This is a genomic window from Microbacterium sp. KUDC0406 (genome assembly GCF_021582875.1).
In the GTDB taxonomy this organism is placed as follows: Bacteria; Actinomycetota; Actinomycetes; order Actinomycetales; family Microbacteriaceae; genus Microbacterium.
The window spans coordinates 1,480,539-1,536,487 of sequence record NZ_CP091138.1; the positions used below are offsets into that span (position 1 = coordinate 1,480,539).

General features: G+C 69.5%; 54 protein-coding genes, 1 tRNA gene and 4 pseudogenes (2 of these 59 cut by a window edge). 18 read left to right on the top strand and 41 right to left on the bottom strand.

Translation table 11 applies throughout. The annotated features are described in order from the left end of the window. Positions 1 to 403, top strand: the 3' portion of a protein-coding gene (locus tag L2X99_RS07485) for an alpha/beta fold hydrolase (RefSeq protein ID WP_236135918.1). Its footprint begins 281 nt before the window's first position; 403 of the gene's 684 nt are visible here — the last part of the coding sequence; its start codon lies beyond the left edge, outside the window; the stop codon is at positions 401 to 403. A gap of 22 nt (positions 404 to 425) precedes the next feature. Here L2X99_RS07485 and L2X99_RS07490 read toward each other — a convergent pair whose 3' ends face one another. From L2X99_RS07490 to ispG, 4 genes are read right to left on the bottom strand one after another with little or no spacing between them, the layout of a single operon-like run. Continuing rightward, the gene (locus tag L2X99_RS07490) at positions 426 to 1,397 is read right to left on the bottom strand and encodes an aldo/keto reductase (protein WP_236124340.1); all 972 of its coding nucleotides are present in this window, start codon (positions 1,395 to 1,397) and stop codon (positions 426 to 428) included. Positions 1,398 to 1,399: 2 nt separating this feature from the next. Further along, positions 1,400 to 2,035 (bottom strand): YdcF family protein, encoded by a 636-nt coding sequence (locus L2X99_RS07495; protein WP_236135809.1) that lies wholly within the window; start codon positions 2,033 to 2,035, stop codon positions 1,400 to 1,402. Between the two features lie 45 nt (positions 2,036 to 2,080). Further along, positions 2,081 to 2,938: a hypothetical protein gene (locus L2X99_RS07500; RefSeq protein ID WP_236124336.1), complete on the bottom strand. Its 858-nt coding sequence runs from the start codon at positions 2,936 to 2,938 to the stop codon at positions 2,081 to 2,083. After that, positions 2,935 to 4,086 (bottom strand): flavodoxin-dependent (E)-4-hydroxy-3-methylbut-2-enyl-diphosphate synthase, encoded by a 1,152-nt coding sequence (gene ispG / locus L2X99_RS07505; protein ID WP_236124334.1) that lies wholly within the window; start codon positions 4,084 to 4,086, stop codon positions 2,935 to 2,937. The genes L2X99_RS07500 and ispG overlap by 4 nt, the downstream gene beginning before the upstream one ends. Before the next feature lie 189 nt (positions 4,087 to 4,275). On the opposite strand from ispG, the pseudogene L2X99_RS07510 reads away from it, so the two are divergent. Continuing rightward, a pseudogene (locus tag L2X99_RS07510) lies at positions 4,276 to 6,158 on the top strand (anthranilate synthase family protein). Positions 6,159 to 6,306: 148 nt separating this feature from the next. Here L2X99_RS07510 and L2X99_RS07515 read toward each other — a convergent pair. Then, positions 6,307 to 7,620 (bottom strand): M50 family metallopeptidase, encoded by a 1,314-nt coding sequence (locus L2X99_RS07515; protein ID WP_236124331.1) that lies wholly within the window; start codon positions 7,618 to 7,620, stop codon positions 6,307 to 6,309. 69 nt (positions 7,621 to 7,689) lie between these two features. Here L2X99_RS07515 and L2X99_RS07520 point away from each other — a divergent pair, with 69 nt between their 5' ends. Beyond that, positions 7,690 to 9,285, top strand: coding sequence for a Mur ligase family protein (locus L2X99_RS07520; protein ID WP_236135810.1), 1,596 nt, complete (start codon positions 7,690 to 7,692; stop codon positions 9,283 to 9,285). A gap of 333 nt (positions 9,286 to 9,618) precedes the next feature. On the opposite strand, the pseudogene dxr reads toward L2X99_RS07520, so the two are convergent. The 3 genes and pseudogenes from dxr to L2X99_RS07535 all read right to left on the bottom strand — a co-directional run bounded on the left by dxr (position 9,619) and on the right by L2X99_RS07535 (position 11,718). Next, positions 9,619 to 10,709: pseudogene (gene dxr, locus L2X99_RS07525) on the bottom strand (1-deoxy-D-xylulose-5-phosphate reductoisomerase). 29 nt (positions 10,710 to 10,738) lie between these two features. After that, positions 10,739 to 11,353, bottom strand: coding sequence for an FKBP-type peptidyl-prolyl cis-trans isomerase (locus L2X99_RS07530; protein ID WP_236124329.1), 615 nt, complete (start codon positions 11,351 to 11,353; stop codon positions 10,739 to 10,741). Then, positions 11,290 to 11,718, bottom strand: coding sequence for a hypothetical protein (locus L2X99_RS07535; protein WP_236124327.1), 429 nt, complete (start codon positions 11,716 to 11,718; stop codon positions 11,290 to 11,292). Before L2X99_RS07535 ends, L2X99_RS07530 begins: the two co-directional genes overlap by 64 nt. A gap of 114 nt (positions 11,719 to 11,832) precedes the next feature. On the opposite strand from L2X99_RS07535, the gene L2X99_RS07540 reads away from it, so the two are divergent. Continuing rightward, the gene (locus L2X99_RS07540) at positions 11,833 to 12,612 is read left to right on the top strand and encodes a lysophospholipid acyltransferase family protein (RefSeq protein ID WP_236124326.1); all 780 of its coding nucleotides are present in this window, start codon (positions 11,833 to 11,835) and stop codon (positions 12,610 to 12,612) included. A gap of 44 nt (positions 12,613 to 12,656) precedes the next feature. Here the strand turns inward: L2X99_RS07540 and L2X99_RS07545 are convergent, their stop codons facing one another. Beyond that, positions 12,657 to 13,133: an OsmC family protein gene (locus tag L2X99_RS07545; RefSeq protein WP_236135811.1), complete on the bottom strand. Its 477-nt coding sequence runs from the start codon at positions 13,131 to 13,133 to the stop codon at positions 12,657 to 12,659. A gap of 45 nt (positions 13,134 to 13,178) precedes the next feature. Between L2X99_RS07545 and L2X99_RS07550 the strand changes: the two genes are divergently transcribed. Further along, positions 13,179 to 14,174 carry an asparaginase gene (locus L2X99_RS07550; protein WP_236124322.1) on the top strand — a complete coding sequence of 332 codons (996 nt, stop codon included), beginning with the start codon at positions 13,179 to 13,181 and terminating at the stop codon, positions 14,172 to 14,174. Positions 14,175 to 14,177: 3 nt separating this feature from the next. On the opposite strand, the gene L2X99_RS07555 is transcribed toward L2X99_RS07550, so the two are convergent. From L2X99_RS07555 to prmC, 19 genes are all read right to left on the bottom strand, one after another. Continuing rightward, positions 14,178 to 14,453: a hypothetical protein gene (locus tag L2X99_RS07555; RefSeq protein WP_236135812.1), complete on the bottom strand. Its 276-nt coding sequence runs from the start codon at positions 14,451 to 14,453 to the stop codon at positions 14,178 to 14,180. A 56-nt stretch (positions 14,454 to 14,509) separates the two neighbouring features. Continuing rightward, positions 14,510 to 15,676, bottom strand: coding sequence for an FtsK/SpoIIIE domain-containing protein (locus L2X99_RS07560; RefSeq protein ID WP_268928563.1), 1,167 nt, complete (start codon positions 15,674 to 15,676; stop codon positions 14,510 to 14,512). Continuing rightward, positions 15,664 to 16,917 (bottom strand): FtsK/SpoIIIE domain-containing protein, encoded by a 1,254-nt coding sequence (locus L2X99_RS17845; RefSeq protein ID WP_268928564.1) that lies wholly within the window; start codon positions 16,915 to 16,917, stop codon positions 15,664 to 15,666. Before L2X99_RS17845 ends, L2X99_RS07560 begins: the two co-directional genes overlap by 13 nt. Before the next feature lie 57 nt (positions 16,918 to 16,974). Next, positions 16,975 to 17,760, bottom strand: a complete 786-nt coding sequence (locus L2X99_RS07565) for a PP2C family protein-serine/threonine phosphatase (RefSeq protein WP_236124313.1) — start codon at positions 17,758 to 17,760, stop codon at positions 16,975 to 16,977. A 72-nt stretch (positions 17,761 to 17,832) separates the two neighbouring features. Then, on the bottom strand, positions 17,833 to 18,813 hold the full coding sequence (locus L2X99_RS07570; protein ID WP_236124311.1) for an aldo/keto reductase: 981 nt from the start codon (positions 18,811 to 18,813) through the stop codon (positions 17,833 to 17,835). Positions 18,814 to 18,894: 81 nt separating this feature from the next. Then, the gene (locus L2X99_RS07575) at positions 18,895 to 19,842 is read right to left on the bottom strand and encodes a hypothetical protein (protein ID WP_329608144.1); all 948 of its coding nucleotides are present in this window, start codon (positions 19,840 to 19,842) and stop codon (positions 18,895 to 18,897) included. A 124-nt stretch (positions 19,843 to 19,966) separates the two neighbouring features. Beyond that, positions 19,967 to 20,704, bottom strand: a complete 738-nt coding sequence (locus tag L2X99_RS07580; protein WP_236124307.1) for a YaaA family protein — start codon at positions 20,702 to 20,704, stop codon at positions 19,967 to 19,969. Positions 20,705 to 20,792: 88 nt separating this feature from the next. Then, complete coding sequence (locus L2X99_RS07585) at positions 20,793 to 21,053, bottom strand: F0F1 ATP synthase subunit epsilon (RefSeq protein ID WP_236124306.1); 261 nt, start codon at positions 21,051 to 21,053, stop codon at positions 20,793 to 20,795. Between the two features lie 2 nt (positions 21,054 to 21,055). Next, a complete protein-coding gene (gene atpD, locus L2X99_RS07590; RefSeq protein WP_236124305.1) occupies positions 21,056 to 22,510 on the bottom strand; it encodes a F0F1 ATP synthase subunit beta in 1,455 nt (484 codons plus the stop codon). A gap of 20 nt (positions 22,511 to 22,530) precedes the next feature. After that, the gene (locus L2X99_RS07595) at positions 22,531 to 23,430 is read right to left on the bottom strand and encodes a F0F1 ATP synthase subunit gamma (protein WP_236124303.1); all 900 of its coding nucleotides are present in this window, start codon (positions 23,428 to 23,430) and stop codon (positions 22,531 to 22,533) included. 19 nt (positions 23,431 to 23,449) lie between these two features. Beyond that, positions 23,450 to 25,090 carry a F0F1 ATP synthase subunit alpha gene (gene atpA, locus L2X99_RS07600; RefSeq protein ID WP_236124301.1) on the bottom strand — a complete coding sequence of 547 codons (1,641 nt, stop codon included), beginning with the start codon at positions 25,088 to 25,090 and terminating at the stop codon, positions 23,450 to 23,452. A gap of 50 nt (positions 25,091 to 25,140) precedes the next feature. After that, the gene (locus L2X99_RS07605) at positions 25,141 to 25,929 is read right to left on the bottom strand and encodes a F0F1 ATP synthase subunit delta (protein WP_236124299.1); all 789 of its coding nucleotides are present in this window, start codon (positions 25,927 to 25,929) and stop codon (positions 25,141 to 25,143) included. Then, positions 25,929 to 26,480, bottom strand: a complete 552-nt coding sequence (locus L2X99_RS07610) for a F0F1 ATP synthase subunit B (protein WP_236124297.1) — start codon at positions 26,478 to 26,480, stop codon at positions 25,929 to 25,931. The genes L2X99_RS07605 and L2X99_RS07610 overlap by 1 nt, the downstream gene beginning before the upstream one ends. A gap of 27 nt (positions 26,481 to 26,507) precedes the next feature. Continuing rightward, positions 26,508 to 26,744 (bottom strand): ATP synthase F0 subunit C, encoded by a 237-nt coding sequence (gene atpE / locus L2X99_RS07615; RefSeq protein ID WP_236124295.1) that lies wholly within the window; start codon positions 26,742 to 26,744, stop codon positions 26,508 to 26,510. Positions 26,745 to 26,803: 59 nt separating this feature from the next. Continuing rightward, positions 26,804 to 27,547, bottom strand: a complete 744-nt coding sequence (gene atpB, locus L2X99_RS07620; RefSeq protein WP_236124293.1) for a F0F1 ATP synthase subunit A — start codon at positions 27,545 to 27,547, stop codon at positions 26,804 to 26,806. A 214-nt stretch (positions 27,548 to 27,761) separates the two neighbouring features. Next, positions 27,762 to 28,250, bottom strand: coding sequence for a hypothetical protein (locus L2X99_RS07625; protein WP_236124291.1), 489 nt, complete (start codon positions 28,248 to 28,250; stop codon positions 27,762 to 27,764). Next, complete coding sequence (locus tag L2X99_RS07630; protein WP_236135813.1) at positions 28,247 to 29,392, bottom strand: MraY family glycosyltransferase; 1,146 nt, start codon at positions 29,390 to 29,392, stop codon at positions 28,247 to 28,249. The genes L2X99_RS07625 and L2X99_RS07630 overlap by 4 nt, the downstream gene beginning before the upstream one ends. Then, positions 29,389 to 30,147: an L-threonylcarbamoyladenylate synthase gene (locus L2X99_RS07635; RefSeq protein ID WP_236124289.1), complete on the bottom strand. Its 759-nt coding sequence runs from the start codon at positions 30,145 to 30,147 to the stop codon at positions 29,389 to 29,391. The genes L2X99_RS07630 and L2X99_RS07635 overlap by 4 nt, the downstream gene beginning before the upstream one ends. Before the next feature lie 57 nt (positions 30,148 to 30,204). Continuing rightward, positions 30,205 to 31,062 carry a peptide chain release factor N(5)-glutamine methyltransferase gene (prmC, locus tag L2X99_RS07640; protein ID WP_236124287.1) on the bottom strand — a complete coding sequence of 286 codons (858 nt, stop codon included), beginning with the start codon at positions 31,060 to 31,062 and terminating at the stop codon, positions 30,205 to 30,207. Between the two features lie 109 nt (positions 31,063 to 31,171). Here prmC and cysK point away from each other — a divergent pair, with 109 nt between their 5' ends. From cysK to L2X99_RS07655, 3 genes are read left to right on the top strand one after another with little or no spacing between them, the layout of a single operon-like run. Then, a complete protein-coding gene (gene cysK / locus L2X99_RS07645; protein WP_236124286.1) occupies positions 31,172 to 32,110 on the top strand; it encodes a cysteine synthase A in 939 nt (312 codons plus the stop codon). Positions 32,111 to 32,160: 50 nt separating this feature from the next. After that, positions 32,161 to 32,712 (top strand): serine O-acetyltransferase EpsC, encoded by a 552-nt coding sequence (epsC, locus tag L2X99_RS07650; protein WP_236124284.1) that lies wholly within the window; start codon positions 32,161 to 32,163, stop codon positions 32,710 to 32,712. A 37-nt stretch (positions 32,713 to 32,749) separates the two neighbouring features. Further along, positions 32,750 to 33,814 carry a DNA polymerase IV gene (locus tag L2X99_RS07655; protein WP_236135814.1) on the top strand — a complete coding sequence of 355 codons (1,065 nt, stop codon included), beginning with the start codon at positions 32,750 to 32,752 and terminating at the stop codon, positions 33,812 to 33,814. A 4-nt stretch (positions 33,815 to 33,818) separates the two neighbouring features. Here L2X99_RS07655 and L2X99_RS07660 read toward each other — a convergent pair whose 3' ends face one another. The 6 genes and pseudogenes from L2X99_RS07660 to lysA form a co-directional block, all read right to left on the bottom strand. After that, entirely contained in the window at positions 33,819 to 34,169 is a 351-nt protein-coding gene (locus L2X99_RS07660) for a YciI family protein (RefSeq protein WP_236124282.1), read from the bottom strand. 68 nt (positions 34,170 to 34,237) lie between these two features. Next, positions 34,238 to 35,312: pseudogene (gene prfA / locus L2X99_RS07665) on the bottom strand (peptide chain release factor 1). 23 nt (positions 35,313 to 35,335) lie between these two features. Then, positions 35,336 to 37,375, bottom strand: a complete 2,040-nt coding sequence (gene rho, locus L2X99_RS07670; protein WP_236135815.1) for a transcription termination factor Rho — start codon at positions 37,373 to 37,375, stop codon at positions 35,336 to 35,338. Positions 37,376 to 37,553: 178 nt separating this feature from the next. Continuing rightward, positions 37,554 to 38,486 carry a homoserine kinase gene (thrB, locus tag L2X99_RS07675; protein WP_442923521.1) on the bottom strand — a complete coding sequence of 311 codons (933 nt, stop codon included), beginning with the start codon at positions 38,484 to 38,486 and terminating at the stop codon, positions 37,554 to 37,556. Positions 38,487 to 38,545: 59 nt separating this feature from the next. Next, on the bottom strand, positions 38,546 to 39,859 hold the full coding sequence (locus L2X99_RS07680; RefSeq protein WP_236124280.1) for a homoserine dehydrogenase: 1,314 nt from the start codon (positions 39,857 to 39,859) through the stop codon (positions 38,546 to 38,548). Then, on the bottom strand, positions 39,856 to 41,292 hold the full coding sequence (gene lysA / locus L2X99_RS07685) for a diaminopimelate decarboxylase (RefSeq protein ID WP_236124278.1): 1,437 nt from the start codon (positions 41,290 to 41,292) through the stop codon (positions 39,856 to 39,858). Before lysA ends, L2X99_RS07680 begins: the two co-directional genes overlap by 4 nt. Positions 41,293 to 41,474: 182 nt before the next feature. Here lysA and L2X99_RS07690 point away from each other — a divergent pair, with 182 nt between their 5' ends. Beyond that, complete coding sequence (locus L2X99_RS07690) at positions 41,475 to 42,521, top strand: YihY/virulence factor BrkB family protein (protein ID WP_236124276.1); 1,047 nt, start codon at positions 41,475 to 41,477, stop codon at positions 42,519 to 42,521. A 4-nt stretch (positions 42,522 to 42,525) separates the two neighbouring features. On the opposite strand, the gene L2X99_RS07695 is transcribed toward L2X99_RS07690, so the two are convergent. The 3 genes and pseudogenes from L2X99_RS07695 to L2X99_RS07705 all read right to left on the bottom strand — a co-directional run bounded on the left by L2X99_RS07695 (position 42,526) and on the right by L2X99_RS07705 (position 46,057). After that, positions 42,526 to 43,332: a DUF2993 domain-containing protein gene (locus L2X99_RS07695; protein ID WP_236124275.1), complete on the bottom strand. Its 807-nt coding sequence runs from the start codon at positions 43,330 to 43,332 to the stop codon at positions 42,526 to 42,528. Between the two features lie 21 nt (positions 43,333 to 43,353). After that, positions 43,354 to 45,017 (bottom strand): annotated as a pseudogene (gene argS, locus L2X99_RS07700) (arginine--tRNA ligase). Positions 45,018 to 45,049: 32 nt separating this feature from the next. Next, entirely contained in the window at positions 45,050 to 46,057 is a 1,008-nt protein-coding gene (locus tag L2X99_RS07705; RefSeq protein ID WP_236135816.1) for an N-acetylglucosamine kinase, read from the bottom strand. A gap of 18 nt (positions 46,058 to 46,075) precedes the next feature. Between L2X99_RS07705 and L2X99_RS07710 the strand changes: the two genes are divergently transcribed. From L2X99_RS07710 to L2X99_RS07740, 8 genes are all read left to right on the top strand, one after another. Further along, the gene (locus L2X99_RS07710; RefSeq protein WP_236135817.1) at positions 46,076 to 47,074 is read left to right on the top strand and encodes a MurR/RpiR family transcriptional regulator; all 999 of its coding nucleotides are present in this window, start codon (positions 46,076 to 46,078) and stop codon (positions 47,072 to 47,074) included. After that, a complete protein-coding gene (locus tag L2X99_RS07715; protein ID WP_236124270.1) occupies positions 47,071 to 47,823 on the top strand; it encodes a sugar isomerase domain-containing protein in 753 nt (250 codons plus the stop codon). The genes L2X99_RS07710 and L2X99_RS07715 overlap by 4 nt, the downstream gene beginning before the upstream one ends. Positions 47,824 to 47,924: 101 nt before the next feature. After that, a complete protein-coding gene (gene ngcE, locus L2X99_RS07720) occupies positions 47,925 to 49,340 on the top strand; it encodes an N-acetylglucosamine/diacetylchitobiose ABC transporter substrate-binding protein (RefSeq protein ID WP_236124268.1) in 1,416 nt (471 codons plus the stop codon). Beyond that, positions 49,337 to 49,678 (top strand): hypothetical protein, encoded by a 342-nt coding sequence (locus tag L2X99_RS18235; RefSeq protein ID WP_329608145.1) that lies wholly within the window; start codon positions 49,337 to 49,339, stop codon positions 49,676 to 49,678. The genes ngcE and L2X99_RS18235 overlap by 4 nt, the downstream gene beginning before the upstream one ends. Before the next feature lie 8 nt (positions 49,679 to 49,686). Beyond that, positions 49,687 to 50,361 (top strand): carbohydrate ABC transporter permease, encoded by a 675-nt coding sequence (locus tag L2X99_RS07725; protein WP_329608146.1) that lies wholly within the window; start codon positions 49,687 to 49,689, stop codon positions 50,359 to 50,361. An 89-nt stretch (positions 50,362 to 50,450) separates the two neighbouring features. Beyond that, complete coding sequence (locus L2X99_RS07730) at positions 50,451 to 51,266, top strand: carbohydrate ABC transporter permease (protein ID WP_236126879.1); 816 nt, start codon at positions 50,451 to 50,453, stop codon at positions 51,264 to 51,266. Between the two features lie 23 nt (positions 51,267 to 51,289). Further along, entirely contained in the window at positions 51,290 to 52,108 is an 819-nt protein-coding gene (locus L2X99_RS07735) for an SGNH/GDSL hydrolase family protein (protein WP_236124265.1), read from the top strand. Positions 52,109 to 52,164: 56 nt separating this feature from the next. After that, positions 52,165 to 52,237 (top strand) — tRNA-Arg (locus tag L2X99_RS07740). 50 nt (positions 52,238 to 52,287) lie between these two features. On the opposite strand, the gene L2X99_RS07745 is transcribed toward L2X99_RS07740, so the two are convergent. Further along, the gene (locus tag L2X99_RS07745) at positions 52,288 to 52,671 is read right to left on the bottom strand and encodes a DUF1304 domain-containing protein (protein WP_329608147.1); all 384 of its coding nucleotides are present in this window, start codon (positions 52,669 to 52,671) and stop codon (positions 52,288 to 52,290) included. Between the two features lie 90 nt (positions 52,672 to 52,761). Here L2X99_RS07745 and L2X99_RS07750 point away from each other — a divergent pair, with 90 nt between their 5' ends. After that, on the top strand, positions 52,762 to 53,421 hold the full coding sequence (locus L2X99_RS07750; RefSeq protein ID WP_236124261.1) for a DUF2510 domain-containing protein: 660 nt from the start codon (positions 52,762 to 52,764) through the stop codon (positions 53,419 to 53,421). 5 nt (positions 53,422 to 53,426) lie between these two features. Here the strand turns inward: L2X99_RS07750 and sufU are convergent, their stop codons facing one another. The 3 genes in view from sufU to L2X99_RS07765 are tightly spaced (at most 39 nt apart) and all read right to left on the bottom strand, a layout consistent with a single transcriptional unit that may run on beyond the window. Further along, a complete protein-coding gene (sufU, locus tag L2X99_RS07755; protein WP_236124260.1) occupies positions 53,427 to 53,870 on the bottom strand; it encodes a Fe-S cluster assembly sulfur transfer protein SufU in 444 nt (147 codons plus the stop codon). After that, positions 53,870 to 55,168: an aminotransferase class V-fold PLP-dependent enzyme gene (locus L2X99_RS07760; RefSeq protein WP_236124258.1), complete on the bottom strand. Its 1,299-nt coding sequence runs from the start codon at positions 55,166 to 55,168 to the stop codon at positions 53,870 to 53,872. Before L2X99_RS07760 ends, sufU begins: the two co-directional genes overlap by 1 nt. 39 nt (positions 55,169 to 55,207) lie before the next feature. Then, positions 55,208 to 55,949 carry the 3' portion of a CPBP family glutamic-type intramembrane protease gene (locus L2X99_RS07765; protein WP_236124257.1) on the bottom strand. It continues 77 nt past the right edge of the window, so 742 of the gene's 819 nt are visible here — the last part of the coding sequence; its start codon lies beyond the right edge, outside the window; its stop codon occupies positions 55,208 to 55,210.

Consider the following 55,949-nt stretch of genomic DNA (forward strand, 5'->3'; position numbering starts at 1 on the left):
CGGGCGCGAGCAGCGGCTGAGCGCCGAGGACCGGTCCTGGGAGGCCATGACCCCGCTCGGCGCGCAGTACCTCGATCTGTTCTTCGCCGACGCCGAGGGGCGCCGGCGCTACGAGGAGATCACGGATGCCGCGCCCGACGGTCTGGACTGGTCGAAGTCGTGGTCGCACCGTCCGCTGCTGGCCGACATGTACGTCGACCGTCTGCCGCAGCTGCCCTCCCTGACGATGCCATCGATGCTGGTGCACGGCGATGCCGACCTGGTCGCCGCCCCGGCGATCGTCGACGCCTACCGCGCGGCGACCGGCGGCCCGGTGGCAACCATCGCGAACGCCGGCCACTTCTCCTTCGTCGAGCGCCCGACCGAGTACGTCGATGCCGTGATGGGCTTCCTGCGCGGCTGAGGGCAGGCGCGGTCGCGTCGGCTCAGCGATCCACGTGCGAGAACTGCGCCGCGCTGTACCTCTCGCCCCGCACGCCGGCAGCGAGCGCGTCGAGCTCCGCGAGCTCGTCCGGCGACAGCACGAGGTCGGCCGCTGCGAGGTTCTCCCGGATGCGCGAGATCCGGCGCGTGCCGGGGATCGGCACGATCCACGGCTGCTGCGCCAGCAGCCAGGCCAGCGCGACCTGACCGGGCGTGGCGTCCTTCGCCGCGGCGAGCGCCGTGACGCGCCCGATCAGGGCGGCGTTCGCCGCGCGGTTCTCCTCGGTGAACCGCGGCAGTCCGCCTCGCATGTCGTCGGCGGCGAACGCCGTCGTGGCGTCGATCGCCCCGGTGAGGAAGCCCCGGCCCAGCGGGCTGAACGGGACGAAGCCGATGCCGAGTTCGTAGAGCGCCGGCAGCACCTCCCCCTCCGGGTCACGGGTCCACAGCGAGTACTCGCTCTGCACCGCCGTCACCGGATGCACGGCATGAGCGCGTCGGATCGTCGCGGCGGATGCCTCGGACAGGCCGAGATGGCGCACCTTGCCCTCGGCGATCAGTTCGGCCACCGTTCCGGCGACGTCCTCGATGGGCACCGCCGGGTCCACCCGGTGCTGGTAGAGCAGATCGATCACATCGGTGCGCAGGCGCCGCAGCGAGGCCTCCACGACCGCCCTGATGTGCTCGGGACGGCTGTCCAGACCGTCCTCGCCGATCCGGAACCCGAACTTCGTCGCGATGACCACCTGATCGCGCACCGGCGCGAGCGCCTCGCCGACGAGTTCTTCGTTCACGTAGGGCCCGTACACCTCAGCGGTGTCGAACAGAGTGACGCCGAGATCGACCGCGCCGCGGAGCACCGTGATCATGTCGTCGCGGCTGCCGGGGTTGGGGCCGTAGGCCTGGGACATGCCCATGCAGCCCAGTCCGATCGCCGAGACCTCGAGTCCCCGGCCGAGGGTTCGCTTCTGCATCGTCAGGCTCCTTCGCTGTCGTGGATTCCAGGGTCGAGCCGGGCGAGGGCGCCGAGTCCCCGGACGGCCGAGTACGGCTTCATGTAGAGGACCTCGCCGAAGCGGTGCTCCCGTGCGCGGCGCAGCCGCGCACCCAGATCGGGGCGCAGCTCCCAGAGGTAGGCCCGTCCGAGTTCCGCGTGCGGCGAGTTCGACACGATCCTGATTTGATCGGATGCCTCGACCAGCGGGATCGCGTTCTCGATGTTCTGCCTGGTCGATCTGCTGAGGGTGTCGAGCAGCAACGGGCCGGCGTATCCGCGTCGTCGCGCATACGCGGCGAGCAGCTCGGCCTCTGGCACCGGCCCTCCCACCGCGCCGCCGCAGAGCACGAGCACCGACTCTCCGGCATCCGGCGACAGCGAACGCAGCCCGGCACGCACCCGGTAGCGGTTCACGGCGTTCGCCCGCGTCCCGCGGTTGCGGAAGCCGAGCACCACGACGGCCTCGCGGCGCGGCGGATGCCCGTCATCGGCGCCCATCCGGCGACGCGACGAGCGCTCGTGCACGACCTCCGACCAGGCGAGGACGGCGATCAGCGCGGTGACGACCGCGACGCCGGTGCATCGAAGTGTTCTGCCCACCTGAGACGAGGTCACGTCCATCGACGCTACCGCGCCGAACTCCATCTGTCAGTGCGGAGGTCAGGCCGGAAGGACGGTCGTCGTCATCGTGAGCAGCTGGTCGTGCAGCTCCAGCGCCACCGTGATCGCGGCGAACTCGGCCAGCGAGGCGGCATGCGTGCCGCCACACGGGATCGTCGCGGTGCCCTCGGGCAGCTCGCACTCCCAGCGCCGCATGTCGATGATCGTCGGCCCGTCGGTGACGATGCGGCTCGGCGCCGCAGAGGCGACCCAGGCTGCCAGCGTGGCGTTGATCGCCGCCTCGCGCTCCGCCACCGTCGCCGAGAACCCCTCCGAGTCGAACCCCGCCTTGCGCAGGCTCTTGCCCAGGCGGTACTCGTCGACGGCGCCGTCCTCGTGGATGCGGCTGGTCTGATTCGCCCGGCCCTCGAAGTCCGGGTTTCCCAGGGCGTCGGCGCCCGGGTCCTTGCGCCACAGGTCGGCGAGCACCAGGTCGAGGGCCAGCGACGCCAGGTGGCAGGCGGTGTGCCCGCGGCTGAGGCCGGCACGACGCCCTGCATCGACCTCGAGAGTCGCGGACGCCCCCACAACGACGGCTGCCGGGATCTCACCTTCCGCGCGGTGGGCGACCAGCCACGTCCAGCCCTCCGCGCCGCGCTTGACCGGGATGTCGGTCCCGACGGCGAGCGCACCGTCGTCGCTGACCGCGGCCATCACGGCCTCCGTCACCTCGACACGGGCGCCGTCCACCGTGATCGTGCCGGAGTCCCCCGGCTGATCGGGCCAGGTGTGGTCGACCGGGTGGAAGGGCGTGCGATCCAGCAGCACGACAGCGCCGTCCGCGTGCGAGTGCACGCCGACGATCGTCGCCTCCTCCGCGACGGAACCCGACGGGAAGGTGATGTCGGTGGCGCTCACGAGGTGACGACCTGCGCCGTGCCGAGCGGTGCGTCGGGGCCCATCTCTGCGGCGATGCGGTTCGCCTCCTCGATCAGGGTGGCGACGATGTCCGCCTCGGGCACGGTCTTGATGACCTCGCCCTTGACGAAGATCTGCCCCTTGCCGTTGCCCGAGGCGACGCCGAGGTCTGCCTCGCGTGCCTCGCCCGGTCCGTTCACGACGCATCCCATCACGGCGACGCGCAGCGGCACGGTCATGTCCTTCAGCCCCTCGGTGACGTCGTCGGCGAGCGTGTAGACGTCGACCTGCGCGCGTCCGCAGGACGGGCAGGACACGATCTCGAGTTTGCGCTCGCGCAGGTTCAGCGACTGCAGGATCTGGTGCCCGACCTTGACCTCTTCGGCCGGCGGGGCCGAGAGCGAGACGCGGATCGTGTCGCCGATTCCCTCGCCGAGCAGGATTCCGAATGCCGTGGCGCTCTTGATCGTGCCCTGGAACGCCGGGCCGGCCTCGGTGACGCCGAGGTGCAGGGGCCAGTCGCCGCGCTCGGCGAGCAGGCGGTAGGCCTTGACCATCACGACCGGGTCGTTGTGCTTGACCGAGATCTTGAAGTCGTGGAAGTCGTGCTCCTCGAACAGCGACGCCTCCCAGACCGCGCTCTCCACGAGCGCCTCCGGCGTGGCCTTGCCGTACTTCTCGAGCAGGCGGGGGTCGAGCGAGCCCGCGTTCACGCCGATGCGCAGCGAGACGCCGGCATCCTTCGCGGCCTTGGCGATCGCGCCGACCTGGTCGTCGAACTTGCGGATGTTGCCCGGGTTCACGCGCACCGCACCGCAGCCGGCGTCGATCGCCTGGAACACGTACTTGGGCTGGAAGTGGATGTCGGCGATGACGGGGATCTGACTCTTCTTCGCGATGATGTGCAGAACGTCGGCGTCGTCCTGCGACGGCACCGCGACGCGCACGATCTCGCAGCCCGATGCGGTCAGCTCCGCGATCTGCTGCAGGGTTCCGTTGATGTCGGTGGTCTTCGTCGTGGTCATCGATTGGACGCTGACAGGAGCGTCGCCCCCGACGAGCACCTTGCCGACCCGGATCTGACGGGACTTGCGACGAGGCGCGAGGACTTCCGGGACGCGCGGCATCCCCAGGTTCACTGCTGGCACCCCTCCAGCGTACCCGGGCGTCACACGCTGGGGCCGGGCGCCGCCTGTGTGGTACTTTCGCCGTATGTCCGCGACCCGCACCTGGTGGCCCGCCTCCTAGGCGGAGTTTCGCGTACCCACGAGAACCAGACCGCCTTCCGGGGCGGTCTTTTTGCATCCCGCGCCGGATTCCCCGATACAGGAGACCCGATGGCCATCGCCGAACGCCTGCACGCCCTCACCGCCGACCCCGCCGCGTCCTTCGTGCTGATCGCGCGCGACGGCGGCGTGGAGCTGCTCACCGGCACTGTCGCCGACGTTGAGCTGCTGGCCGACATCCCGCTGGAGCGCGACCGCGAGGTCTTCGCCCTCGTCCCGTACCGCCAGGTGCGCGAGCGCGACTTCGAGGCGCAGGACGACGGCACGCCGCTGCGCTGCATCCTCGTCGAGGAGCACGAGCGGCTGGATGCCGCAGAGCTGATCGCTGCGCTGCCGAACGCGCCGATCGCGCTGCGCGACAGCGGATTCGACATCTCCGACGAGGACTACGCCGCGATCGTGGAGCAGGTCATCGACGAGGAGATCGGCCGCGGCGAGGGTGCGAACTTCGTGATCCGCCGCGACTACCGGGCATCCTTCGACACCGACGACCGCACGGCGGCGCTGACCTGGTTCCGCGCGCTGCTCGAGCACGAGCGCGGCGCGTACTGGACGTTCGCGGTGATCACGCCCGGGCGCATCGCGGTGGGCGCGAGCCCCGAGGCCCACGTCGTCGCCCGCGACGGGATCGTCACGATGAACCCGATCTCGGGCACGTTCCGGCATCCGGCGGGAGGTGCGACCAAGGCCGCGCTGACGGAGTTCCTCTCCTCGACGAAGGAGACCGAGGAGCTCTTCATGGTCGTGGACGAAGAGCTCAAGATGATGAGCCAGGTCTGCTCGGACGGCGGGCACATCACCGGTCCGCATCTGAAGCAGATGTCACGGCTGACGCACACGGAGTACATGCTCCGCGGGCAGAGCCGGCTGGACCCGCGCGACGTGCTGCGCGAGACGATGTTCGCACCGACGGTCACCGGGTCGCCGATGCAGAACGCCTGCGCAGTGATCCGCAGACACGAGCAGGCGCCGCGCGGCTATTACTCGGGCGTGGCGGCGCTGTTCAGCCCGAACGCGCACGGCGGACACGATCTGGACGCTCCGATCCTCATCCGCACGGTCTACGTCGGCGACGGCCGCCTCGCCGTGCCGGTCGGGGCGACGCTGGTGCGGCACTCCGACCCGTACGGCGAGGTCGGCGAGACGCACGGGAAGGCCGCCGGGGTGCTGGGCGCGATCGGCGCCATCGAGCGCGACCACGCCGCCGAGGCGCGCAACGACGCGGATGCCCCGGATGCGACGCCTTCGCTCGCCGACGACCCCGAGATCGCAGAGCTGCTCGCCTCGCGCAACGCGCGCCTCGCAGAGTTCTGGCTGCAGCCGCAGGATGCCGCGACCGCCGGCGCCATGGCCGGTCGCACAGCGCTCGTGGTGGACGCCGAGGACCGGTTCACCACGATGCTCGCCCACCAGCTGCGCCACCTCGGGCTGGACGCACGGGTCGTCCCCTGGGACGCCGTGACCGACGACGAGATCGCTGCCGCCGACCTCGTCGTCGCCGGCCCCGGGCCCGGCGACCCGCGGGACGCCTCGTCGCCGCGCATCGCGCGCATGCGGCAGGTCGTCGCGCAGCGCCGCGCCGCGGACGCCCCGCTGCTGGCCGTGTGCCTGAGCCACCAGATCCTCGCGAACTCACTGGGGATCCCGCTGGTCCCGCTGGATGCCCCGCACCAGGGCGTGCAGAAGACGGTTCCGGTGTTCGGCGAGGACGCCTCGGTCGGCTTCTACAACACGTTCACTGCGCGGGTCTCCCCGGCACCGTCTCCGTGACGGATGCCGAGGTGTCGGCGGACGCCTCGACCGGAGACGTCTACGCGCTCCGCGGCGAGCGCTTCGCGTCGATCCAGGGCCACCTGGAGTCGATCCTGTCTCGCGACGGCATCCGCACACTTCAGCGCCTGACGGAGCACGCCCTGTCACTCGCACGTCGCTGACCGAGCGCCGTGCTGAGCGAGCGAAGCGAGTCGAAACGCAGAGACGAAACGCCTTCAGGTCAGCTGAGAGCGTTTCGTCTCGTCGCTGCGCTCCTCGCTCAACGACCGCCTCGCTCAACGACCGCCTCGCTCAACGACCTGAGGCGACTCAGCCCAGCAGGTTCACGGGTTTGAGCAGGTCGGCGACGATCAGCAGGCCGCCCATGCCGATCATCACGACCGCGACGACGACGGTGAGCGGCACGAGCCTCGTCGCGTCGACCGGCTTCGGCCTGCGTCGGCCGGTGAGCTTCGCCCAGGTGCGCTTGATGCCCTCCCACAGCGCGACGACGATGTGTCCGCCGTCCAGCGGCAGCAGCGGGATCAGGTTGAACACGAACAGTGCGATGTTCAGCGCGCCGAGCAGATAGAGCAGGGTGGAGAAGCGCGCGATCACCGGGCTGTCGGTCACCGCGACCTCGCCGGCGAGGCGTCCGACGCCCACGACGCTGAGCGGCCCGTTCGGGTCGCGCTCCGCGCCGGTGAAGACCGTGACGCCGATGTCCCACATGCGCTGCGGCAGGGTGACGATCATCGACGCGACGCCGCTGACCTGCTGACCGGTCATCTGCAGTCCGGTGCCGATGGGCTGCTGCACATAGGCGAGCTGAGAGGTGATGCCCGCGTATCCGACCTCGTGCATCACCGGATCGCCGTGCGCGTCCACGACGAGCCGTCCTTCGGCATCCGTCTCCTGCCGCTCGGCGGCGACCGGAGTGAGCGTCGTGTCGACCTGCGTGCCGTGGCGCTCGACGACGACGGGCAGTGCCACGCCGGGAGACGCCTGGATGATCGAGGATGCCTCGGCGAAGCTGTCGACGTCCTCGCCGTCGACGCTCACCAGCACATCACCGGGCTGGATGCCTGCGTCGGCTGCGGGTGCCGCCGGGTCGTCCGGCTCGCACGCGGTCTGGCTGGTCCCGGCGGGGAGCACGCATTCGCTCACCGAGGCCACGGTCGTCGTGGCCTGCTGGATGCCGATGCCGGAGGCGACGATCGTGAAGATGAGCACACCGAGAACGAGGTTCATCAGCGGCCCGCCGAACATCACGATGACGCGCTTCCAGACCGGGAGCCTGTAGAACACCCGGTCCTCGGCGCCCTCCGCGATCGTCTCGTCATTGGCGGAGCGGGCATCCTGCACCAGCTTCGAGAACAGGCCCTTGGCGCTGCCGGTGTCCTTCGACGGCGGGTACATGCCCGACATCGAGATGAATCCGCCCAGCGGCAGCGCCTTCACGCCGTACTCGGTCTCGCCGATCTGCTTCGACCACAGCCGCGGGCCGAAGCCGATCATGTACTGGCCGACGCGCACGCCGAACAGCTTCGCGGGCACGAGGTGCCCGATCTCGTGCAGTCCGATGGACAGCGCGAGACCGATCAGCATGAACAGGATGCCGCCCAGGTACAGCAGGATTTCCACTCGATCACCGTACTGGCCGTGGCGAGGAATCCGCTGAGTCCCGAGGCCGCGTGAGAAACTGGACCCGTCATGGTCACCGAACCCGCGTCTGCTCCCCTGCCCCCTGTCCTGCGTCCCGAACGGCCGCCGCACCGGTCGCTGACCGACCTCGTCGAGCGCTTCGGCCTGGGTGTCCGCGGGGATCTGACGGGATTGACGGCCACGGGTATCACGCTCGCCACCGCCGACCTGCGCGAAGGCGAGGTGTTCGTCGGCATCCACGGTGCCCGTCGGCACGGTGCCGAGTTCGCCGCGCAGGCCACCGAACAGGGTGCCGTCGCCATCCTCACCGACGAGCAGGGGGCGCAGCTGGCCGCCCCGAGCGGGCTCCCGGTCCTCATCTCGGCCGATCCGCGCGCCGTGCTCGGCGCGATCAGCGCCTGGCTGTACGGCACCGACCGCGACATGCCGACGCTGCTGGCTGTCACGGGCACCAACGGAAAGACCAGCACAGCGCACGTGCTCGAGGCCATCCTCAACCAGCTCGATGTCGTGACGGGCCTCAGCTCCACCGCCGAGCGGCACATCGCCGGGCGGACGATCGTGTCGCGGCTGACGACGCCCGAGTCCTCCGAGATGCACGCGCTGCTGGCGCTGATGCGCGAGCGCCACGTCGAGGCCGTCGCCGTCGAGGTGAGCGCCCAGGCGCTGTCACGGCACCGTGTGGACGGCATCGTCTTCGACGTCGCCGGATTCACCAACCTCACTCACGATCACCTCGACGACTACGGCGATCTGGAGACGTACCTCGAGGCGAAGCTCGCGCTGTTCCGTCCCGATCGCGCACGACGCGGCGTGGTGTGCGTTGACACGGCATCCGGCCTGGAGGTCGTCTCCCGTTCCGAGATCCCGGTGGTCACCGTGGGTGCTCCGCAGCTGTCGCAGGATGCGGATGCCGCAGCCCGAGCCGACTGGACCGTGCGCATCGAGCAGGAGACGCAACGCGCCACGACGTTCACCGTCCGCGCCCCCGGCGGCGCCGAGATCACCACGACGATCCCGGTGATCGGCGCGCACATGGCGGCCAACACCGGCCTCGCGATCGCCATGCTCGTAGAGGCCGGCTACGACGTCGAGCGGATCGCGGCGGCGCTGGAACGCGACGGCGGCGTCGCCGCGGTGCTCCCCGGCCGCACCGAACTGGTGTCCGGCGCGCACGGCCCTGCGGTCTACGTCGATTTCTCGCACACCCCCGATTCATTCGAGAAGACCCTGGCCGCGGTGCGCAAGGTCACTCCCGGCCGTGTCCTGATGATGTTCGGCGCCTCCGGGAACCGGGACACGCTCAAGCGTCCGATCATGGGACGCGTCGCCGCGGAGGGCGCCGACGTCGTCATCGTGACCGATCATCACCCCCGGTACGAGGAGGCTGCGCCGATCCGCGCCGCGCTGCTGGAGGGCGCGCGCTCCGCGGGGACCGACGCCGAGATCCTCGAGGTCGCAGCTCCCGAGGACGCGATCCGCACCGCGGTCGCGATGACCGGTGAGGGCGACGCGATCCTGTGGGCCGGCCCCGGCCACCAGGACTACCGCGAGATCGACGGTGTGCGCACCCCGTTCTCCGCCCGCGACCTCGCGCGCCGGGCGCTGCGGGATGCCGGCTGGCCGACCCCTCCGGGTCGTTGAGCGAGCGGAGCGAGACGAAACGCTCTCAGGTCAGCTGAGACCGTTTCGTCTTCGCTCCTTCGTCGCTCCGCTCAACGACCACGGGCGCACTCAACGACCGGCCCACCCCTCCGGGCCGTTGAGCGAGGGAGCGCCAGCGACCGAGACGAAACGCTCCCAGGTCAGCTGAAACCGTTTCGTCTTCGCTCCTTCGTCGCTCCGCTCAACGACCACGGGCGCACTCAACGACCGACCCACCCCTCCGGGCCGTTGAGCGAGGGAGCGCCAGCGACCGAGACGAAACGCTCCCAGGTCAGCTGAAACCGTTTCGTCTTCGCTCCTTCGTCGCTCCGCTCAACGACCGGCGGCAGCCGCGATGAGGGCGTCGGCCCTCGCGCGCGCCCAGGTCTCGGCATCCGCGAGGCTCTCGATGGTGAGCTGCTCAGGCGGCTCGTGCGCGTCGATGACGGCGGCGATCGTGTCGACGATCCCGAGGAACGACAGCCGCCCCTCGTGGAACGCATCGACCGCCTGCTCGTTCGCCGCATTGTAGACCGCGGGGAACGTCGCGCCTGCGCGGCCGACCTGTTTCGCGAGCGCCACCGACGGGAACGCCGCGTTGTCGAGCGGCTCGAAGGTCCAGCTCGTGGCCTGGCGCCAGTCCAGCGGACGGCCGACGCCGCCCACGCGATGCGGCCAGTCCAGACCGAGCGAGATCGGCAGGCGCATGTCCGGCGGCGATGCCTGTGCGATGGTCGAGCCGTCGACGAACTCGACCATCGAGTGCACGATCGACTGGGGATGCACCACCACCTCGATGTCGTCGTAGGCGACGTCGAACAGCAGGTGCGCCTCGATGACCTCGAGGCCCTTATTCACGAGCGTTGCCGAGTTGGTGGTGACCATCCGGCCCATGTTCCAGGTGGGATGCGCGAGCGCCTCGGCAGGCGTGACATCGGTCATCTGCTCGCGGCTGCGCCCGCGGAGCGGACCCCCGGAGGCGGTGACCACCAGGCGCCGCACCTCGCTGTGCTCCCCGCGCGCAGCGCCTGCGCGAGCGCGGAGTGCTCGGAGTCGACCGGCACGATCTGCCCCTCGGCCGCCGCGGCCCGCACCAGCGGGCCGCCGACGATCAGCGACTCCTTGTTCGCCAGTGCCAGCGTGCGACCCGCCTTCAGAGCCGCCAGTGTGGATCCGAGGCCGATCGACCCGGTGATCGCGTTGAGCACGACGTCGGCCTCGACGTCGCGCACCAGCTGCTCGGCCTCGTCCGCGCCGAGCGCGGTGTGCTCGAGCCGGAACTCGGAAGCCTGTTCCGCCAGCATCCCGGTGTTCGATCCGGCGGCGACGCCGACCAGTTCGAACCGCCGCGGATTCGCCCGGATCACATCCAGAGCCTGAGTGCCGATGGAGCCTGTCGAACCGAGAACGAGGATGCGGCGCATGCAGTCAGCCTATTGCGCGCCGGGTCGCGTCACTTCTCCAGCGGGGTCGTGCCGATGATGTCGACGACGAAGACGAGGGTCTCCTTCTGCAGCTCATTGCCGTCGGATGCCCCGTATCCGTCCTTCGGCGGGATCTCGGCGAGCACCTGCGAGCCGACCTTCTGACCGATGAGTGCCTTCTGGAAACCGGTGACCACGCCGGTGGCGGGGAACTGCGCCGGAAAGGCCGCATTGCTCCAGGTGGCGTCGAACTCCTTGCCGTCGCTCCACTTCACACCGCGGTACTGCACGGTCACCAGGTCGTTCTCGGTCACTGTGGCGCCGTCGCCCTGCTTGAGCTGCCCGATCTTCGTCTCGACCGGCGGGTCGCCCTTCGGGATCGTGATCGTCGGCGCACCGTCCTTGCCGAGCTTCACGGTCGCCATGCCCGCGGGCGGATCGACCTGCTCACCGGTGGCGGCGGTGGGAAGCTTCTCGAGGGTCTGCACGTACAGCACCACCGACGGCTGACCTTCACCCAGCTTCTCGCCGGGGATCGCGAGGACGGCCTCGGAGCCGATCGGCATGCACTCGGTCGCGATCACGAAGATCGACGACTGGGTGAAGTCGTACAGCTGCTGCTGCTGGTTCGGGTTGAGCAGCACCGGCAGCACTCCCCCGGGCCGCGCTCCGAGGTGCCGAGAACCTTGCTGTCGCCGGACTCGACGAGCTGATACCGCACGGAGATGAAATCGGTGGGGCTGATGTCCTCGCCGTCGCCCTTCTTGACGACGGTGCGCTCCACGTCGGCGAACTTCGCGTCCTTCGGCACGGTGACCTTGGCATCGAGGCCTGCGCCCTCGACCTTCACGGCATCGGAGGTCGCACCGGGCTGGGTGTCCAGCACGCACGCCGACGAGCTCTTGGTCGGAGTCGGCGTCGACGACGCATCAGGTGAGCCCGCGCACCCGGCCAGGATCAGGGTCGCCGCGGCGACGGTGGACAGCAGAGCGAGCGGACGCAGACGCACGGTGAGACCTCGTGATCGAGAACAGGGGGATGTCCCATCTTCCCCATCCGGTTAGGCCGCGGCTGAGTGCGGCGCATTCCGACGCCGGCATGAACCCTTCGATAATCTGTGCTGATGACCTCTGAGCAGTCGCCGGACTCCGAATCGGCACCTGAGCAGACCAACGCACCCCGAAGGGCGGGCTTCGCCTACACCTTCGGCCGGATGCTGATCACACCGCTCGCGCGCATGGTCTACCGGCCCCGGGTGGAGGGTCGCGAGAACGTCCCGAAGGACGGCCCGGTGATCTTCGCCAGCAACCACCTGTCGTTCATCGACTCGATCGCCATTCCGGTGGCCGCTCCCCGCCCCGTGCACTTCCTCGCCAAGTCGAGCTACTTCGAGGGCACCGGCTTCAGGGGCGCGATGTCGCGGATCTTCTTCACCTCGATCGGCGCGATCCCGGTCCGCCGCGGCGCTGGTCAGGCCGCTCTCGACGCGCTCGACCAGCAGAAGCAGCTGCTCGACGAGGGCCTGACCGTCGCGCTGTACCCCGAGGGGACGCGTTCCGACGACGGTCGTCTTTACAAGGGGCGCACCGGTGTCGCATTCCTGGCGCTGGAGACCGGCGCCCCGGTCGTTCCGGTGGGACTGATCGGCACCGATCGCATGATGCCGCGCGGGGCGAAGATGCCGTCCCTGCGGGAGCGGATCACCGTGAAGTTCGGCGAGCCGCTCGATCTGAGCACGCACGGCGCTGCTTCCAGCGGGAGAGCCCGGCGCCTCGCCACGGACGAGATCATGTCGGCCATCCACGCGCTCTCGGGCCAGGAGCTCGCGGGCGTCTACAACGAGCCGCCCGCGCAGAACCCGATCGACAAGATCAAGCAGGCGCTGCCGCACGAGCGACGCTGACCCTTCGACAGGCTCAGGGACCCCAGGGACACACTTCGACAGGCTCAGGGACCCACGGTCACGGTCGCCTCGTGGCGCACCGGGAAGTTCACCGAGTTGGCGATGAAGCACCACTCGTGCGCCTGGTGGTGCGCCTGCTCGGCGGCCTCGAGCATGGACGCATCGGCGACCGTCACCCGCGGGTGCAGCGTGACCTCGGCGAAGGCACCGCCGCCCCGGCCGTCCTCGCGCATCACGCCGGTCGCCTCGTCCCGGTACGAGGTGACCACCACGCCGGCGGTGACGCACGCGTGCAGGTACGACAGCAGGTGGCATTCCGAGAGGGATGCCACGAGCAGGTCCTCGGGGTTCCATCGCGACACGTCGCCGCGGAACGGCTTGTCCGAGGAGGCCAGCAGGTCGGGCTTGCCGTCGACCCGCAGCGTCACGTCGCGGCGGTAGTCGCGGTAGCCGGCGGTTCCGGCGCCGAGGTTGCCGGTCCACGTCGCCGTGAGAGCGTAGTGGTGTTCTCCGAGGGGCATGGCGCCAGTCTGTCACGCCGCGCGGCACGTCATAAGCTGGACGACGTGCTCGAGACTCTCACCGCCCAGGAATCCGTGGAACTGGCCGTCGTCGAACGCAGCGGATTCGTCGAATCCCGGCACGCCGGCGCGGCGGTCGTGCTCTCGCCCGATGGCGAGGTCATCGCACGCCACGGCAATGTCGAGGCGCTGATCCTACCGCGATCGAGTATGAAGCCGCTGCAGGCCGTGGCCTGCGTCACGGCAGGCGCCGCGTTGGAGGGCGAGCAGCTCGCGCTGAGCACGGCGAGCCACACCGGCACCGACCGGCATGCGGAGGTCGTACGCGAAATGCTCGTCGCCGGGGGGCTCACCGAGGATGACCTGGGCTGCCCGCCCTCCTGGCCGGGCGACTCGGAGACCCGGCGGGAGTTGATCCGTGACCACGCGGAGCCCAGCCGCATCCGGATGAACTGCTCGGGCAAGCACGCCGCGATGCTGCGCGCCTGCGTCGCCACAGGCTGGCCGACCGAGGGATACCTGGACCCTGCGCACCCTCTGCAGGTGCACGTCCGCGAGGTCGTGGAGCGGCTCACCGGCGCGAAGGTGGCGCACACCGCGATCGACGGCTGCGGAGCACCCGTGCATGCGATGACGCTGGTGGGCCTCGCACGCGCCATCCATCGCATCGGGACGGCGTCGGATCGTTCGCCGTTCGCGCTGCACCGTGTCGCGGGCACCCTCGTCCGCGCTGTGCGCGAGAGCCCGTGGACGATCGCCGGCCCTGGGCACCAGGACACGATCGCGATCGAGCGACTCGGCGTCTTCGCCAAGCACGGCGCGGAGGGCGTCATGGCCATGGTGGCGCCGGACGGCACCACCGTCGCGCTGAAGATGCTGGACGGCAGCGGCCGTGCGGCCACTGCCGTCGCAGCGACCCTGCTCGCCCGGTCCGGCGGACTGGACGAGGCTGATGTCGCTGCCCTGGTCGCCGACCTCCCGCTCGTCGTGAGCGGCGGCGGTGTGCCGGTCGGCGTCATCCGTCCGAGCGTCGGCGTCTGACCCTCAATCGGGCGCGCCGGGAAGCAGCACCCTCCGCGGCGCGCTGCCCTGGGAGGTGGCCCACGCCCGTCCCGCGTGCGCTCGGGCGAAGGGCGGCAGCGTGCGCACGCCGGCCAGCTGCCGCAGCTCGCTCGCGCATTCCGCCGCGACGAGCATCTCACCCTCCGCGCGCACGCGCTGCGCGAGTGCCCAGTTCATCCTCCAGTCCTCGGGGTCGGCGACGACGATGAGCGGCGTGTCGGATGACGGCGCGCTGAGCAGTTCGGTCAGTCCGATCACGCGGTGAGCGGGATGGTCCCGGCGCAGCAGGTCGGCGCTCCGCAGCGCCGCCGGTGTCACCAGCCCGCTGAGCGGGTGAGCAGGCAGCCACCGCGGTGAGACAGGCGCATCTTCCGGCGGCGTCCGCGCCTCCTCGACCCAGCACAGCTGCACCTCGCGCCCGTCGATCCGTGCCCGGCCGGCCGGGCGATCGCGGCGGAACGCCTCGGGGTCTCCCCGGCCGCGAGATGCTCGACCCTACCGGGCAGACGCAGCACCGCGCGGCGCGGCAGAGCGTCGAGCACGCGGCTCAGCGCACCGGACACGCGGGACGCGGTCACCACCGCAGGGACGACACGGACCAGCTGCTCCCAGGCCGACACGAACTCCTGCGCGTACTCGGGCGGGTACGCGGCGACCAGGGCGTCGAGGTCGTCGCACAGCACCAGTGGCGGACGAGCCGGCGCGGCCAGCAGCTCCTGGACCGCGTCCCAGCCGCCTTCGGGATCGGAGGGAACGATGCGGACGTGCGGCTGCTGCGCGGCGAGCAGCCGCAACGCGCTGCTCTTCCCCGAACCGGCACCGCCGATCACCGCAAGACCGCCGCCCGGTTCGAGAGTCTCCACAGGCTGCCGCTGTCGATCGGGTTCGTCTGCTCTGCCGAGTACGAGCACCCCGTGGCCTCCGCGTCTCCGCAGAGCACCCTCGTCCACGGGCAGCAGGTCCTCGGCCGGGAGGCGCTCCGGCAGAGCCGGCAGCCAGGGACTGCGCGGGCGCTCGGCCGTCGTCCACCGCAGCGATGCGGCGCGCACCTCAGCCGCGCCGGTGAGGGCGATGCGCGCGCAGACCGCCTCGGCGTCCTGCGGACGTCGCACGAAGGCCAGACCGCGCGACTCCGAACCGCCGGGAACGGCGGCTGCGGCATCCGATCCGATCACGAGCCGGCTGTCCGCGGCATCTCCCACCCGCAGACTGACGCGCAGCGGACAGTTCGCGGCGAGCGCGTCGCGTATCACTCCGGCGGCACGCTGGGTGCCGAGCACGAGGTGCATGCCGAGTGCACGTCCGCGCGCGGCGACATCGGTGAACACCGCGCCGAGATCCGTGTGCTCCTGAAGGAGCGCCGCGAACTCGTCGATCACGATGACGAGCCGTGGGAGCGAGGGATGCTGCGCGATGTCGCGCACGCCCGCCTCGGCGAGCACCCTCTCCCGTCGGCGCAGCTCGGCCGTCAGGCTCTGCACCCGCGGCGGGCACCGTCATCGTCCAGATCGGTGATCACCGCGGCCACCTGGGGCAGTTCGCGAAGCGGATCGAAGGCCGTGCCGCCCTTGAAGTCCGCGAGCACGAAGTGGACTCGGTCGGGTCCGTGCGCGGTGGCCATCGCGGTCACCCACGTGACGAGCAGCTCGCTCTTGCCGGTTCCGGTCATCCCCGTGACGATCGCGTGCGGTCCGTCCTCCACGAGGTCCACGACGACGTCCCCGCGTTCGCCGCGCCCGATCACGGCGGCGAGTCCGAGACCGTCGGACAGTGGTGCGTCGAGCTCATGCAGGGCGATCCGGGTGGGCACCTCGGACCGCTCCTCGCCACGGGCGGCGCCGTCTGCCGCGATCGCCCGTGCCTGCGCCAGGGAGAGGCCCTCGACGGTCAGATCCTGGACGCCCTCCGGTGTGCGCAGCCGGGCGCGCGCCGGTTCCGTGCAGTCCAGCACCGCCGTCACGCCGTCCGGTGGCTCCTCCCCCGGCCCGGCGAGCAGCAGCCGCGCGTCGCCGGAGCCGTCCGCCCAGGTACCGACGACGAGCCGGAAGGCGGCGCGCCGAACGGCGCTCGCGTGCGGAAACCCGGCCAGCCCCAGCTCTTCGAGCCGATCTCCGACGATCGCCACCTGCATCGGTGCGAACCGTCGGCACAGCTGCACGACGAGTGCCCGGAGCACGGCCGTCGCGACCGGCTCCGGGGCCCGCACGCAGACGCCGCCTCCGATCGGGACGACCACCGGGGCATCGTCCAGCACCGCCGCCCGCTCGCGGAACGCCCTGGAACGGTCGTCGTCTCCGCCGCTGGCGCGCACCGCGCTCGCACGCTCGCCATGCCCGAGAACCAGCGCGGTGTCCGCCGAGGGCGGTTCGTGTCCGCGGAGCGGCTGCTCGGCCATGCAGGCCGCAGCATCCGGGTGTCTCCGCCACAGTCCGGCACGCTCGTCGGCGTGCAGCGCCGTCAGCTCGGCGCCCGCGCGATCCCAGGCGGCATCCGACTCGGCCGCGATACGACGGCGATCGCGACGCCGCGTGCGAAGCCCGTCGAGGAACGAGGCGAGCAGCATGAGCGGCCCGAGCGCAGCGAAGCAGAGCGCGAACAGCGAACCGGTGACCGCCCACAGCACCACTCCGGCGATGACGGGGACGACGGCCGCGAGCAGCGGCAGCGAGGGACGGCTCGCCGGTGCCGGTGCAGCCGGCAGGACGATCGTGGTGGATTCCATGCGCCCATCAGACCGCACGGATCAGGGTGGGATCCGGCTTTCCACAGCCGGATCCGCTCAGTCGGCGGAAACCTCTTCTGTGGAGGAGGAGTCGTCGACCTGCAGCACGATCAGCGTGACGTTGTCGCGACCGCCGTTCTCGAGCGCCGCCTCGAGCATCGCGTCGACCGCGGCGCCGGGATCGGAGTTCTCGCGCAGGAAGTGCAGGATGCCGTAGTCGGTGAGCTCCTTGGTCAACCCGTCCGAGCACACCACGAACCGGTCGCCGGCCTGCACCTCGACCGCGATGTAGTCCGGCGGCAGCAGCTCACTGGCGCCGACCGCTCGGGTGATGACGTTGCTGTAGGGATGGCCCTCTGCCTCTTCCGGGCTGAGCTTGCCCGATGCGATCAGTTCCTGCACGACGGAGTGATCGGTCGTGATCTGCGCGAGCTTGCCCTCACGGGCGAGGTAGACGCGGGAGTCGCCGATGTTCAGCACGACCCAGCGCGGTTCGTCCTCGCTGAGGTCGAGGAACAGACCGGTCAGCGTGGTGCCGGTGCCTTCGTCCGTGGTGTCCGGGTGGGCGGCGATGTCGGCCACGGCCTGGCCGAGCGCCTTCTCGATCGCCTCGGTGCCCACCGCACCGCCCTCGACGATCGCGTCGAGCCGGGCGATCGTCCGGCTGCTCGCGATCTCGCCTCCGGCATGACCGCCCATGCCGTCCGCGACGACGAAGAGCGGGTAACGCGCCAGGAACGCGTCCTGGTTGGTGTCGCGGCGGTGCCCCTGGTCGGTCGCACCGGCCCAGGAGAGCTGTACGGCGTCATCGACGCGATACGTCTGCGTTGTCGTCTCAGGCACGAGGACTCTCCGGTATGCGGGCGGTGAACCGGGCGGCCCCGGAACCTTTTGCCATCGTAGTGGAACCCCAGGTCACAGGCCGACTGCCGGATCCTCGGGAAGCGGGAAGAGCTCGTCGATCGCGGTGAGGTCCTCGGCATCCGGGGTCCAGGCCGCCGCGGCCCGCACGTTGGACTCCACCTGCGCGACGGTCGTCGCCCCGGCGATGACGCTGGACACCCCTGGCTGGGCGAGCAGCCAGCCGTAGGTGGCCTCCAGCATCGAGATGCCGCGTTCGGCGCAGAACGCCGCGTACCCCTCGAGCGCGTCCCAGGGCGCCTTCTCCCAGATGAATCGGCGCTCGTTCATGATGCGGCTGCCGGCGGGACCGCCGTCCCGGGTGAACTTTCCGGTGAGCAGGCCGTTGTGCAGCGGGAAGTACGGGAAGAAGCCGAGACCGTACCGGTTCACGGCGGGCAGCACCTCGCGCTCCGAGCCGCGAGCCAGCAGCGAATACTGGTTCTGCGCCGAGATGAAGCGCCCGGTCGATCGGCTCCGTGCCGTGAATTCCGCCTCGGCGACCTGCCAGCCCGTGAAGTTGGAGTGCCCGTAGTAGCGGATCTTGCCCTCGGCGACGAGTTCGTCGAGCGCGTCGATCGTCTCGGCCACCGGCGTCAGCACATCGGGCAGGTGCAGCTGGTAGAGGTCGATCCAGTCCGTGCGCAGCCGGCGGAGCGACTGCTCCACTGCGAACCTCACATACCGCCGTGAGCCGCGACCGCCGGGGTAGTCGTAACCCATGTCGTACTCGTGCCCGAACTTCGTCGCGAGCACGACGCGGTCCCTGCGCCCCTCGAGCGCGTCGCCGATGAAGCTCTCGCTGGTGCCGCCGCGGCCGTACATGTCGGCGGTGTCGAAGAAGAACATGCCGTGATCGAGCGCCGCATCGATGACGACACGACTGCCCTGCAGGTCCTCGGTGACCGTGCCCGTCCGGCCGAAGTTGTTGCATCCGAGTCCTGCGGCCGAGACGACGAGCCCGGAGGCACCCACGCGGCGCTGAGCGTTCACCATGTCCTCCACACTATCGGTGCTGTGGCGGCCGGGTACGACGAGGGGCTCCCGATCGTTGATCGGGAGCCCCTCGTCGCACTCTCAGGCCGGAGGACGGTTCTCGTCTCCCTCGGGAGCGTCCGGCGCATCCGTCTTCGGCTCGTCCGCGGGGGCGCCGAAGTCGATCGACGGAGCGTCCGACTGCGGTGCGGGCTCGGGCGCGGCCTCGGCGTCCGGCGCCGGTTCCGTCGGCGGAACAGGCGGTGCCGGGGGCGCGGGCGGAGCCGGAGGCGCCGGCGGCGTTCCCGGACCGGCGGGCGCATCCGGAGTGGCAGGCGTGTCCGGGGTGCTGAACGCCGGCGGGACGGGAACGCCCGGGGCCGGAGCGGCCGGAGGCGCGTAGCCCTGCGGCGGAGCGTAGCCCTGCGGCGGAACGGGGGCACCAGGTGCAGGAGCGCCAGGAGCCGGCGGCGCATAGCCCTGCGGAGCACCGTAGCCCTGGGGAGCGCCGTAGCCGGGCGCCTGGGGTGCCGCGTTGACGGGCTGCACCGGAATCCCCTGCCACACCGTGCGGTCGGCGAAGAATGCGTTGCCGGCCCAGGGCGCCGGAGCGATGGCGACGTTCCAGCGGGACTTGTCGAAGGCGTTGATGCCGAGCCAGACGATGGCGAGGAACACGTACAGGATGACCCAGACGCCCTCCTTCTGCAGCTTCAGGCCGACTCGCCAGGAGGCGACGACCATCAGCGCGGCGGCCGCCAGCAGGATGAGCTGTCCGATGAAGGGGATCCAGCCGAGCAGGATCGACGCACCGACGCCGTAGAGGATGAGCCAGGGACTCATGTCGCCGAGTTTGAGGAAGATCATGGCGTTGTACACCGGGATCCAGGCGCGCCACTTGCCCTGCACGCCGGCCTTCTCGAAGATCTTCATGAGGAAGAGCGACGTGAGGACATAGCCGGCGATGGAGATGAGGAAGATGACGAGGAAGTACACGGCGAGGAACGCATAGCCGAAGCCATAGCCGTAGTCGTTGTACATGAGACTCACATTTCTCTGGTCTCGGGAGACGGCTCTCGCCCCCGCTGGCGAAGCCCGTGCTTCGCTCAGGTCATGCTATCGGCGCGCCTCGGACCACGGCAACGACCGGTCCGGCGAGGCGGAATCCGGCGGCTCACTCGTCGACGACGAGTTCCAGGGTCCCCGGTGCCGCGCGCCGGAGGAGCACGCCGTGCGCGGACGCCCAGTTCAGCAGTGCTGCGCTGCCGCCGACGCGCGGGCGTGAGAGCGCGAGCCGGCGCACCAGTTCGCCCTTGGACTTCTTGTTGAAGTGGTTCAGCGCGCGACCTGTCGGGGTCACCACGCGCACGTACTCGGACTTCACGGTTGCCGGCACCGGCCCGAGAGCCACATAGGCCTCGCTGCGCAGATCGAGCACGAAGCGCTCCTCCCCCATTGCGTCGCTGGTCGCCTGCGCCCAGTGCCGTCGCATCGGCGGGATGCCGGGCAGTGCGGTGCCCGCGGCGAGACGGTAGGAGGGAATCGGGTCCAGCGCGCCGACCGGGCCGAACGGCGCGGAGTGCACCAGCACATGGGCACCGAGCCAGCGGCGCGACCGCGCATCCAGCGACCCGGCATCCAGAGCGTCGTACAGCACGCCCGTGTACCGGTCGATCGCCGGCATCGTCGCGGCCGTGCGCAGAGTGCGGTTGAGGTCCACGTCTCCGGCCTGACGAGTGCTGAGCTTGAGCACCCGCTGCGCGGCCTGCGGATCGGTGGACAGCGCGACGAGGGCGTCGACGGTCGCCTCGCGCCTCTCGCGGAGCGAAGGCAGTGCGAGGGCGTCGAGATCGAGCACGGCGCCCGAACCGCCGGGCCGCTTCGTCTCGGACGGCGGCAGCAGAATCCTCATGGACGGCTCCTCTCGGGACAGGCCTGCAGACGCCTCCGCCCCGGTTCCCTGCCGACAGGGAACCGGGGCGGAGGCGTGGAAGCGGTGCTCAGGCGATCAGCGCGGCGTTTCCGGCGACGATGGTGAGCTCATCGCCCGCCATCGACAGGAAGCCGTCCTGCGCATTGGCCAGCACCTTCGTGCCATCGAGCTCGGTGATGCGCACCTCGCCCTTGGCGAGGATCGCCAGCACGGGCTCGTGGCCGGACATGATGCCCATCTCGCCTTCGACGGTCTTGGCGACCACGAGGCTGGCCTCGCCCGACCAGACCTCCGCCTCGGCGGAGACGAGATTGACCTTCAGAGCCATGATCAGGCGTTCTCCTTCTGGATCTGCGCCCACTTCTCCTCGACGTCCGAGATCGGGCCGACGTTGAAGAAGGCCTGCTCGGCGACGTGGTCGAACTCGCCCTTGGCGATCGCGTCGAACGACTCGATGGTGTCCTTCAGCGGAACCGTCGAACCCTCGACACCGGTGAACTTCTTCGCCATGTAGGTGTTCTGCGAGAGGAACTGCTGGATCCGGCGCGCACGGGCGACGATGATCTTGTCCTCTTCGGAGAGCTCGTCGACACCGAGGATCGCGATGATCTCCTGCAGCTCCTTGTTCTTCTGCAGGATCTGCTTGACCGTGGTGGCCACGCGGTAGTGGTCCTCGCCCAGGTAGCGGGGGTCCATGATGCGCGAGGTCGAGGTCAGCGGGTCGATCGCCGGGTACAGACCCTTGGAGGCGATCTCACGGGAGAGCTCGGTGGTGGCGTCGAGGTGCGCGAACGTGGTCGCCGGAGCCGGGTCGGTGTAGTCGTCGGCCGGCACGTAGATCGCCTGCAGCGAGGTGATCGAGTGACCGCGGGTCGAGGTGATGCGCTCCTGGAGCACACCCATCTCGTCGGCGAGGTTCGGCTGGTAGCCCACGGCCGAGGGCATGCGGCCCAGCAGCGTCGACACCTCGGAGCCCGCCTGCGTGAAGCGGAAGATGTTGTCGATGAACAGCAGCACGTCCTGCTTCTGCACGTCGCGGAAGTACTCCGCCATCGTCAGAGCGGAGAGGGCCACGCGCAGACGCGTCCCCGGCGGCTCGTCCATCTGGCCGAAGACGAGGGCGGTCTTGTCGAAGACACCGGCCTCTTCCATCTCGCCGATGAGGTCGTTGCCCTCACGGGTGCGCTCGCCGACGCCGGCGAACACGGACACACCACCGTGGTCCTGCGCGACGCGCTGGATCATCTCCTGGATGAGGACGGTCTTGCCCACGCCCGCGCCGCCGAACAGACCGATCTTTCCACCCTGCACGTACGGCGTGAGGAGGTCGATCGACTTGATGCCGGTCTCGAACATCGTGGTCTTCGACTCGAGCTGGTCGAAGTTCGGAGCCTTGCGGTGGATGGGCCAGCGCTCGGTGATCTCCACCTGCTCGCCGGGCTCGCCGTTCAGGATCTCACCGATGACGTTGAAGACCTTGCCCTTGGTGACGTCGCCGACGGGAACGGAGATGGCCTCGCCGGTGTCGCGCACCTCCTGGCCGCGGACCATGCCGTCGGTGGGCTTCAGCGAGATGGCGCGGACGAGGTCGTCGCCGAGGTGCTGAGCGACCTCGAGCGTGATCTCGGAGGACTCCTCGCCGATCGTGATCGTGGTCTTGAGCGCGTTGTAGATGTCGGGGATCGAGTCGTGCGGGAACTCGATGTCGACGACCGGGCCCGTGACGCGTGCGACGCGCCCGACGACCGCGGTCGCGGCGTTCTCAGCCGTTGCGGTGGGGGTCATATCTTCGTCTCTCTCGAGGCTTACTTGCTCGACGCCAGAGCGTCGGCGCCGCCGACGATCTCGGCGATCTGCTGCGTGATCTCCGCCTGGCGCGCGTTGTTGCGCAGGCGGGTGTAGTCGGTGATGAGCTTGTCGGCGTTGTCGCTGGCCGACTTCATCGCCTTCTGGGTCGCGGCCTGCTTGGCGGCCGAGGACTGCAGAAGGGCGTTGAAGACGCGGCTCTGGATGTACACCGGCAGGATCGCGTCCAGGACGGTCGCGGCATCCGGCTCGAACTCGTACAGCGGGTAGACGGTGCTCCCCGCCTCCGAGGCGTCGGCCTCGGCGATCTCGAGCGGGAGCAGGCGGCGTGCCGTCGGCTCCTGCGTCATCATGCTGACGAAGCGGTTGAACACCAGGACGATCTCGTCCACGCCGTCCGAGGCGCCACCGCGCAGGAACGCGTCCTGCAGGGTGTGCGCGATCTCCTCGGCGGTGTGGAACGAGGGCGTGTCGGTGTCGCCGGTCCACTCCGCTGCCGCGGTGATGCCGCGGAACTGGAAGTAGCCGACGGCCTTGCGGCCGACCAGGTAGTACACCGGCTCGCTGCCCCTGGAGCGGATCTGCTCGCCCTGCTCCAGAGCCTCGCGGATCACCTGGGAGTTGAACGCACCGGCCAGGCCGCGGTCGCTCGAGAAGATCACGACCGCGGAGCGGCGGATGGTCTCGGACTCCCGGGTGAGCGGGTGGTCGACGCTGGAGTGCGTCGCGACGGCGGACACGGCTCTCGTCACGGCCTGCGCGAAGGGCGAGGACGCCTTGACGCGTGCCATCGCCTTCTGGATGCGCGAAGCCGCGATGAGTTCCATCGCCTTCGTGATCTTCTTGGTCGTCTGAGCAGAAGAGATCTTCTGCTTGTAGACCCGGAGTTGAGCGCCCATGAATGCCTATCTCCGCGCGTTACGCGCGACGACCCTTGACGATCTTCTCCTGGTCGACGTCACCGGCGTCCTCGGCCGAGACCTGCTCGTTGCCCGGGGCGCCCAGGGACTGGCCCTTGCCGCCGGCGAACTCCAGGATGAAGGCGTCGGTCTGCTTCTCGAGCTCGGCGACGGTGTCGTCGTCGAGGACGTTGGTCTCGCGCAGCGTGTCGAGGACCTTCGTGTTGCGACGCAGGTAGTCGAGCAGCTCGCGCTCGAAGCGCAGCACGTCGGAGACCTCGATGGTGTCGAGCTTGCCGTTGGTGCCGGCCCAGATCGAGACGACCTGCTCCTCCACCGGGTACGGCGAGTACTGCGGCTGCTTGAGCAGCTCGGTCAGGCGCGCGCCGCGGGCCAGCTGACGACGCGAGGCCGCGTCGAGGTCGGAGGCGAACATCGCGAAGGCCTCGAGCGAGCGGTACTGCGCGAGCTCGAGCTTCAGCGTTCCGGAGACCTTCTTGATCGACTTGACCTGAGCGTCACCGCCGACTCGCGAGACCGAGATGCCGACGTCGACAGCAGGACGCTGGTTGGCGTTGAACAGGTCGGACTGCAGGAAGATCTGGCCGTCGGTGATCGAGATCACGTTGGTCGGGATGTACGCCGAGACGTCGTTCGCCTTGGTCTCGATGATGGGCAGACCCGTCATCGAACCGGCACCGAGCTCGTCGGACAGCTTCGCGCAGCGCTCGAGCAGACGCGAGTGCAGGTAGAAGACGTCGCCCGGGTAGGCCTCGCGGCCCGGCGGACGGCGCAGCAGCAGCGACACGGCGCGGTAGGCCTCGGCCTGCTTCGACAGGTCGTCGAAGATGATCAGGACGTGCTTGCCGCCGTACATCCAGTGCTGGCCGATGGCCGAGCCGGTGTAGGGGGCGAGGTACTTGAAGCCCGCGGGGTCGGATGCCGGTGCAGCGACGATCGTGGTGTACTCCAGGGCGCCGGCCTCTTCCAGCGCGCCCTTCACGGAAGCGATGGTCGAGCCCTTCTGGCCGATCGCGACGTAGATGCAGCGCACCTGCTTGCTGACGTCGCCGGAGTCCCAGTTGGCCTTCTGGTTGATGATCGTGTCGATCGCCAGAGCGGTCTTGCCGGTCTGGCGGTCGCCGATGATCAGCTGGCGCTGACCGCGGCCGACCGGGATCATCGCGTCGATGGCCTTGATGCCGGTCTGCAGCGGCTCGTGCACGCTCTTGCGCTGCATCACGCCGGGCGCCTGCAGCTCGAGCTCGCGGATGCCCTCGGTCGCGATGTCGCCGAGGCCGTCGATCGGGTTGCCGAGCGGGTCGACCACGCGGCCGAGGTAGCCGTCGCCGACGGGGACCGAGAGGACCTCACCGGTGCGGGTGACCTCCTGGCCGGCCTCGATGCCGGTGAAGTCGCCGAGGACGACCACACCGATCTCGTGCTCGTCCAGGTTCAGTGCGAGGCCCTTGGTGCCGTCCGCGAAGGTCACGAGCTCGTTCGCCATCACACCGGGCAGTCCCTCGACGTGCGCGATGCCGTCGGCGGCGTCGATGACGGTGCCGACCTCGGTCGCTGCGGCCGACGTGGGCTCGTAGGCGGCGGCGAAGTCCTTCAGCGCGTCACGGATGACGTCGGGGCTGATCGATAGTTCTGCCATTGTCTTCCCTTTGTATCTGGTGGCGCGGTCAGCCCGCGCGAAGTCTTGAGTCAGCCCGCGAGCTTCTGTCGAAGATCGGCGAGCCGCGCGGAGATGCTGCCATCGATCACGTCGTCTGCGACCTGCACGCGCAGGCCTCCGACCACAGTGGGGTCGACGACAACGTTCAGCGACACGGTGGAGCCGTACCGCCGGGTCAGCGCCTCGCTGAGGCGCGTGTGCTGCTCGGCCGAGAGCGGCGACGCCGTCTGCACCGTCGCCACCACCGCGCCGCGCTGAGAGGACACGATGCTCATGGCGCGGTTCAGCAGCTGACGCACCCGGCGCTCGCGGGGCTGGCGCACCAGCGACGAGACGATCAGCTCGGTCGCGCGGCTGGTGCCGCCGCCGAGCACGCGCTCGATCAGGCCGGCCTTCGCCGCGCTGTCGCCCAGGCGGCTGCCCAGGGCGAGCTCGAGCTCCGGGTTGTCGGCGATGACGCGAGTCACCGCGAACAGCTCACCGGAGATGTCGGCAGCCGGCTCGGCGATCGCGGCGGCGCGGACCGCCAGCGCCTCGATGCCGTCAACCAGATCGGACGCCGAGGACCAGCGCTGCGACGCCGCCACGCGAAGCACCTCGCGCGTGGGCTCGGAGGCCTGCGCGAAGACGTCCGACGCGACCTTCGCACGGGCCTCTGCGGGCACCGACGGGTCGGCGAGCGCGCCGCTCAGCTGAACGGACTCATCGACCAGGCGCGCGACGGCGAACAGCTCGCCGGCGACGTCTACCGTGATCCCCTTCGTCGAGGCCAGAGCGTTCGCCGTGGCCTCGAGCGCCTGAGTGGTCGCGCTGCCCATTACCTGGCCGCCGTCTCAGAGGCCTCGAGGTCGGCGAGGAAGCGGTCGACCACCGCGGCTGCGCGCTTGTCGTCGGACAGCGACTCGCCGACCACGCCACCGGCGAGATCGATCGCGAGAGTGCCGACCTCGCTGCGCAGGGAGACGAACGCGGACTGGCGCTCGGCCTCGATCTGCGAGTGCGCCGCTGCGGTGATGCGAGTGGCCTCGGCGGTCGCGGTGTCCTTCGCCTCGGCGACGATCTTCTTGCCGTCCTCACGGGCGGCCTCGCGGATCGTGCCGGCCTCGGTGCGCGCCTCGGCGAGCTGGCGGGTGTACTCCTCCAGCGCGGCCTCGGCCTGCTTCTGCGCCTCGTCGGCCTTGGCGATGTTGCCCTCGATCGCTGCGGAGCGCTCGTCGAGCATCTTCGTCAGCCGAGGGAGCGCCACCTTCCAGACCACGATGAGGATGATGAGGAACCACACGGCAGACCACACGATGTCGTACCAGGCAGGAATCAGCGGGTTCGGTGATTCCTCCGCTGCCAGGCTCGTGACAAGAGCGTTCAGCATCCTGTCTCCTTCAGAAGTCGCTGTGGGTTACGGGAAGGGGATGAATCCGACGGCGATGCCGACGAATGCCAGCGCCTCGGTGAAGGCGATACCGATCCACATGAGGACCTGCAGGCGGCCGGCCAGCTCGGGCTGACGGGCGACGCCCTCGATCGTCTTGCCGACGACGATGCCCACACCGATGGCCGGGCCGATCGCAGCGAGGCCGTAGCCGACCGCTGCGAGGTGTCCGTTGATTTCAGCGAGAACCGTAGTTGTGTCCACGGGTTTTTCCTTTCGGTTGGGTGGGCGGCGTTAGCCGGCCCGCTCAGTGTCTGGTTGGATCAGTGCTCGTCAGCGACCGCGAGCTGGATGTAGATCGCCGTCAGGACGGTGAAGACGTAGGACTGCAGAACGACGACCAGGATCTCGAAGATCGTGAAGGCGCCGCCGAAGGCGAGGGTGCCGATGCCGAGCAGTGCCCATCCGCCGCCGACGGTGAACATGAAGAACGCTGTGGCGGAGAAGCACAGGACGAGGATCATGTGACCGACGACCAGGTTCATCATCAGTCGGAGGGTGAGCGTCACCGGTCGGATGATGAAGGTGGAGATGAACTCCAGCGGCGTGACGATGATGTAGACGGGCCACGGCACGCCGGACGGGAAGAGCGAGTTCTTCCAGAATCCCAGCGGGCTCTTCTTCATACCGGCATAGATGAACGTGACGTAGCTGATCACCGCGAGAGTCAGCGGAACCGCGATGATCGCGGTACCGGGCATGTTCAGGAACGGGATGATGCCGGTGATGTTCATGAACAGGATCATGAAGAACATGGTCACGAGGATCGGGAGGAAGCGTTCGCCATCCTTCCGTCCGAGCAGGTCGTGCGCGATGTTGTTGCGCACGAAGCCGAGCCCCATCTCCACCAGGCTCTGGAAGCGGCCCGGCACGACACGCATGTGCCGCGTTCCCAGCCAGAGGATCAGGACCAGTGCGATCACTGACAGCGACTGGATCACATGGATCCGGTGCACCGGGATGACGCCGAACAGATCGAACAGGATCGGCGGGAAGAAGTCCTCCATCGAAGGGCCGTGGAACTCGCCGTCGGCAGCAAGTCTGGGTATCAGGGTCGCAGCGAGATTAATCAGCGCAAGCTCCAGCTTCGGGGCACCGATCGAGAACCGGTACGACGATGGACATTGATGCCCGGCACACGCTCGCGTGACGAGGGGCAGGCACGCATCTACACTATCAGATCGCTCTCAGCCTGCCGCACGTCCGGCTCCGAGCTGAGCGTCATTCGCCCTTCTCCTCGGTCTTCGACGGAGCGTGGTCCTCCGGAGCCTCCGAGGGCAGTTCCACGTCGCTGACATGAGGAAGACGCATCTTCGTCAGCACGATCACGTCCACGACGAGCGACAGCAGCACGCCGGCGACGATCGAGAGGAAGAAGACCATCGGCTGGATCCAGGCCTGGCCGCTGAGCACGATCATCACGACGATGAAGATGCCCAGCTTGATCAGCCATCCGCCCAGCACGATGGCGAAGAAGATCTGAACGTAGAGCGGATCTCCGAACCAGCGGTTGGCGATCAGGATGCTCGCCCCCGTGATGGCCAGGAAGACGAAGGCGAGGAACACTCCGAGCAGTCCGCTCCACATCCCGTTCCAGCCGCCGACGACGAATCCGATCGCTCCGGCGACGATTCCCACCACCAGCGCGCCGGCCGCGGACCAGAGGAGGGTGCGGCGCAGGATGGGAGTGCTCGATACGGGGGTGTTCATGACTTCTCCGGTGTTCGGTGCTTCTGGCGGGACGGGTTGAACGTGACCACGAGGCAGGCGATGATGCCGATCACGCCGAAGACGACGCCGACCAGGTATCCGCCTGGCCAGTCCTCGCGCGTGGCGATGTACATCAGCAGCACGGCGATCGAGATCACCGCGGTCCAGGCGTAGAAGATCAGCACGGCGTCGCGGTCGCGGTGGCCGAGATCGAGCATTCGATGATGCAGGTGCAGGCGGTCGGGTGAGAAGGGCGACTTGCCGGCCCGCATCCGGCGGAACACCGCGAGACCGAAGTCGAGCAGCGGCAGCATCACGATCACCACCGGCAGCAGGATCGGGATGAACGCACCCAGCAGCTGCGAGCGGCCGAACTGCTCGGGGTCGAAGGCGTTCGACGGCATCTGCCCGGTGAGAGCGACAGCCGACGTCGCCATCAGCAGTCCGATCACCAGCGCTCCCGAGTCGCCCATGAACAGCTTCGCGGGGCTCCAGTTCAGCGGCAGGAAGCCCAGGCAGGCTCCGATCAGCGCGGCGGCGAGGAAGGTCGCGAGGTTGAAGTAGCTGGAGGCTCCGGAGTCACGGGTGAGCGTGTACGCGTAGATGAAGAACACGCCGTTGGCGATCAGGCAGACCCCCGCGACCAGGCCGTCCAGGCCGTCGATGAAGTTCACCGCGTTCATCACCACGACGATCGCGAGCATCGTCACGCCGATGCTGACCCAGCTGGAGACGAGGATCATCTCTCCGAACGGCAGCGACAGGATCTGCAGCCCGGCGCCGACGGTGATGATGCCCGCCGCGAGGAACTGCACACCGAGCTTGATGAACCAGTCCAGATCCCAGAGGTCGTCGAGCACGCCGACCAGGGCGATCAGCAGCATGGCGCCGAGGATCGACCACATCGTGCGCGGCGGCACCCACATGATGTCGAAGAACGGATTGGCCGCGGAGGCGGCGATGGCCGCCACGATGCCGAGGAAGATCGCCACGCCGCCGAGGCGCGGCGTGGGCTTGGTGTGCACATCCCTCTCACGGATGCCCGGATAGAGCTTGTACTTCAGGCTCAGCTTCCAGACCGCCCAGGACAGCGCGAAGGTGACCGCGGCTGTCAGGATGACCGTGAAGAGGTACTGCTTCACGCGGCGCCGTCCGGAGCCCCGGTCCCGTCCTCGACGCCCTCCCGGGGCGCTCCGCCTTCCTCGGCGGAGACCTCGTCGGGCAGCGCCTCCGGCTCGAGCAGGTCGCCGAGCACGACCTCCAGGCTCTTCCTGCTGATCGCGCCCTGGCGCAGGATCCGCACGAGCGGCGTCTCCGCGGTCGGGTCGGCGAGAGAGGTGCAGTCGATGATCGTGGACGCGATGCCGTTCTCGCTGAGCCCGCCGTCCAGGTACACCGAAACGCTGTCGCCGAGCATCTGCTCGGCATCGGCGGCGGAGATCGCGACGTCCTTGCCCGTGAGGTTCGCGCTGGACACCGCCAGCGGGCCGGTCTCCTCCAGCAGCTCCAGGGCGATCCGATGGTCCGGCATCCGCACCGCGACCGTGCCGAGGGTGTCTCCGAGATCCCACGCCAGGGAGGGCTGGGAGGGCAGGATGATCGTCAGCCCGCCCGGCCAGAACTCGTCGACCAGCCGCTGCACGGGCTCCGGGATGCTCTCGACGAGCGCTGCCAGGGCAGCCTGGCCGGCGACGAGCACGGGCGGAGGCATGTCGCGCCCGCGACCCTTCGCCTCGAGAAGACGGCGCACCGCGGCTGGCGAGAACGCGTCCGCCGCGACGCCGTAGACGGTGTCGGTGGGGAGGACGACGAGCTCGCCCCTGGCGATGGCCTGACGGGCATGGCGCATACCGGCGAGGAGGTCGGCCTCATCGCTGCAATCGAAGACGGAAGACATGGCGGCCTCAGTCTACGCGGGCGCGGCCGGCTCCCTCATCCCCCGGATGTGAGCCGATCACGCCCGCAGCGCCGTCGTCGCCCGGTCGCGGCGCGTCAGATCCTGATGCGTCGCGGCACTGCGCCAGCCGTCGGAGGTGAGGATGCCTCGGATCGCCTCACCCTGGAGCTCTCCGTGCTCGAGCACGAGCGTGCCCCCAGGACGGAGCAGTTCCCGCGCACGGCGGCTGATCACCCGCACCACGTCGAGTCCGTCCGGTCCGCCGTACAGCGCCTGCGCCGGGTCGAACAGCCGCACCTCGGGATCGCGCGGAATCGCCTCGTCCGGAACGTAGGGCGGGTTCGAGATCACGACCGCGGCTGTGCCGCGGAGCTCGTCGAAGGCGCTCGCGAGATCGCCCTGCACGAGTGTCAGGTTCGTGGCATCCGCCGTGTTCCGCGCAGCCCAGGGATAGGCGGCGTCGGAGAGCTCGACCGCGAACACCCTGGCGTGCGGCACCTCGGTGGCCATCGCGAGCGCGATCGCTCCGCTGCCGGTGCCGAGATCGACGCCGATCGGCTCCGGATCAGCAGCTTCCAGCAGGGCGTCGATGGCGAACTGCACGACCACCTCGGTCTCGGGGCGCGGCACGAACACGCCGGGCCCGACCGCGAGCTGCAGCCGGCGGAAGGGCGCGGTACCGGTGAGATGCTGCAGCGGCTCCCTCGAGGATCGCCGCTCGGCCAGCGCGGCCAGTTCCCGCACATCCTGATCCGTGATCGTGTCACCACGCAGCGATGCCGCCTGCACTCCGCCGCGGGAGAGCCCGAGAACGTGTCCGGCGAGCAGTTCGGCATCGACCTGAGGGTCGGGAACGCCCGCGTCCGCGAGCAGCCGGGTGACAGCGCGCAGCCGCGCGGAGAGGGTGTCGGGCATGTGTTTCAGAGTAGGGCACGACCCCTGACACAAACGGTCATCCGGAAAGACGTCCCCGTTAGGCTTGCGGCACTCGACACCCATCGAACCCTGCAATCGAAAGGTCGCCATGTCCGGCATCCACTCCGACATCACCTCCACCTTCGGGAACACCCCGCTCGTGCGGCTGAACCGGCTCACGGAGGGCCTCGGCGCCACCGTCCTGGTCAAGCTCGAGTCGTTCAACCCGGCCTCGAGCGTGAAGGATCGCATCGGCATCGCGATCGTCGACGCAGCCGAGGCCTCCGGCGAGCTCAAGCCCGGCGGCACGATCGTCGAGGCCACCAGCGGAAACACCGGCATCGCCCTGGCCATGGTGGGCGCGGCGCGCGGCTACCGCGTCATCCTCACCATGCCCGCATCGATGTCGAAGGAGCGCCGCGTGCTGCTGAAGGCGTTCGGCGCCGAGCTCGTACTGAGCGACCCGACCAAGGGCATGAGCGGAGCGATCGAGGCTCTCGAGGAGATCATCGAGACCACCCCGGGCGCCGTCTGGGCCCGCCAGTTCGAGAACGCCGCGAACCCGCAGATCCACCGTGACACCACCGCGCAGGAGATCCTGCGCGACACCGACGGGAACGTCGACATCTTCATCGCCGGAGTCGGCACCGGCGGGACCGTCACCGGGGCGGGCCAGGCTCTGAAGGCCGCCAAGCCCGACGTGCAGGTGATCGCCGTCGAGCCCAAGGACTCCCCGCTGCTCTCCGAGGGGCGCGTCGGACCCGCCAAGATCCAGGGCATCGGCCCGAACTTCGTGCCGGCCGTGCTGGACCGCGACGTCATCGACGAGATCATCACTGCGGAGTTCGACGAGTCCCTCGAGACCTCGCGCGCCCTCGCCGCGAAGGAGGGCCTGCTGGTGGGCATCTCCAGCGGCGCCGCCGTCGCCCAGGCGCTGAAGGTGGCCGCCCGCCCCGAGAACGCCGGCAAGACGATCGTCGTGATCGCACCGGACACCGGCGAGCGCTACATCTCCACCGCGCTGTTCGAGGACCTGCGCGAGGACTGATGGGTTTCTTCGGCTGGGTCCCTGAGCCTGTCGAAGGGTGGGTCGGGCGGATGCGCGAGGATGTCGCGTCCGCCCGGCTTCGCGATCCCGCTGCGCGCGGCGCGGTGGAGATCGCTCTGCTGTACCCCGGGCTGCACGCGATCTGGGCGCATCGCGTGAACCACGCACTGTGGCGGCGCGGCCTGCGCTTCCCCGCTCGACTGGGCTCGCAGCTGACGCGCTGGCTCACCGGGATCGAGATCCATCCCGCGGCGGTCATCGGCAGGCGGTTCTTCATCGACCACGGCATGGGTGTGGTGATCGGCGAGACCGCCGAGATCGGCGACGACGTCATGCTCTATCACGGCGTGACGCTCGGCGGCCGGACCAGGGATGCCGGCAAGCGGCATCCCACTCTCGAGGACGGCGTCGTCGTCGGCGCCGGGGCGAAGATCCTCGGCCCCGTCGTGATCGGAGCCGGCACGGCCATCGGAGCGAATGCCGTGGTGACGAAGGACGCCCCGGCGGATGTCGTGCTCACCGGGGTCCCGGCCAAGGTCCGCACCCGGGTGCCCGGCGAGAACCTCGCACATCTCCTCTCCGCACCCGAGTACCTGATCTGAGCCCCGCGCTCCCCCGGCCCCGCGTACGCTCGGGGGCATGCACTGGGTGCTGCACGTCGACCTCGACCAGTTCATCGCGGCGGTCGAGGTGCTGCGGCGCCCCGAACTCGCGGGGCTCCCCGTCATCGTCGGCGGCCGCGGCGACCCCACCGAGCGTGCGGTGGTGTCCACGGCGTCGTACGAGGCTCGGGCCTTCGGCGTCGGATCGGGGATGCCACTGCGCATCGCGGCGCGCAAGGCACCGGATGCCGTCATCCTCCCCGTCGACGCGCCGGCGTACCTCGCCGCCTCGGAGGAGGTGATGTCCGAGCTGCGCGCGCAGCCGGGCGCCGTCGTGCAGGTGCTCGGCTGGGACGAGGCGTTCGTCGGAGTCGACACCGAGGACCCGGAGGCGTATGCGCGCGGCATCCAACAGGCGGTACTCGCCAGGACTGCGCTGCACTGCAGCGTCGGCATCGGCGACACACTGGTGCGGGCGAAGATCGCCACCGGCTTCGGCAAGCCGCGCGGGGTCTTCCGGCTCACCGCGCAGAACTGGGACGAAGTGATGGGCGAGCGCCCCGTGATCGAGCTCTGGGGCGTCGGCTCGAAGATCTCCCGGCGCCTGCTCAGTCTCGGCATCCGCACCGTCGCCGAACTCGCCGCGGCCCCTGACGGCGCTCTCACGGCGGAGTTCGGACCGAGGATGGGCCTCTGGTACCAGGAGCTCGGTCGCGGAGGGTCGTCAGACGTCGTCGACGACACGCCCTGGGTGCCCCGAGGGCACAGCAGGGAGACGACCTACCAGACCGACCTCTCAGACCGGGCCGAGATAGAGGATGCGGCCCTGGCGCTGCTCGACCAGGTGCTCGCGGACGTCGGCGAGGACGGGCGACCCGTCATCGAGCTCGGCTTGAAGGTGCGTTACGCGCCGTTCACGACGAAGACGTTCACCAAGCGGGTGGCCGCGACCACTGATCGCGACGTCGTGGTCGCAAAGGCTCGCGAGATGATCGTGAGGATCGACCACGATCGACCGGTGCGGCTGCTCGGCATGCGCGCCGAGATGGCGATGCCGGAGGATGCCAGGGACGGGCACACGCCCACGCGGGGCGGATGGTGAGCGCTCAGGGAGCCTCGACCAGGCCTCCGCTGTGCACCGGACGGATCTCGACCGCGCCTCCGGCGAGCACGGCGGGGTTGTGGCGCGCCAGTCGTGCCGCCTCGTCGATGTCGGCTGCCTCGATGACGTAGAAGCCCGCGACGACGTCGCCGTCCGGCCGATGCACGCCCTCGACGTCACCGGACCTCCTGACGGTCTTCGCGAACTCTTTCGGCGTGAGCGCGTAGGCGAGGCTCATCCTGCCACTGGCGGCGAGCGCCTCATAGTCGTCATCGCACTCCTTCAGCTCCTCCGGCGTCGCATCGGGAGCGTGGGCGGAATCGGAGACATGGATGAGGACGGCGAACTGCGGCATGGAATCTCCTGAAGTCGTGGGCGGATCGAGCCTAGCCCCCGCCTCCGACCGAGGGGAAGGACTCGCCCTCAGCTGCCGACGGCGGACAGCCGCTCGGCCTCGTCGGCCTCGATGCACGAGGCGATGACCGGAGCGAGTGCGCCGTCCATCACCTGGTCGAGGTTGTACGCCTTGTATCCGGTGCGGTGGTCGGCGATCCGGTTCTCGGGGAAGTTGTAGGTGCGGATGCGCTCGGAGCGGTCCATCCCGCGGATCTGACTCTTCCGGGCATCCGATGCCGCGGCGGCGAGCTCCTCCTGCTGCCTGGCCAGCAGCCGCGCGCGCAGCACGCGCATGCCGGCCTCGCGGTTCTGCAGCTGCGACTTCTCGTTCTGCATCGACACCACGATGCCGGTGGGCACGTGGGTGATGCGCACCGCCGAGTCGGTGGTGTTCACGGACTGGCCGCCGGGGCCCGACGAGCGGAACACGTCGATCTTCAGATCGTTCTGATCGATCTGGATCTCCTCGGGCTCGTCGACCTCGGGGAACACCAGCACACCGGTGGTGGAGGTGTGGATGCGCCCCTGGGACTCGGTCGCCGGAACACGCTGCACGCGGTGCACGCCGCCCTCGTACTTCAGGTGCGCCCAGACCCCCTGGGCGGGGTCGGTGGAAGATCCCTTGATCGCGACCTGCACGTCCTTGTAGCCGCCCAGGTCGGACTCGTTCCGCTCCAGCAGCTCGGTCCTCCACCCCATCGAAGCGGCGTACTGCAGATACATCCGCAGCAGGTCGGCGGCGAACAGCGCAGACTCTGCACCGCCCTCCCCCGCCTTGATCTCCATGATCACGTCGCGGGCATCGTCCGGGTCGCGCGGGATGAGCAGACGGCGCAGCCTCTCCTGCGCGGCCGACAGTCCTTCTTCGAGCGCGGGCACCTCGTCGGCGAACGCGCTGTCCTCGCGGGCCAGCTCGCGCGCCGCATCCAGATCGTCGGATGCCGCGCGACCAGGCGTCGTACGCCGCGACGATGCGCGACAGCTCGGCGTAGCGCCTGTTCACACGCTTCGCGCGCGCGGCGTCGGCGTGCACCGCCGGGTCGGAGAGCTCCTCCTGCACCCGGCGGTGCTCGTCGATCAGGCCCTGGACGGACTCGAACATGCCGCTGCCCTGCTCAGACGCGGTCAGCGGATGCTGTTCTCGTGTCCGTGCGACGACCCGGTCGCAGGCTTCTGCATCTGGACGTTCTGCATCTGAACGAGGAACTCCACGTTCGAGCCGGTCTCCTTGAGCTTGCCGAGCACCACCTCGAGGGCCTGCTGCGGGTCGAGACCCGCGAGGGCGCGACGCAGCTTCCAGGTGATCTTGACCTCGTCGGGCGAGAGCAGCATCTCCTCGCGGCGGGTGCTCGACGCGTTCACGTCGACCGCCGGGAAGATCCGCTTGTCGGCCAGCGCGCGCGACAGACGCAGTTCGCTGTTGCCGGTGCCCTTGAACTCCTCGAAGATGACCTCGTCCATCTTGGAGCCGGTCTCGACCAGCGCGGTGGCGAGGATGGTCAGCGAGCCGCCGTTCTCGATGTTGCGCGCAGCGCCGAAGAAGCGCTTGGGCGGGTACAGCGCGGAAGCGTCGACACCGCCGGTGAGCACGCGACCCGAGGTCGGAGTGGAGACGTTGTACGCGCGGCCGAGACGGGTGATCGAGTCGAGCAGCACGACGACGTCGCGGCCCAGCTCGACCAGGCGCTTGGCGCGCTCGATCGCCAGTTCGGCAACCGTGGTGTGGTCCTCGGCGGGACGGTCGAAGGTCGAGGCGATGACCTCGCCCTTGACCGAGCGCTGCATGTCGGTGACCTCTTCGGGGCGCTCGTCCACGAGGACGACCATGAGGTGCACCTCGGGGTTGTTGTGCGCGATCGCGTTGGCGATCTGCTGCAGCACGATCGTCTTGCCCGCCTTCGGAGGCGCGACGATGAGGCCGCGCTGGCCCTTGCCGATCGGAGCGACGAGGTCGATGATCCGCTGGGTCAGCTTCTCGGGCGCGGTCTCCAGGCGCAGGCGCTCCTGCGGGTACAGCGGGGTGAGCTTGCCGAACTCCACGCGGGTGCCGGCGTCGTCGGTGGACAGTCCGTTGATCGAGTCGACCTTCACCAGGGCGTTGTACTTCTGGCGGCCCTGCTGCTCGCCCTCGCGGGGCTGCTTGATGGCGCCGACCACCGCGTCGCCCTTGCGCAGGTTGTACTTCTTCACCTGGCCGAGCGAGACGTACACGTCCGTCGGACCGGGCAGGTACCCGCTGGTGCGCACGAACGCGTAGTTGTCGAGCACGTCGAGGATGCCGGCGACCGGGATGAGGACGTCGTCCTCACCGATCTCGGTCTCGAACTCGTCGGCGGTCTGGTTTGCGCCACCGCGACGCTTGTTGCGCTGACGGGAACGGCCGCCGCCCTGCTCGTCATCAGACGAGGACTGCTGCTCCTGCTGACCGCCCTGACCGTTCTGGCCGCCCTGACCGTTCTGGCCGCGACCACGGCTGCGGCTGCGGCTGCGGGTGCGGCCACGGCCGGAACCCTCCTCGCCGTCGCCGGATTCCTTGCCCTCTGCGGCCTGATCCGCGGACTTCTCCGCCTGCTGCGCACCGGACTCCGACGAGTCGGATGCGGCCTCGGTCTCGGGGGCCTGCTGCTCGGACTTCTTGCCGCGGCGGCGGGCCGGCTTGGCCGTCTCACCCTCGGCTGCGTCCTTCGCGTCGGCGTTCTTCTCGGCCTTCTCGGCCTGCTCGGCCTTCTGGGCCTGCTCGCCCGCTGATGCCTCGGCCTTCGCCGCACCGCGCTTCGACGGGGTGCGCTTGGCGGGCGCCTCTGCAGCGGCCGGCTCTGCAGCGGCCGGCTCTGCAGCGGTGTCGGCGGAGGCGATGTCGAGGGTCTCGCCCTCGGGAGCAGCATCCGCCTTCTTCGCGCGGCTTCGCGGCGCACGCTTGGCCTTCGGCGCATCCGCCGGAGCAGCCGCAGCGGCGTCGGCGGCCGGGGCGGCGGAGGCCTCGGTCTCGGCCTTCTCAGCGGCCTTGGCCGCGGCGGTGGCCGTGGTGGCACGGCGCGGCGCGCGCTTGCGCGGCGCCTCGGTGGCCGGCGCGTCGGCAGCGGGCGCTTCCGCGGCCGGAGCGGATGCGGGGGCGCCGTTCACCGGCGCCGTCTGGTCGTTCTGGGTCTCGGAGAAGTTCTCCACGAGTACTCCCTCATATGTCGTGGGAAATGAGCAATCCTGGGCGCACAGCGATGCTGGGCGCGTTGCACGCACAGGCGACGAGCGCCAGCCAGCCGGAACCGCGAAGGAACGGATTCCTTCTCAGACCGGGGAAAACGTGCGGATCTCGCAGATGTGCGATGGGGCCAGATTCACGAAGTTACGTGGAGCCCTCCGCTCGATTCCTTACTGTACCACCCCGCACGTCGACTGCGAGCATGTGGGCGGTCCACGGGGTGTCCGTGACGGAGTCCGCCAGTTCGACGGCCGCCTGGCGGTGGCCAGGTCCGTCTGCGAGCACGAGCACGCTGGGCCCGGCGCCCGAAACGACCGCCGCGAAGCCCGCCTGACGCAGCGACTGCACCAGCCGCAGCGTCTCGGGCATGGCCGGACCGCGGTAGTCCTGGTGCAGGCGATCCGCAGTGGCATCCAGGAGCAGCTCCGGACTCTGCGTCAGCGCCGCCACCAGAAGAGCGGAGCGCGAGACGTTGAACACGGCGTCCTCCCGCGGCACCTGCGGGGGCTGCAGCGAGCGGGCCAGCGAGGTCGACATCGTGAATCCGGGCACGAACACCAGCGGTGCGACACCACGGTGCACGAGCAGCTTCTTGTGCGCGGGCCCGCGCTCGCCGATCCAGGCGATCGTGAGACCGCCGAACAGGGCAGGGGCCACGTTGTCGGGATGCCCCTCGAGCTCGGTCGCGAGCCGCAGCAGCGCATCGTCGTCGAGATCGACGTCGCCGGCCAGCAGTCCCCTGGCCGCTAGGATGCCGGCTGTCACCGCCGCCCCGGAGGATCCGAGTCCCCGGCCGTGCGGAACGCCGTTGTCGGCGACGATGCGCAGGCCGGGCAGCGGTCGCCCGGCATCGGCGAAGACGTGCGCGATGGAGCGCACGACGAGGTTCGTGGCATCCGTCGGGATCTCGTCCGCGCCGGAGCCGGACACCTCGATCTCGAGACGGTCATCGGCGAACGACGACACGACCAGGTGATCGTAGATGCTCAGAGCGAGGCCGAGGGTGTCGAACCCCGGGCCGAGGTTCGCGCTGGTCGCGGGAACGACGACGTCCACGGTGCGCAGAGCTCCCGCCACGGATTCCTCGCCCGGCAGGTCGGTCGGCTCGGCGCCGGCGACGACGGTGACACCCACGGTCACTCCCCCTCGACGCGCAGGACCGACACGACCCGCTCGACGACTTCACTGGCCGCCAGGCTGTCCACGGTGGCGCTGAGCGCCTGATCCGCGGCGCGGTGCGTGCCGATGATGAGGCGGGCCGTACCGCCCTCCTCGCCGTTCGGCTCGGCCACGGTCTGCAGCACCGTGGCCACCGAGACGCCGCCCTCGCTGAGCAGCCCTGCGACCGTGGCGAGCACGCCCGGTGCATCCGAGACCTCGAGCGTGATCTGGTAGCGCGTGGTGACGTGGCCGATCGGCACGACCGGCAGGTTCGCCCTGGTGGACTCCCCCACGCCGGTGCCGCCGGCGATGTGGCGGCGGGCGGCGGAGACGACGTCGCCGAGCACGGCCGACGCGGTCTGCACGCCGCCGGCGCCGGCGCCGTAGAACATCAGCGGGCCGGCCGCCTCGGCCTCGACGAACACGGCGTTGTTGGCGCCGTGAACCGAGGCGAGCGGGTGCGAGCGCGGCACCAGGGCGGGATAGACCCGCACCGAGATCGACTCGGCGCCCTCGTCGATCAGGCGCTCGCAGACGGCGAGCAGCTTGATCACGAAGCCGGCGGCCCTGGCCTCCTCGATCATGTCCGCGGTGATGCTCGTGATGCCCTCGCGGTGCACCGCCTCGAGCGGCACGGCGGTGTGGAAGGCGAGGGATGCCAGGATCGCCGCCTTCTGCGCGGCGTCGTAGCCCTCGACGTCGGCCGTCGGGTCGGCCTCGGCGTACCCCAGGCGCTGGGCGTCGGCGAGGACGTCGGCGAAGTCCGCGCCCTCGGAGTCCATCCGATCGAGGATGTAGTTCGTGGTGCCGTTGACGATGCCCATGATGCGCACCACCCGGTCGCCGGCGAGCGAATCGCGCAGCGGACGGATGATCGGGATGGCGCCGGCGGCCGCCGCCTCGTAGTACACCGAGGCGCCGACCCGATCGGCGGCCTCGAAGACCTCCGGCCCGTGCGTGGCCAGCAGAGCCTTGTTCGCCGTCACCACGTCGGCGCCGGCGCCCAGGGCGAGCAGCGTGTGCGCACGCGCCGGTTCGATGCCCCCGATCAGCTCGACGACGATGTCGGCGCCGGTGATCAGCGTCTCGGCATCGGTCGTGAACAGCTCGCGCGGCAGGTCGACGTCGCGAGGCGCGTCGATGTCGCGCACGGCGATGCCGGCCAGCTCGAGTTCGGCACCGGCGCGGTCGGCGAGCTCGTCGCCGTGCTGCAGCAGCAGTCCGGCCACCTGGGATCCCACGGCTCCGGCGCCCAGCAGCGCCACTCGAAGTCGTCGGTACTCGGTCATCTCTCTCCTTCGGACGTCTGCGTGGGATCGGCCCCGGAATCGGACTCCGGTATGCCGGCATCGCGGGACAGCAGGTCGGCGACCGTCTCGCCGCGCACGATCAGCCGTGCCGCACCGTCGAGCACCGAGACGATCGGCGGACGCGGGACGTGGTTGTAGTTGCTCGACAGCGGGGCGCAGTAGGCTCCGGTCGCCGGCACCGCGAGCAGATCGCCCGGTGCGGCGTCGGCGGGCAGGTACTCGTGGTCGACGACGATGTCGCCGGATTCGCAGTGCTTGCCGACCACACGTGAGAGGACGGGCTCCCCGTCGCCGGCGCGGGACGCCAACCGGGCCGAGTACTGCGCTCCGTACAGCGCGGTGCGCGCGTTGTCGCTCATCCCGCCGTCGACGCTGAGGTACCTGCGGGCGCCGTTCTCGAGGACCACGTCCTTGATCGTGCCGATCTCGTAGAGCGTGACGCCGGCGTTGCCGATGATCGCTCTGCCCGGCTCGAACGACAGCGCCGGAACGTCGATGCCGCGCGCCGCGCAGCCCTCCGCGACGGCGGTGACGATCCCCTCGGCGAGCTCGCCGACCGGTGCGGGATCGTCGACGCGCGTGTACGCGATGCCGAAGCCGCCGCCCAGGTTCAGCTCCGGGACCGGGCCGTCCTCGAGCAGGACGGCGTGCAGGTCCAGCACGCGGGAGGCCGATTCCCTGAAGCCGGCGACGCCGAAGATCTGCGAGCCGATGTGGCAGTGCAGCCCGACGAACTCCAGCCCGGGGATCTCCCGGATGCGGGCGACCACGGCCTCGGCATCCGCCAGCGGAAGACCGAACTTCTGATCCTCGTGGGCGGTGGCGAGGAAGTCGTGCGTCTCGGCGTGGACGCCGCTGTTCACCCGCAGCATCACACGCACCCTCGCGCCGGCGCGAGCCGTGATCGCCGCCAGGCGCTCGATCTCGATCGCACTGTCGATGATGATCGTCCCGACGCCGACCTCGACGGCACTCTCCAGTTCGGTGACGGACTTGTTGTTGCCGTGGAAGCCGATGCGGGACGGCTCGACGGACGCGGCGAGCGCGACCTGCAGCTCTCCGCCGGTGCAGACGTCGACGTTCAGACCCTCTTCGACCATCCAGCGCGCGACGACCGTGGAGAGGAACGCCTTGCCGGCGTAGTAGACCCGTGCGGTGGTGCCGTGCGCGGACGCGGCCGCCTCGAACGCGTCCCGCAGGGCCGCTGCCCGTCGGCGCACCTCGCCCTCGTCGATGACGAGAAGGGGCGTGCCGTACGAGCGGACCAGATCCGCGACGGGTGCCCCGCCGAGCACGAGCGCTCCTTCCGCGTCGCGGTGCGCGGATGCCGGCCACACCCCCTCCGCGAGATCATCGGGATCGTCGGGCACGGCCAGCCATTCGGGGGCGAGCGCGGTGGGGGCGGAATGCACGGGGCAGGTCACCAATCGTGGGAGGGATCCTCGGGCGGGAGCGGTGCACGCCGCGAGGTTCCCCCGATTCTAATGGGATGCTTCGACGTCCCCGGTTCTCATGAAGCGGGCCCCGTGTCTGTGACGACGCCCGTGTCAACCCCCGGCGCATCGGCGTCGCTCCGCGTTAGGGTGGCCGCAACATGGTCACCGATTCGCAGTCCGACAGTCCTGGCGCTCTGGCCACGGCGCGCACGAAGCTGATCCGCGCGGCGCTGCGCCTGCGCGTGGTGCGTGCGGCACTGCTGCACTTCGGACGCCGGGGCCCGATGCTGGCGGACGCGGTGACCTACCGGGCCCTGTTCAGCGTGTTCGCCGCCGTGCTGCTGGGCTTCTCGGTCGCCGCCCTCTGGCTCGCCGGCAACGATGACGCCTGGAACGCCGTGGTATCGGCCGTGGATGCGGCACTGCCCGGACTCATCGCCGGCGAGGGCGGGAGCGGGATCGTGGATCCTTCCGCCATCCGGGCTCCCGCCGGGCTCTCCGTCGCCGGAGCGCTCTCGGCGGTGGGCCTGATCGGCTCGGCCCTCGGCGGGATCGGCTCGCTGCGCGTCGCCGTGCGGACGATCGCCGGGACGTCCTCCGAGGATGTGCCCTGGCTGCGCGCGACGGCCCGCAACCTGCTTCTCGCGGTGATCGTCGGCGTCACCTTCGTCGGCGCTGCAGCGCTGACCTTCGCCAGCAGCCTCGCAGTGCGGGGCGCTGCTGCCGCGCTCGGCATCTCCGGGGACTCCGCAGGTGTGTTCTGGAGTGTGCGGGTCCTGTCGCTCCTCGTCGTGCTCGCGCTGAACGCCGTGCTGATCGTCGCCGCGTTCCGGGCCCTGTCCGGAGTGCGCGCCCCGTGGCGCAGCACGTGGGCCGGTGCCCTCGGCGGCGCGGTCGGACTCCTCGTGCTGCAGGAACTGTCGGGCCTGTTCGTCGGCGGAGCGAAGGCGAATCCGCTGCTGGCGTCCTTCGCCTCACTGCTCGCACTGCTGATCTGGCTCAACCTCTCCACGCAGGTGATCCTGCTCGCGTCGGCCTACATCGTCGTGGCCACGGAGGAGCCCACGGATCGCGTTCTGCACGTGCACGGCGCGCAGACGCTCGCCCAGCATCGACTGCGCCGCGCCGAACAGGATGTCGCGATCGCGACATCGGCGCTTCGCAGCGCGCAGCGCGCAGCGAAGCAGGAGAACGAAGAGGCCTGAGACCTCAGGGACAGGTGCCGTTCTCCTGCAGCGCCGGGTCGATGCCGATACGCCCGTCCACCTCGACGTCGGCCACGGCGGTGTCGCCGGCGATCGTCAGATCCGTCAGCACGAGGCCGGCCGGCAGCTGGTCGGCGATGCAGATCCGGTGGGTCTCGGACAGGCCCGACCCTATCCCGCCGAGCCTGTCGGCCAGTTGCGCGAGATCGAGATCGATGCCGCCGAGCGTCGCCGACACGGGAGTGAGCAGCAGCTCGCCGGCATCCGCGCCCGGTGTGACCGTGAGCGACATCGGAATGGACATCCCGAGCACCGGTACGCTGCCCGCGACCGTGACATCCGGCGCATCGAGGGTGACCTCGTCGATCGGCAGGTCGGACTTCTCCACCAGTGCGGCGAACTGGTCCTCGGCGATGGTGACGGTGCCCGCGGCCGAGCCGATCTCACCGGCACCGAGCGGGATGCCTCTGGCCGTCACGTCGACGGCCCCGGTGATGCCGCCGACCTCGACGCTGTCGCTGGAGATGTCGAGCCTGCCGAGCCGGCCGGAGATCAGCTGCGGCACCAGCAGCCCCGAGGTCTGCACATCCAGCTGCTGGTCGGCCGGCAGGTCCAGGTTCTCGATGACGAGGCTGCGCACGACACCGGGGACGACGGCCCGGGCGACGAGCTCGGCGGCCACGGCCAGTGCCGCGAGCACGACGACGACGATCAGCAGCACCCACGGCCAGCGCGATCTGCGCTTCGGCTGCGCGGCGGGCACGAGGTCGTCCGGCAGCGGCAGGGTGTGGTACGCGGACGTGTCGCTCACCCGGTCATCCTCTCCGGCCCGTCACATGCGCTCGGGCGCGCCGACGCCGAGCAGTCCGAGCCCGTTGCGCAGCACGACGCCGGTGGCGTCGTTCAGCCACAGCCGGGTGCGGTGCACGGATTCGATCGGGTCGTCGCCCTGCGGGATGACGCGGCAGTTGTCGTACCAGCGGTGGTAGAGGCCGGCGAGCTCCTCGAGGTAGCGCGCGATGCGGTGCGGCTCGCGCACCTCGGCTGAGAAGGCGACCAGGCGCGGGAACTCCTGCAGCGCCCCCAGCAGAGCGGACTCGGTCTCGTGGGTCAGCGTCTCGGGGCGAATTCGCCGCGGTCCACGCCGGAGTCGGCCGCGTTGCGGGCGACGTTGTGGGTGCGGGCGTGCGCGTACTGCACGTAGAACACCGGGTTGTCGTTGGTGCGCTTCTGCAGCAGCTCGGGGTCGAGGTCGAGCGGCGAGTCGGCGGGCGACCGCTCCAGCGAGTAGCGCAGCGCATCGGTGCCCAGCCAGCCCAGCAGGTCGTCCATCTCGATGATGTTGCCGGCGCGTTTACTGAGTCGCGCGCCGCCGATCGAGACCATCTGGCCGATGAGCACCTGGATGTTCTTCTCCGGGTCCTCACCCGCCGCGCCCGCGACGGCCTTGAGCCGGTTCACATAGCCGTGGTGGTCGGCGCCGAGCAGGTAGATCTTGTTCTGGAAGCCGCGATCGCCCTTGTTCAGGTAGTAGGCGGCATCGGCGGCGAAGTAGGTGTACTCGCCGTTCGAGCGGCGGATGACGCGGTCCTTGTCGTCCGTGAAATCCGTGGTGCGCACCCACACCGCGCCGTCCTCATCGAAGAGGTGCCCCTGCTCGCGCAGCCGGTCGACGGCCTGGTCGATGAGGCTCGTGCCGTTCTCGTCGGGGGCGTGCAGCGTGCGCTCCGAGAACCACACGTCGAAGGGCACGTTGAACCGGTCCAGCGAGTTCTTGATCTCGGCCAGCTGGTACTCGTAGGCGAGATCGCGGGCCACGACCAGCTGCTCGTCGTCGGGCAGTCCGAGCAGGTCCGGACGGGCGTCGAGGACGCGGCCGGCGAGTGTCGCGATGTACTCCCCCGGATACCCGCCCTCGGGCGTGGGCTCGCCCTTCGCCGCAGCGACGATCGACGCCCCGAAGCGGTCCATCTGCACCCCGGCGTCGTTGATGTAGTACTCGCGCACGGCGTTCGCCCCGCTCGCGAGCAGCAGGCGCACGATGGAATCGCCCAGCGCCGCCCAGCGGGTGTGCGCGATGTGCAGCGGACCGGTCGGGTTCGCCGAGACGAACTCGACGTTCACCGAGACGCCGGCCTGCGAGTCGTTGGTGCCGTAGGCGTCGCCGGCATCGACGATCGTCTTCGCGAGGGCACCGGCGGCGGCCGCATCCAGCCGGATGTTCACGAAGCCCGGGCCCGCGACCGAGGCCTCCGCGATGCCGTCCGATTGCACGAGTCCGTCGGCGACCAGCTGCGCGAGGTCGCGCGGATTCGTGCCGAGCCTCTTCGCCAGGCGCATCGCGATGTTCGATGCCCAGTCGCCGTGATCGCGGTTGCGCGGACGCTCCAGCACGATGTCGGATGCCGTGATGCCGGCGTCCTCCCCGGGTCGCAGCGCCGCCGCGATCGGTGTGATGACGGCGAGGATCTCCTGGGCGAGCGTTTCCGGGTTCATAGACCTCTCAGTCTACGTGCTGCACCCGCGCGTCATCGGGCACGTGCCGCGGCGACCGATGCCGCCAGCCGCGCGTGCCCCGGGGCATCGACCTCGACGCCTGCGTGCCGCAGGGCGAGCACGGCCGACCCCAGCACACCGTCGGCCGAGGGGATCACGCGCACGCCGGCGTCCAGGGCGGCCACCCGATCCGCGAACACCTCGGCGAGCGGACCGGGCTGGGCCAGCACGCTGCCGCCCACGACCAGCGGCCCCGTGCCCTGATACGCCGCGGCGAACGAGTGTGCGAGGAGCTCACCCGCCTCGATCAGGATGCCCCGTGCGATCGGATCGTCCGATGCGGTGAACACCAGTGGGGCGAGCCGTGCGAGCTCCACCGGCCGGCCGCGGTAGATCTGGCGGATGAGCGCCTCCAGCAGCACCGGACGCCCGTATCCGAGCGACGGCGCCGGTTCGATGTCGAGAGCCTCGAGCACCGCCGACGTGAGCGCGGTCGGCTCACCGCGTCCGTCGAGATCCTCCACCGCTGCCAGCGCTGCGCGATGCCCGAGCCAGAATCCGCTGCCGCGATCGCCGAGCAGCCAGCCCAGGCCGTCGACGGTGCCCACGAGCCGTCCGGCCTGTGCCCGGATCACCGACGCCCCCGTTCCGGAGACGATCGCGTATCCGTCGGGTTCGGCGGTGCCGGAGAAGTACAGCGCGAGCAGATCGGACTCGAAGACCAGCTCGCTGACGAATCCCGCGCGCTGCAGCGCCTGCAGCAGCCAGTGCTCCTCACCGCTCGCGCCATGACCGGCCGCCGCCGCGACGATCAGTCCGACGTCACCGGCATCGCGCCCGGCGGCACGGAGCGCCTGCGACACCGCGTCCACGACGTTGTCCCCGGCGAGCTGCTCCCCGGCGGACGTCGGATTGCCGCTGCCCGACTTCCCGTATCCGAGGCACTCGCCCTCCCTGGTGAGGAGCGTGGCCCTGGAGGACGTGCCTCCGGCGTCGATGCCGACGATCAGCCGGTCGCGATCGGATTGTGACGTGATCATCGTTGACCTTTGAACGGAATGAGAATAGATTTCGGAAAGACGCTTACCAAACGTATGCGGTTTTCACTGGAGGCAATGGTGCCACGGACCACCCCGACCGGCAAGGATGTCAGCATCGCGCGCCGGATCGACGCCGGACGCTGGCGCATGCCGGCCGCCATGGCCAGGGTCGCGGACGTCGTGGACCAGCATCCTTCCGCGCCGCTCGAGTGGACGATCAGTGAACTCGCGGCGCGCGCGCACACGTCCGCGGCGACGGTCACCAGGTTCTGCCGCCTGATCGGATTCGACGGCTACACCGAGCTCCGCGTCCGCGTCGCCTCCGAGATCGGTCGGGCGAGCGCGACCGAAGAGACCCCCCGCCGCGCGCGTCGGGTCCTGGGAGAGAACGATCCGCCCGACGTGCTCATGCAGACCCTCCTCGAGACGCACGGTCGCGCCATCCAGGCGACCGCCGACCGGATCGACCTGTCGGCCGTGGAACGCGCGGCGAAGGCGATCTCCAGCTGCGATCATCTGGACATCTACGCCGTCGGCTCCAGCGGGACGATGGCCGCCTTCCTCCGCGATCGCCTCTACCGGATCGGCGTGAACGCCCACCTCTGGACTTCCGCGCACGACGGCCTCACCTCTGCCGCGCTGCTCGACAGCACCAGCGCCGCCATCGGCATCTCCACGACCGGCAGCACTATCGACACCGTCCAGATGCTCTCGCGTGCCGCCGCATCGGGAGCCTTCGCCGTGGCGATCACGCAGGACGCCCATTCCGCGCTGGCCGATGCGGCGGACGAAGTGATCACGACCGCCGCCCAGGCACCCGACGTCCGGCCCGACGACCTGTCGGCACCGCATGCGCAGCTCTTCGCCATCGATCTGCTCTACTTCGTGGTCGCGCAGCAGGACTTCGCCGCATCGAGGGCTCGGCTCGAAGACACCGCGCGAGCGGTCGCCGGGCTGCGGCGTCCGCGATGGCGCTCCACGGCACACCTGCCCCGAGGAATCCAGGAGATCCGATGACAGCCACTCCCGCCGACCTGCTGCGCGAGGCCACCACGCGCCTGCAGAGCATCACCGCACTCGCCGAGAGCGGCGGCCTGGACGGCGCCGTCTCGCTGCTCACCCGCGCCCTCGAGGACGGCGGGGTGATCCACGCCTTCGGCACCGGGCACTCCGAGGCCTTCGCGATGGAGATCGCGGGGCGCGCGGGCGGACTGATCCCGACCAACAGGATCGCGCTGCGGGACCTCGTGCTGCACGGCGACAGGGAAGCGGACATCCTCACCGCCGCGCTCGAGCGCGAGCCGTGGCTCGTGGACGAGCTCATGTCGCTCACTCCGGTCGGCGAGCACGACGTCTTCGTGATCGCCTCGAACTCCGGAGTGAACGGCTCGATCGTCGGCGTCGCGCTCTGGGCGAAGGAGCACGGACACCCGGTCATCGCCGTCACCAGCCTGGACCACACCGCGAAGGTCGAGCCGAAGCATCCGAGCGGGAAGCGCCTCAGCGAGGTGGCCGACGTGGTGATCGACAATCTCGCCCCGTACGGCGACTCCACGCTCGAGGTGACCGAGGGCATCGGCGCCGGCGCGATCTCGTCGATCACGGCGGCCTTCATCGCACAGCTGCTGACCCTCGGGGTCGCCCGTCAGATCGCCCAGACCGGCCAGAAGCCACCCATGTACATCTCTGCGAACATCCCGGGAGGAGACGAACACAACCACGTGCTAGAAGAGCTCTACGCGGGGCGCATCCGACGCGGCGGCTGACGCCGCAGGATCGTTATCCAACGAGAGCCCCGATACGAATACCCTGGGCCGCAAGGCCACCACAACCACATATCCCATACACCAGGGAAGGTAGTCACAAGATGGAAATCGAGAACACCTCCATCAGCCGCAGGAACCTCCTGCGCGGAGCCATCGCCACGGCGGCACTGGTGCCGTTCGGCATGACGCTCGCCTCGTGCGCAGCACCCGGCGGCAGCACCGGCGGCGGCGAGAAGGGCGAGGTCACTGCGGACAACCCCTTCGGCGTCGCGGCCAACTCCAAGGTCGACGCGGTCATCTTCGACGGCGGCTACGGCGTGGACTACGTCGAGAACGCGGCGAAGATCATGGAGGGCAACAAGAACCTCGACGGCGTGACCGTCAAGGTCTCGTCGTCCACCAAGATCGCGCAGGAGCTGCAGCCCCGCTTCGTCGGAGGCAACCCGCCGGACCTGATCGACAACTCCGGCGCGAACTCGATCGGGTGGAACACCATCCTCGACCAGCTCGAGGAGCTCGACGAGGTGCTCGACTCCGAGAATCTCGAGGGCACGAAGATCAGCGACACGCTGTTCGGCGGGGTCAAGGACCCCGGCACGTTCGATGGCAAGTTCGTCGCGCTGAACTACGTCATGACGGTCTACGGTCTGTGGTACTCCGACAGCCTGTTCCAGGCCAACGGCTTCACCGTGCCGAAGACCTGGGAGGACCTGCCCGCGCTGGGCGCGGCCGCCAAGGCGAAGGACAAGTACCTGTTCCTGTGGGGCAAGGAGGCGGCGACGTACTACCAGACCCTGGTCATCGACTCCGCCATCATCCAGTCCGGCGACGATGTGCGCCTGCCGCTGGAGAACCTCGACCCGAAGGCCTGGTCGCACCCGTCGCTGCAGGGCATCCTCACGATCCTGTACGACCTGATCAAGTCGGGCTACATGAAGCCGGGTGGTGCGGGAACCCAGTTCACGCAGGCCCAGTCGCAGTGGAGCCTCGACCAGGCCGCGCTGCTGTACCCCTCGGGTTCGTGGATCGAGAACGAGATGAAGAAGCAGACGGCGCCCGACTTCAAGATGATGGGCATCGCCGAGCTTCCGCTGGACGGCAGCCAGACCACCCCGGCGGGCACCGCGCGCGCCGAGGCCGGCGAGCCGTTCATCGTTCCGACGAAGGCGAAGAACCCTGCCGGCGGCAAGGAGCTGCTGCGCACCATGCTGTCGAAGGAGAACGCCACCTGGTTCGCCAAGAACAAGCTGGCCCCGACGATCGTCAAGGGCACCGTGCCCGATGACGGTTTCGGCTCGACCGCACTGGTGTCGCAGTCGAAGATCCTCGAGGCGGCCGGCGACAACGTGTTCACGTTCAAGTCCACCAACCTGTACGGCATGAACTCCGACCAGCTGCCGATCTGGAACTCGTTCCTGGCCGGCGGCATGACGGTCGCCGAGATCACCAAGCAGCTGCAGGCTCTGGTGGACAAGGTCGCGAACGACGACTCGGTGACGAAGATCGAGATCAAGTGAGCTATTCGACTGCCAGCGGTGGACCGGGGCTGCAGACAGCCGCGGTCACCGCAGCACGCACGGGGCGCCGCAAGGCGCCCCGTGCGGGGCTTCCGCGCAAACTGACGTTCGACTACGCGTCGTTCCTGCTGGTCTTTCTCGGACTCCCCCTGGCGATCTTCCTGATCTTCGTGATCTCGCCGTTCGTCCAGGCGCTGTACTACTCGATGACCAACTGGACCGGCTTCTCGCCGAACATGGCGTTCGTCGGCCTGAACAACTTCGTCAAGCTGTTCAACGACCCGATCTTCATGCAGGCCATGCGCAACAACATCCTGCTGGCGATCGTGGTCCCCTGATCACGATCGTGATCGCCCTGATCTTCGCGAGCATGATCACCGTCGGCGGCCCGAGCCACGGTCAGGTCCGCGGGCTGAAGGGCTCGAGCTTCTACCGGGTGGTGTCGTTCTTCCCGTACGTCATCCCCGCGATCGTCATCGCGATCCTCTGGAACATGATCTACGCCCCGACCGGCCTGCTGAACGGCGTGCTGGGCCTGTTCGGAATCGACACGAACCAGTTCGCCTGGCTCGGCGAGGAGAGCACCGCCATGGGTGCGACGATCTTCGTGATCGTCTGGAGCATGGTCGGCTTCTACATGATCCTGTTCATCGCCGCGATCAAGGGCATCCCCTCCGAGACGCTCGAGGCCGCGCGGATCGACGGCGCCGGCCGGTTCCGCACGGTCACCTCGATCCTGCTGCCGCAGATCCGTGACAACGTGCAGACCGCGTACATCTACCTGGGGATCATGGCCCTGGACGCGTTCGTCTACATGATCGGACTGAACTCCACCGGCGGCCCGTCGAACACCACCCTGGTGATGAGCCAGTACCTGTTCCGCACTGCGTTCGAGAAGGGCCAGTTCGGCCTGGCCACGGCCATGGGCGTGGTTCTCGCCGTCATCACACTGCTGTTCGCCGCCATCGTGATCGGCGTGTTCCGCCTGATCGGCGGCAAAGACGAAGGGGGACGCTCGTGAGCACCGACACGCGCGCCGCTGTGACGATCGACCAGAGGCGGGGCTCCGCTCCGCAGGTCCACACGACGAAGTCGACGGTCAGCGATAAGGTGGTCGGCGGCGTCTCGCACGTGATCCTGGCGATCTGGGCGATCGTCGTGATCCTGCCGATGCTGTGGACGCTGCTCGGCTCGTTCAAGACGACGGCGGAGATCTTCAAGTCCCCGTTCGGGCTCCCCGCGAGCTGGAATTTCGACAACTACGTCAGCGCATGGTCAGGGAACAGCTTCGGGCGGATGTTCCTGAACACCGTGATCGTCGTCGGCGTCTCACTGGTGCTGGTGATGATTCTCGGCGCCATGTGCGCCTATGTGCTCGCCCGGTTCTCGATCCCGGGAAGCCGGGTGATCTACTACCTGATGCTCGCAGGTCTCACCTTCCCGGTGTTCCTCGCCATCGTCCCGCTGTTCTTCATCCTGCAGGGAATGGGGCTGTTGAACACCCTGCCGGGGCTGATCCTGACTTACGTGGCGTTCGCGCTGCCGTTCACCGTGTTCTTCCTGTACTCGTTCTTCAAGTCCCTGCCGTTCGAGATCCAGGAGGCCGCGTACGTGGACGGTGCGAGCGAGTGGCGGACGTTCTTCCAGGTGATGCTCCCGATGGCCAAGCCCGGCATGGCCGCCATCGCGATCATGAACTTCCTCGGTCTGTGGAACCAGTTCCTGCTGCCCATCTCGCTGAACACGGACCAGGACAACTACGTGCTCTCGCAGGGTATGGCCGCCTACGCCTCTTCGGCGGGCTACGCGCTGGACTTCGGTGAGATGTTCGCCGCCGTGATGATCACGATCATCCCGGTGCTGATCGTCTACATCCTGTTCCAGCGTCAGCTGCAGGGCTCCGTGTCCCAGGGCACGTCCAAGTAGCCGGCGGGGCTTATCCTCGGATCATGACTCCGCCCTCCCGTCGTCCACGCATCCAGCTGCGTGGCGCGATCCTCATCGGCGCCGCCGTCCTCGTGACGGCGGCGTCGATCGGGTTCGGGATGCTGCGCCCGCACGCCCCGGATCCTGTCGCCCTGTCCGCCTCCGGCGTCGCGAACGCCGAGGCCCCCGCTCCCCTTGTGCTGCCCGAGCATCCCCGCATCCTGGTCTTCGGCGACTCCTGGACCTACGGCTCGGCCGCGACGCCACCGACCGACGGGTACGCCTACCGCCTCGCCGATCTCATGGACGGGACGACGATGGTCGACGGCGTGCGCGGCAGTGGCTACCTCAAGCCGGGCATCGACGGCCCGGCGTACGGTCCGCGCATCGACCGGCTCGATCCCGCCCTGCACCCCGACGTCATCGTGATCGAGGGCTCGATCAACGACCGCCGTCTGCCGGCGACGGGCTATCGCGCGGCCGTGGACTCCGCCTGGGACCGACTCGCGGACATCTACCCGGATGCCCGCATCGTCGTGCTCGGTCCCGCGCCGCAGGTGCTGCCCGTCGAGCAGGCGACAGCGCGCATCGACCGCGATCTGCAGCAGCTCGCCGCCCAGCGCGGCTGGTGGTACATCTCTCCCGTGCAGCAGCACTGGATCACGCCGCAGAATTACGCAGGGATCATCGACACCGGTGCCGGGCGCGATCACCCTTCGAACGACGGACACCGTTATCTCGCTGACAAGGTCGCCGCAGCCCTGAAGGAGATGGCGGCTGCTCCGGTCACGGTCGCCGTGGAGCCGGCCGAGACCGTGCAGCCGGTCGCGCCGGGCGAGTAGCACGGGTCGCCCGGTGCAAAAGCAGAGGCCGCGTCGATGATAGGCTCGATCGGTACGCCTCCGTAGCTCAGCGGATAGAGCGCCGGTTTCCGGTACCGTAGGTCGCAGGTTCGATTCCTGTCGGGGGCACATACAGGAGAGACCGTCCCATCGGGGCGGTCTTTCTGCTTCCGGTCACATCATCGACGACAGGGCCAGTGCCACGACCGCCAGCAGCGGAAGACCCCCTGCAGCACCGCCGCACGCAGCTTGCTGCGGTCCGACAGCACCAGGACGAGCGCGGCACCGAGCATCATCGCGGTCCCGGTGACCGCGAGCGTCAGTCCCGCCGTCCGCTGCCCGGTGAGCACCAGGATCACGCCGAGCAGGGCGGCGAGCGCGAGGAACAGGTTGTAGAAGCCCTGGTTGAACGCCAGCTGCCTCATCGTCTCGGCGTCCTCGGCCGAGCGCACGCCGAAGACCCGGCGCGTCGCCGGCTCGGTCCAGCGCACCGACTCCAGCACGAAGATGAACACATGGAACGCGGCGGCGGCCGCCGCGAGGATCAGCCCGGCGATCAGCATGACCCGATTCTGGCGCGCGGTCCGGCGCGCCGGCAAGCGGTCCGGCACCCGGTACCGTGGGCTGAGCGCACACCGACCGAGAGGAACCCGATGTCATACGCTCCGCTCTCCCCTCCCGGCTGGTACCCGGACGGCACTCCGGGCATGCTGCGCTGGTGGGACGGCACGGCGTGGACCGCGAGCACCGTGCCGGCGGCTGCGCCCGGGCCGCAGCCCTATCCGCGGGTCGCGCCGGGCACCAGAACGCACACGTTCTGGATCTGGGCGGTCGTGGCCGCTCCGCTGATCGCCCTGGCGGTGACGGTCGTGCAGCTCGTCCTGATGCAGCAGATGCTGCAGCAGTATCTCGTGGCGTTCAGCCGGCTGCAGTCCGACCCGTACGCCTCCGGCCCCGAGAACGTCAGCGGCCTGATCGCCTGGACGAACGGGATGATGTCCGGCACGATGCTGCTCTCGTTCCTCAGCCTGGTGCTGTACGGCGCCGGCGTGGTGTTCGCGTACCTCGATCACCGTGAACTCGGCAGGCTGGGCTACCCTCGCCGGTTCCACTGGGCGTGGAACTTCCTCAGTCCGGTCTACGCGATCGGCCGATCCGTCGTCGTGCGCCGGCAGGCCGGATCGGGTCAGTCGCCGATGTGGGTCGCGATCGCCATCATCGTGGTCTCGTTCCTCACGCCGATCATCTGGATGCTGACGGTGTTCCCGCAGTTCTACGCCGAGCTCTTCTCGACGGTGTCGCAGTACTCCTAGCCCGTTCAGCCGAGCTTGCGCAGGGCGTCCTCCGCGGCGACCCACGCGAGCATCGCGCACTTCACCCGGGCGACGTACTTCGACACCCCGCCCAGCGCCGCTGCGTCGCCCAGCAGCTCGGGGTCGGGCTCGATCCTCCCCCGTGACCGCATCGCCTCGCGGAAGACCTCGATCCGGTGCTCGACGTCGGACACCGGCAGCCCCTCCACGAGCTCGGCGAACAGCGAGGCGGACGCCTGCGAGATCGCGCAGCCGTGCCCCTCCCAGGCGATCGCCTCGATGGTTCCGTCGGGCGCGGCGTGCACCTGCAGCGTGATCTCGTCGCCGCAGGTCGGGTTGAGCTGGTGCGACTGCGCCGCCACAGCGGAGCGCAGCCCGTAGCCGTGCGGAGCACGGGAGTGGTCGAGGATGAGCTCCTGGTAGAGCCCCTGCAGATCGGACGAGGCCATCATGCCCTCCGGAAGAAGTCGATGGTGCGGGCCACGGCGTCGATCACGGCGTCGACCTCGTCCCCCGTCGTGTACAGGTAGGTGCTGGCGCGTGTCGACGATGTGACGCCGAGGCGACGGTGCAGCGGCTGCGCGCAGTGGTGCCCGACGCGCACCGCGATGCCGGCGTCATCGAGGAACTGCCCGACGTCGTGCGAGTGGATGCCCGCGACGTCGAAGCTCGCCAGGCCGACGCGCGGCAGATCGATCCCGGCGCCGAGCACGCGGACGCCGTCGATCATCGACAGACCCTCCACCAGCCGAGCACCGAGCTCGGCCTCGTGGGCGGCGACCCGCGGCATCCCGACCTCCTGCAGGTAGCGCACGGCGGCGGCGAGCGCGACCGCCTGCGACACCCGCTGGGTTCCCGCTTCGAACCGCTGGGGCGGCGGCAGGTACTCGGCCTCGGTGGTCGTCACCGTGGTGATCATCGAGCCGCCGGTGAGGAACGGCGGCATGATCTCGAGCAGTCCACGGCGGCCGTACAGGGCGCCGATACCGGTCGGACCGAGCATCTTGTGCCCGGAGAGCACGGCGAAGTCGACATCGAGCGCGTGCAGGTCGAGGGGCAGATGCGGCGCGGACTGGCAGGCGTCGAGCAGCACCAGGGCACCGACGGCGTGCGCGGCCGCCACGAGCTGCTCGACCGGGTTGATCACGCCGAGCACGTTGGAGACGTGCGTGACGGCGACCAGGCGCGTGCGCGGGCCGATCAGCGCGGCCGCGACGTCGAGCCGCAGCGCTCCGTCGTCGTCGAGGGGTACGACCCGCAGGGTCGCGCCGGTGCGTGCGGCGAGCTCCTGCCACGGGATGAGGTTGGCGTGGTGCTCCATCTCAGTGGTGACGATCTCGTCGCCCGGTCCGAGTCGCAGCCGCTCCGCCTCGGCTCCTCCGCGTCCCGCGGAGGCGTTCGAGAGCGAGTAGGCGACGAGATTCACCGCCTCGGTGGCGTTCGAGGTCCAGACGACCTCATCCTCGTCGACACCGACGAACTCCGCCAGCGCGGCCCTGGCATCCTCGAACGCCACGGTCGCCTCGGCGGCGAGAGTGTGCGCACCGCGGTGCACGGCGGCATTCAGCGTGGAGGCGAACTCCCGCTCGGCATCCAGGACGGCGAACGGACGCTGCGAGGTCGCGCCGGAATCGAGATAGACGAGCGGATGCCCGTTCACCTCGCTCTGCAGGATCGGGAAGTCCTCGCGCAGCCGGAGGACCTCCTGATCGGTCAGCGCGGCGGCGGTCGCGGTGCGAGTGTCCATGCATCAATCCTCTCAGCCGCCGGGGCGCCCGGGGCGCGCTCAGAGCAGGAAGATCGGCAGCATCCCCGGGTTGTGGGCGTGCACGAGCACCGCGAACACGACCGCATCGAAGAGCAGGTGCACGCTGACGACGTACGCGAGCGAGTGTGTACGGAGGAAGATCCAGCCCTGCAGCAGCGCGAACGGGATCGTCAGCACCGGACCCCACGCGCGGTAGCCCAGCTCCCAGAGGAAGGAGACGAAGACCGCGGCCTGCAGCACGTTCGCCGCCGCGTCCGGCAGGTGCCGGCGCAGCAGGGCGAAGACCGTGCAGATGAAGAACAGCTCGTCCCAGATGCCGACGGCGCCCACGCCCAGGAACAGCCGCCCGATGAGCTCGGGGCTGTCCACGACCGGCCAGTTCAGGTAGACACCGCTGGTGATGAAGTAGAACGGCAGGATCAGCCAGCCGAGCACGAGGACAGCCACCAGCCAGATCCACTGCCACCGAGCCCATCGCCGGCCGGTGCGCCAGGGGAACGAGATGGCCCTGTCGCGAAACACGAACCGTGAGAGCACGTAGGGCACGAGCACCGCGCCGCCGAGTGCCAGCGTGAACCGCAGCATCGCGCCGTCGTCGAGCTCGGCGGCCAGCGGGATCGAATGGACGATCAGCATGCCGACGCCGATCAGCGCGAGATCCCGGGTCAGCGACGGCTCGGTGGCGACGATCCGGCGGCGCTCGATGGCGGCCGCCGCACACACGCCGGCCGCCAGCAGCGCCCAGCCGACAACCGTCCAG

What these genes read in the sequence shown, in the direction of transcription:
- L2X99_RS07490 (WP_236124340.1), bottom strand. Translation starts at nt 1,397, where the DNA reads ATGCAGAAGCGAACCCTCGGCCGGGGACTCGAGGTCTCGGCGATCGGA.
- L2X99_RS07520 (WP_236135810.1), top strand. Translation starts at nt 7,690, where the DNA reads ATGGTCACCGAACCCGCGTCTGCTCCCCTGCCCCCTGTCCTGCGTCCC.
- L2X99_RS07540 (WP_236124326.1), top strand. Translation starts at nt 11,833, where the DNA reads ATGACCTCTGAGCAGTCGCCGGACTCCGAATCGGCACCTGAGCAGACC.
- L2X99_RS07545 (WP_236135811.1), bottom strand. Translation starts at nt 13,133, where the DNA reads ATGCCCCTCGGAGAACACCACTACGCTCTCACGGCGACGTGGACCGGC.
- L2X99_RS17845 (WP_268928564.1), bottom strand. Translation starts at nt 16,917, where the DNA reads ATGGAATCCACCACGATCGTCCTGCCGGCTGCACCGGCACCGGCGAGC.
- L2X99_RS07570 (WP_236124311.1), bottom strand. Translation starts at nt 18,813, where the DNA reads ATGGTGAACGCTCAGCGCCGCGTGGGTGCCTCCGGGCTCGTCGTCTCG.
- L2X99_RS07580 (WP_236124307.1), bottom strand. Translation starts at nt 20,704, where the DNA reads ATGAGGATTCTGCTGCCGCCGTCCGAGACGAAGCGGCCCGGCGGTTCG.
- L2X99_RS07585 (WP_236124306.1), bottom strand. Translation starts at nt 21,053, where the DNA reads ATGGCTCTGAAGGTCAATCTCGTCTCCGCCGAGGCGGAGGTCTGGTCG.
- atpD (WP_236124305.1), bottom strand. Translation starts at nt 22,510, where the DNA reads ATGACCCCCACCGCAACGGCTGAGAACGCCGCGACCGCGGTCGTCGGG.
- L2X99_RS07595 (WP_236124303.1), bottom strand. Translation starts at nt 23,430, where the DNA reads ATGGGCGCTCAACTCCGGGTCTACAAGCAGAAGATCTCTTCTGCTCAG.
- atpA (WP_236124301.1), bottom strand. Translation starts at nt 25,090, where the DNA reads ATGGCAGAACTATCGATCAGCCCCGACGTCATCCGTGACGCGCTGAAG.
- L2X99_RS07605 (WP_236124299.1), bottom strand. Translation starts at nt 25,929, where the DNA reads ATGGGCAGCGCGACCACTCAGGCGCTCGAGGCCACGGCGAACGCTCTG.
- L2X99_RS07610 (WP_236124297.1), bottom strand. Translation starts at nt 26,480, where the DNA reads ATGCTGAACGCTCTTGTCACGAGCCTGGCAGCGGAGGAATCACCGAAC.
- atpB (WP_236124293.1), bottom strand. Translation starts at nt 27,547, where the DNA reads ATGGAGGACTTCTTCCCGCCGATCCTGTTCGATCTGTTCGGCGTCATC.
- L2X99_RS07625 (WP_236124291.1), bottom strand. Translation starts at nt 28,250, where the DNA reads ATGAACACCCCCGTATCGAGCACTCCCATCCTGCGCCGCACCCTCCTC.
- L2X99_RS07635 (WP_236124289.1), bottom strand. Translation starts at nt 30,147, where the DNA reads ATGTCTTCCGTCTTCGATTGCAGCGATGAGGCCGACCTCCTCGCCGGT.
- prmC (WP_236124287.1), bottom strand. Translation starts at nt 31,062, where the DNA reads ATGCCCGACACCCTCTCCGCGCGGCTGCGCGCTGTCACCCGGCTGCTC.
- cysK (WP_236124286.1), top strand. Translation starts at nt 31,172, where the DNA reads ATGTCCGGCATCCACTCCGACATCACCTCCACCTTCGGGAACACCCCG.
- epsC (WP_236124284.1), top strand. Translation starts at nt 32,161, where the DNA reads ATGCGCGAGGATGTCGCGTCCGCCCGGCTTCGCGATCCCGCTGCGCGC.
- L2X99_RS07655 (WP_236135814.1), top strand. Translation starts at nt 32,750, where the DNA reads ATGCACTGGGTGCTGCACGTCGACCTCGACCAGTTCATCGCGGCGGTC.
- L2X99_RS07660 (WP_236124282.1), bottom strand. Translation starts at nt 34,169, where the DNA reads ATGCCGCAGTTCGCCGTCCTCATCCATGTCTCCGATTCCGCCCACGCT.
- L2X99_RS07680 (WP_236124280.1), bottom strand. Translation starts at nt 39,859, where the DNA reads ATGACCGAGTACCGACGACTTCGAGTGGCGCTGCTGGGCGCCGGAGCC.
- L2X99_RS07690 (WP_236124276.1), top strand. Translation starts at nt 41,475, where the DNA reads ATGGTCACCGATTCGCAGTCCGACAGTCCTGGCGCTCTGGCCACGGCG.
- L2X99_RS07705 (WP_236135816.1), bottom strand. Translation starts at nt 46,057, where the DNA reads ATGATCACGTCACAATCCGATCGCGACCGGCTGATCGTCGGCATCGAC.
- L2X99_RS07710 (WP_236135817.1), top strand. Translation starts at nt 46,076, where the DNA reads ATGAGAATAGATTTCGGAAAGACGCTTACCAAACGTATGCGGTTTTCA.
- L2X99_RS07715 (WP_236124270.1), top strand. Translation starts at nt 47,071, where the DNA reads ATGACAGCCACTCCCGCCGACCTGCTGCGCGAGGCCACCACGCGCCTG.
- ngcE (WP_236124268.1), top strand. Translation starts at nt 47,925, where the DNA reads ATGGAAATCGAGAACACCTCCATCAGCCGCAGGAACCTCCTGCGCGGA.
- L2X99_RS07735 (WP_236124265.1), top strand. Translation starts at nt 51,290, where the DNA reads ATGACTCCGCCCTCCCGTCGTCCACGCATCCAGCTGCGTGGCGCGATC.
- L2X99_RS07745 (WP_329608147.1), bottom strand. Translation starts at nt 52,671, where the DNA reads ATGCTGATCGCCGGGCTGATCCTCGCGGCGGCCGCCGCCGCGTTCCAT.
- L2X99_RS07750 (WP_236124261.1), top strand. Translation starts at nt 52,762, where the DNA reads ATGTCATACGCTCCGCTCTCCCCTCCCGGCTGGTACCCGGACGGCACT.
- sufU (WP_236124260.1), bottom strand. Translation starts at nt 53,870, where the DNA reads ATGGCCTCGTCCGATCTGCAGGGGCTCTACCAGGAGCTCATCCTCGAC.
- L2X99_RS07760 (WP_236124258.1), bottom strand. Translation starts at nt 55,168, where the DNA reads ATGGACACTCGCACCGCGACCGCCGCCGCGCTGACCGATCAGGAGGTC.